Below are 49,937 nucleotides of genomic sequence, written 5' to 3' on the forward strand. Positions count from 1 at the left end.
GATTAATAGCCCAATGCCCAATGCCCTCTACTCTGGTATGGTTAATCCCTTGAGCGATCGCTGGCTTTGTGCTTCTGTCAGTCCCTTGCTTTGCACGAGAACCCCAAAGTTACCTATTCCCGTTGGATCTATCAGTTGGTGTAGTGCTTCCCGGCGTTTGAGTAGTTGTGATATGGATTGTTGTTGATAGGAAAGGGCGGCTATTCTTTCTCCTAAACCCAAGGCCATCAAAAATAAACCTTGTTGTGTCCAACCCACTTGATTTAAACCGCATCTTTTTCCCCATTTTTCTAAAGCTGTAAAGTCAACATGGGCGGTGATATCTTGTTTTCCAATGTTGATGTATGGGTTATTATGATGTCGATGTTGGTAGTAGCACTGTAGAGTACCTTGCGATCGCCTGGGATGATAATAACGACTTGCAGGGTAGCCATAATCAATTGTTAGCACAAACCCTCGCTGCAAGCAGTCAGCCACTATACCCAACCAATCCAAAGCTGCTAAATTAATTTCACTGCGATAACCTTCTTCATAAGCATTTTGGCTGATATCAATCCCCACTAACTCTAAATATTCTGCTAACTGCGGTGTGGATGCTTCCCCAACCACTTCGATAAATTCAATATTTGACCTCTCCCCTAACTCCTCTCCTTTTGGTTTCTGGGAAGTAGTGACATAAATTTCCTGTAATTTCCCATCCTGTAAAATAAACTGATGCACTGGGAAAGCATCAATTAATTCATTAGAAAAAAAGCAACCTATGATTGAGTTAGGTGTGATTTCTTCTAAGTTTAACCAGCGCACAGAAAATTCCTGTAATTTTCGTTGTTGTTCCTGTCTTAAACTGGGTGATTTCTCAATAATAATATATTCTATGACATCAAAAAAGTCTGAATAATTAATTTTTAGATAATTGAGAATTTGGGAAGCTAAAAGACCTATTCCTGCTCCCATTTCTACCAGATAAAAAGATTGTGGTCTATCTAAATTTTCCCACATTTGGTAAAATTGAATAGCCAGTAATTCACCAAAATCATCACATAAACTCGATGAAGTAAAAAAATCACCACCTTGAAAACCTATGTTTACTGCATGACTGGAATAATAGCCTTGTTCTGGGTGATATAACACCAGATCCATATATTCAGCAAAGGTAATGCGTTTTTGGGGACTAGCAGTAATAGAACAGGCTATAGCTTGATACAGTGCAGGGTTGAAATCCATAAAATATCAACAATTTAACTTTCTTTAACTCTCTAAAATCTTAGAGTTTGTTGCTAAAGTTTGCGCCCCTTTTTGCATAATTTCTATATCTGTTTTTGACCATACACGAGCATTATGACAGTGATGAGCTACCAGCAGACCCCATAAACCTCTGGAAATGACAATTGGTACAACTAAGTTAGCACGTACTTGGATACTACGCAGAAAATCTTGATGACAAGGATGGATAGGTTCTAATTCAATATCAGCGATCGCTCTTATTCTTCCATCTAAATACAAAGTCGCATATTCATCATTAAAGCAATTATCTGCTCCCTTTGAACCTAAAATTGATAATTTTTTTGAACTTAAAGATTCAAAAGTTACTTGACCGTGCCATTGCTCGTAGAAATAATAAATAACTACGCGGTCAACCTGTAATGCTTCTCTAATTTGATTTACGGTTTTGCGGATTAAATTATCTCGATTGATCTTTTTTATCAGACGATCAAGTAGAGTGTGTAACCCCTTTTCAATATGTTGTTGGTGCTGATGTTGATTCTGAATACTTTCGCATCGAGCTTGAGAATGTATATGCACAGGTTTCAGGTAAAAACTACATAAAAATTGTGTTGATTTATATAGTAGCTTATCAGCGAGTTGAGAGAAAATAATTAATTTACAAATTCAAGAATTTTTATAATTATAAATTCTTCTATTTAGATATTTTTTACAAAACATTAAAATTAAAAAATATTTTTGAACAAAAATAAAAATTTATTGATAAAAAATCATTTTTTTAATTTTTCTCAATTTTCAGTTATAATTTTTTGTAAAAATTTAAATTTCTTAATATTTAGAGATAAAAAAATAAAAATATAGAGATGCAATAAAACACATCTCTATATATAAAATAAATATCAAACTATTTATGACGTAATGGGGAAGCTTATCTATCCACAGAACCCATAATTACGTCAATACTACCGAGAATAACCACAACATCTGCTACCTTCATACCACGTAACAAAGAGGGGAGAATTTGCAGGTTATTGAAGTCTGCGGGGCGAATTTTCCACCGCCAGGGGAAGACATTATTATCACCTACTAAATAAATTCCCAGTTCACCCTTACCGCTTTCTACACGGGAGTAAATTTCACCAGAGGGAATTTTGAAAGTGGGAGCGACTTTTTTGGCAACATACTGATAATCAAACGCATCCCATTCTGATTTTGGTCCAGCCATCATCCGTTTAGCTTCCAGGTTTTCATAGGGACCACCGGGTAAACCTTTGATAGCTTGTCTGATGATTTTCACAGATTCACGCATTTCCCGCATCCGCACCATGTAACGAGCGAGACAATCACCTGCGGTTTCCCACTGTACATCCCAGTCGAAATCGTCGTAACATTCGTAATGGTCAACTTTCCGCAAGTCCCATTTCACCCCAGAACCGCGTAACATTGGACCAGAAAGACCCCAGTTAATCGCTTCTTCACGGGTAATAGTCCCAATACCTTCGATACGACGGCGGAAAATAGGGTTATTGGTAACTAAGCGTTCATACTCATCTACCTTGGGTAAAAAGTAATCACAGAAATCTTCACACTTATCTACCCAACCATAGGGTAAGTCAACAGCTACACCACCGACACGGAAATAGTTATTATTTACCATGCGATAACCTGTAGCAGCTTCCCACAGATCATAAATCATTTCCCGTTCCCGGAACTGGTAGAAGAAGGGAGTTTGAGCGCCTACGTCCGCAAGGAAGGGACCAAACCATAATAAGTGGTTAGCGATGCGGTTTAGTTCCAGCATAATTACACGGATGTAACTAGCGCGTTTGGGAACTGTAATACCTGCTAATTTTTCTGGTGCATTGACTGTCACCGCTTCGTTAAACATCCCCGCAGCGTAGTCCCAACGGCTAACATAGGGAACATACATAACGGTGGAACGGTTTTCGGCGATTTTTTCCATCCCCCGGTGTAGATAACCAATGACTGGTTCGCAGTCAACGACATCTTCACCGTCTAAGGTCATAATTAATCTCAGAACCCCGTGCATTGAAGGGTGGTGAGGACCCATGTTTAGCACCATTGGTTCAGTGCGGGTTTCTATTCTACTCATAGATTTGGTGTTCTCCCGTTGTCAACAGTTTGTATTGAACCGCCAAGATGCTAACAAGATACGATTTACCGCATCTGCTAATTTTCAGCTTGTCAGGATAGCAGGTTTGGAGTTGTACTTGATGTTTTATTTTGTCTAGCTTCTTCAATTATTATAGGGATCTGGTGATTTAAGGAATTGTGAGTCTGGTTTTTTTATTTTCTCTTTGGTTGTGGGGTGGGGGGAATTTTTGACGGGTGGTGTTGTTTGCATCTAAGTTTTGTTAAGGTTTGGGTAGTTTTGCTGGTTTTTAGATATATTTATTTTATGGTTGGGCTAATTAATTTTTATGGCTCACGCAAAGACGCAAAGGCGCAAAGTAAGAGAAGCAAGAGTTTTTATTATGAATTATTTACAGGTTTATATTCAAGAAGTTAGTCAAGTTTATCAAAGTCAAAATGCTACTGAGCATAGTTATCGTCCTGCTTTGAAGAAGTTAATTGAGTCTTTGGATTCGGGGATTCAAGCTATTAATGAACCGAAAAGAATTGCTTGCGGTGCGCCTGATTTTGTGGTAAAAAATGGTGTTTTGGAAGTTGGGTATATTGAGGCTAAGGATATTGGTGTTTCTCTCAAGAAGGTGGAAAAAACTGCTCAAATGCTTCGTTATTTTGATGCTTTGGGTAATTTGATTTTAACTGATTATTTGGAGTTTCGTTGGTATGTCCAAGGTGAGTTAAAGTTATCTGCTTCTTTGGGAACTATTGATAAACAGAAAAAAATCAAAGTTGATAAATCAGGAATACAGGAATTTGAGCAACTTTTCCGGCAGTTTCTATTAACTAAAGTTCCCCAAGTTACTACACCCAAGGATTTAGCTAAACGGATGGCTGGTTTAGCTCAATTAATTAGGGATGCGATTAAAACGGCGTTAAATGATGTTGATCAGGGGGGTATGTTACGTCAACAGTTAGAATCTTTTGAACGGGTGTTAATTAAGGGTTTAACTGGTGAACAATTTGCGGATATGTATGCTCAAACTATTTGTTATGGTTTGTTTGCAGCTAGATGTAATACTGATAATGTGCAGACTTTTTCACGGGAAACGGCAGCTTTTAAGTTACCAAAAACTAATCCTTTTTTAAGAAGTATTTTTGGACAAATTGCGGGTCCTGATTTAGATGAGCGAATTACTTGGGCGGTTGATACTTTAGCGAATATTCTGCAACAAACAGACATGGCGGAAATTCTTAAAGATTTTGGTAAACGTACCCGTATGGAAGATCCTGTTGTTCATTTTTATGAGACTTTTTTGGCGGAATATGATTCAAAAATGCGGGAGTCAAGAGGGGTTTATTATACTCCTGAACCTGTGGTTAATTATATCATTAAAAGTGTGGATTATGTGCTAAAAAATAAGTTTAATATTAGTAAGGGTTTAGCTGATTATAAAAAAATTAAAATTCCTAATCCTCAAGGTGAGGGAACTGTGGAAACTCATCAAGTTTTAATTCTCGATCCTGCTGTGGGTACAGGAACTTTTATGTATAGTATTGTTGATTATATTTATGATAGTTTTAAATCTAAAAAAGGGATGTGGTCTAGTTATGTGAGTGAGCATTTATTACCCCGGTTATTTGGGTTTGAATTATTAATTTCTCCCTATACTGTAGCACATATTAAATTAGGTTTACAATTGCGAGAATTAGGTTATGATTTTAGTTCCGATGAACGGTTAAGGATTTATTTAACTAATACTTTACAAGAGTCTTTTCAACTAGAAGATCAGATTATTAGTTTTGGTTCTCGCATTAAAGAAGAAGCAGAAGCAGCAAAGGAAATTAAACAAGAAAGTCCAGTTATGGTAATTATTGGTAATCCTCCCTATTCTGGACATTCTGTGAATACAGGTGATTGGATTAAAAATCTTTTAAATGGTAAGGATACTATTTATAATAGTAGCACAGATAGTTATTTTGAAGTAGATGGAAAATCTTTAGGTGAGAGAAATCCTAAATGGTTAAATGATGATTATGTGAAATTTATTCGTTTTGGTCAGTGGAGAATTGAACAAACAGGTTATGGGGTTTTAGCTTTTATTACTAATCATGGATATTTAGATAATCCCACTTTTAGAGGTATGCGTCAAAGTTTGATGAAAACTTTTGATGAAATTTATGTTTTAGATTTACATGGTAATAGTAAGAAAAAAGAAGTTTGTCCTGATGGTTCACCGGATAAAAATGTTTTTGATATTCAGCAAGGTGTAGCGATTGGAATTTTTATTAAATATCAAACTAAAGAAAAAAATAGTCAAAAAGAATTAGCAAAGGTTTATCATGCTGATTTATGGGGTTCTAGAGAAGTTTATGAAAATAAACAATTAGTTGGTGGTAAGTATCATTGGTTAGCTGAAAATGATTTACAATCTACTCATTGGGAAAAGTTAGAACCAAATACACCATTTTATTTATTTAAGACTCAAAATAATGATTTAAGGATGGAATATGATAAAGCCTGGAAAATTAACGAAATAATGAGCGTTAATGTTTTAGGTTTTCAAACCCATAGAGATCATTTTGCTATTGATTATCATGAAGAAAGCATTACTCAAAAAGTTAGAGAAATGAGAGAAGATAATTTATATAATCAAGATTTTGCTAACAAATATAATATCAAAGATAATCGAGATTGGCAATTAGATAAAGCTCGTAAATTAATTCGTTCGGATAATCAATGGAAAGACAAGATAATTAGCTGTTTGTACCGTCCTTTTGATTGGCGTTATTGTTATTTTAGTTATGTGACAATGGACTATCCTAGAAGAGAATTAATCGATCATGTTTTTAGAAAAGATAATTTGTGTTTAGGTTTAGGTCGTCAGGGAATAGCTGTTAATGATCCTATGTGGTCATTAATATCAATTGCAGATCAACCGATGGACGCTAATATTTTTAGAAGAGGTGGAGTTAATATTTTCCCTCTCTATCTTTACCCAATAGATAAAGGAACTCTAATTGATGCTACACCAACTAACACACCAGGAGGACGGAGACCGAATTTATCCCCAGAGTTTATTACTGAATTTTCCCAAAAATTAAGTTTAGAATTTATTGTTGATGGAAAAGGGAATCAAAAACAAACCTTTGGACCAGAGGATATTTTTAATTACATTTACGCTGTTTTCCATTCTCCTACTTACCGTCAACGCTATGCTGAATTTTTAAAGATTGATTTTCCCCGTCTTCCTCTAACTTCTAATTCTGCGCTTTTTTGGCAGTTGGTAGCAAAAGGTGATAAATTAGTACAATTACATTTAATGAAAATCACAGGAACAGAAATTTCAACTTATCCTATTGCGGGTTCTAATATTGTGGAACAGGTCAAATATAATGAAAATAATCAACAAATTTGGATCAACTCTGAACAGTATTTTGATCAAGTTCCTCCGCAAATCTGGAATTTTTATATAGGTGGTTATCAAGTTTGTCAAAAGTGGTTAAAAGATAGGAAAGGAAGAGAGTTAAATTTTGATGATTTGACGCATTATCAAAATATTATTTCTATCATATCGGAGACAATTAATATTATGGGAAATGTTGATAAAATTATTACTGGATATGGGGGTTTTCCGTTAGAATAAGGATTAATATAACAACAAGATATGAAAACAGACACGATATTTTACACACTACTGCAAAATCTCCCTAGTGTTTTATTTGAACTACTAGAAAAGTCACCAACATTGGCTTTACACTACGAATTTTCCTCTGTGGAAATCAAAGAATTAGCCCGAAGAATAGATGGGTTATTTTTACCCAAACCAGAATACCTACAAGATCCGATTTATTTTGTAGAAGTACAATTCCAAAATGATGATAATTTATACTGGCGATTAATTACAGAAGCATTTCTGTACTTAAACCAATATAAACCTCAAAGAACATGGCAAGCGGTTGTATTATGGGCAAATCGGGATCTTGATCCTGGAATACCTTTAGCATATCAAAGTTTACTCACTGCTGGGCTAATCCATGTGATTTATCTAGATGAAATAGTTGATACATCATCTTCAATAGGTTTAGGAATTATTAAATTAGTAGTTTCTCCTGAAGAGGAAGCTATTCAACAAGCAAAAACTTTGATCAACCAAGTGAATAAAGCAGATGCGGACAAGAGTCGAAATCTTTTAGAATTAGTAGAAAGAATGTTAGTTTACAAATTCTCATCCTATAGCCGTCAGGAGTTAGAAGCAATGCTTGGATTAACAGAATGGCAAAAAACCCGATTTTATCAAGAAATTGAGGAACACACGAAGTTAAAAGTAGAGTTGGAAACGAAGTTAAAAACCATTCCTAGACTGTTAAATGAGGGACTAACTGTAGAACAAATTGCGCGTATACTTGAGTTAGATATCGAGGCTGTAAAACAAGCAATTACAAAGCAAAATAATAAATAGACATTGGATGAATAAATCAGGGTGTGATACACCCTGATGAGTTTCTTCATAGAATTTTTATCACTAAAGATGGTGCGTTACGTTATCACTAACGCACCCTACTAACTATAAATATTATGAGAGATATTGATAAAATTATTGTAGGTTATGGGGGTTTGCCGTTAGAATGATATAATATAGATATCGGACTTCTTGAAGAAATCTAGTATTTGAATCAATAGTAAATTCAGTAGATATTTATGAAAGAATTAATGAAACAGCCTTCATCTTGGCTACCCAATGGAATAAACCTGAATCTTGCAGATCAATTTCGTCCTTTTTCTTTTACAGAAGATTTACAAGTTCGTTTAGAAGAACTTTTAGAAAAGAATAAAGAAAATTTGCTAAATTCTGATGAAAAAGCCGAGTTAGCTGGTTTATTAGAATTAGAAAGGATTTTTAGTTATATTAACGCTAAACTGGCTTCTTAATTGTGGTTATTAAAAATTTTGTTCGTCTCAATGTCCGCAAAAGGGCAAAATATTTGTGTGAATATTGTCACTCACCAGAAAGATCAAATGCAACACCATTTACCATTGATCATATTATTCCTCAATCTCTTGGAGGATCAGATGATATTGAAAATCTAGCTTTGGCTTGTCATCGTTGTAACCAAAGACGGTATAATTTTACAACTGCTATTGATCCAGAAACACAAGTAGAATTACCATTATTTAATCCTAGAAATCAAAATTGGTCTGATCATTTCGCTTGGACAAAAAATGGGTTAAATATTATTGGTCAAACTCCCATAGGTCGTGCAACTTGTGATAAATTTGATTTTAATGATCAAAATCATGATGATGGATTTATCATTAATTCTCGTCAGCTTTGGTTACAAGCAGGTTGGCATCCTCCCATTGATGATCCCTATGAAGAAGATGGATAAATATTTACGATTTTTAAATTAATAGTATGACTCACAAATAATGATGCAATCAGATTTACAAACTCCCCTAGATTTAGATGAATTTACTTTCTCCCATATTCCTGTTCTCAGTCAGGAAGTAATTACAGGTTTAAATATTCAACCAAATGGCTATTATTTAGATTTAACAGTTGGTGGTGGTGGCCATAGTCGGTTAATATTAGAAAGTGCTGAAAATACAAAAATTACAGCAGTTGATCAAGATTTAGATGCTTTAAAAGCAGCACAAGAAAATTTAACAGAGTTTGGAAATAGGGTGAATTTTATTCATCGCAATTTTGCTAATTTTCAATTTCCTGCAAATACTTATGATGGCATTTTAGCAGATTTGGGGGTGAGTTCATATCATTTAGATAACCCAGAAAGAGGTTTTAGTTTTAGAAATACTGCTAATTTAGATATGCGAATGAATCAGCAACAATCTTTAAGTGCTGCTGATATAATTAATGAATGGGATGAACAAGAATTAGCGGATATTTTCTTTAAATATGGTGAGGAAAGACTTTCTCGGAAAATAGCTAGAAGAATTATAGAAAAGCGTCCTTTTCAAACTACCACAGAATTAGCAAATGAGATATTCTATTCTGTTCCTCCTAAATATCGTCATGGAAGAATACACCCTGCAACTCGCGTTTTTCAATCTTTAAGAATTGCGGTTAATGATGAGTTAAAAGTATTGGAAACTTTGATAGAAAAAGCACCTCAAAGTTTAGTTACTGGGGGAAAAATTGCTATTATCAGTTTTCACAGTTTAGAGGATAGAATAGTCAAACATGGTTTAAGAAACTCGGAGTTATTGAGAATATTGACAAAAAAACCGATTATTGCAACAGAAGAGGAAATAAAAAATAACCCGCGTTCTCGTTCTGCTAAATTGAGAATAGCAGAAAGAAAAAACCCAGTAGATGAGTAAAATAAAAATCTTGTGGTAAAAATCTTGTAGTCAAAATCTTGTAGTCAAAATCTTGTGGCACGGGCATCTTGCCCGTTATAATAATAATAAATAATAATATCCCCAACTTATTCAAGAAGTCGGGGATCTGAAATGTTTTTAGTTTTTAAAAACTTTTTGAGTTCACCACAACGCCGTTTTACCTAAGTTTATGACCTGGGTAAACCAGGTGGGAACGGGTGTTGCTTGTTTAAAGTTTCCGAGTACAAGCTCGGTTTACTGCCACAAGAACGAATTGGTTCCCTTTTCGTTAAAGACATAGATCAAAAAACTTGAGGGCAGTCACCAACGTCGTAGTGCAACTAATTCATTATAACTGTGAAAACCGATTTGTGTAGAGGGGGGTGAAAATTTTTTTGTGATTCAGTTGTCAGTCATTTTTCAACCATCTTCCCTGTCACCTGTCACCTAACCAGGATACCATATAGATTCTATGGTTTGGATGATAGACTCCATAGCATCTCGGTTTTGCTGTTCTAATAATACTGTGATATGTCCGAGTTTGCGACCGGGACGAGATTCGCTTTTACCGTACCAGTGCAGGTAAGCATGGGGAATATCTGCTAGTTTTTGACGCTTTTGTGAATAATCATTTTGTGAGTTTTCATACCCTAGCAGGTTGACCATCACGGCAGCAGAACAATGTAAACTTGTATCCGTCAAAGATAACCCAGCAACTGCTCTCAGGTGTTGTTCAAACTGGGAAGTTGTACAAGCATCTAGGGAAAAATGTCCAGAGTTATGAGTTCTGGGTGCAATTTCGTTAATGAGTATTTTACCATCAGCGGTGATAAATAACTCAATGCCAAAAACGCCGACTACATCTAAGCTATTTAATATTGTATGAGCGATCGCATTAATTTCTGCTGCTTGTTCGGGAGTAATATCCGCTGGTGCAATAACTCGACGACAAACTTGTTGTTCTTGTTGGGTTTCCACCACTGGATAAGTGACTATTTCCCCAGTCACAGAACGCGCTGCAATTATAGCTAATTCTTTGGTAAAAGGGACAAAAGCTTCTACTAAGAATTGTGTATTACTTGCATTAACTACTTTTGACAAAGTAGCCAAATCATGGATAATAAAAGTCCCCTGTCCATCATAACCATGTCGTCTGGCTTTGAGAACGACAGGAAACCCTAAATATTCTATTTTTGAAGCTATATTTGAAGCTATATTTTCAGAAATTTCTGATTTTTCAATAGCGAAAAAATGGGGAACTGGTAAACCTAAATCCCGAAAATAGCATCGTTGATGATATTTATCTAATAAAGGAGATAAAGCTGCTAACCTGGGACGGAAACAAACACCTTTATTCTCTAACAAAGATAAAGCATCTAAGTTAACAAATTCATTTTCAAAGGTGATGACATCGCATTTTGTAGCTAAAATTGCCGTTGCTGCTGCATCATCAACTGCGGCAAAAATGGCATCCTTCGCAATAGATACAGCGGGATCATTTTTGCTAGGAGTTTGTACTATTAATTCTAATCCTAGTTTTTTCGATCCATCCCCCATCATCCAGGCCAGTTGTCCACCACCAATTATACCAATACGCTTTATCGACATCCCAAAGACTCACGAGTATTAACACCTGTTTTAGAATTGACACCATTAGCTTTTTGACATAGCTCTTTAATTTGCGCTCTATCTAAAATTGCATCACTAAAGTCCGCACCTTCGATGTTAACATCAGTAAAAACAGAACGCAGCAAAATAGCTTCTAACAAAACGGCATCACTTAAATCAGCCCCATTTAATTTTACTTCATTAACCATCGCATTGGTTAAATCTGCTCCATGTAAATTTGCTTGTGTCATCACCGAAGCACTCAAAACTGCACCCCGCAAGTCAGCACCAGCAAAGTTAGCCATTTCTAAGTTAGCGTTAGAAAACTCCGCAGCTTGTAAATTTTGTCCTGAAAAGTCATGTCTTCCCAACTCTGCATTACTAAATGATAAGGGATGAGTCCAGTCTACTGCCAGTGCTGGAAATGCCACACACCAGATCATAACCGCTAAAAGCAATGCTAAACCTTTTCGCAAATACATCATTTCTTAACCAATTGTAATATTTTATGTATTTCAGTTTACCTCATTCTCTTGAGAAGGATATAGGTTTTGCTTAATATTTTTTCATGTGATTTTCTTGTCTTCTGGGAAAGATGCTTTAAATTCTATCCAAAGTTTGATAAATCAATTATTCCTGAAGAAGTTAGCTAATACTCATCTTTTAATTTACATTTATTGATATTCATTAATTCAAGTAAAGTTTATTATCTTTTGTTGCCAACCATCTCTGTTCCCTGCTAGTCTGTTGACTAAGAGCAGCAACATTAACTGCTGCACTCAAATTTTCGATTAATTTAACTATTATGGAATTAGGGTTAATTCTATAGCAATCTGTTAGCTGGTTAGGAATCTCTGTTCAATCTATATTCATTGACGACTCAAACTGAAAAGTGGAATTTGTATGTTCATGATCAATCATTACTCTATCGAATGGATCGAAGCTTGGTGCATAGAAAACGGCTGGACAGATTTATTTATGGAACGTCGTGGTAACTATTGGGCATTTCCTCCTGGGGGAGTTATGCCAGAACCAATTCCGCTTCATGTTTTGAGAGTGATTAAAGAACAACATGGTTTAACAAATGATGAGTTATTTTGGTCAATAATGGCGGTATTTATTACCATTTTATCTGTGATTTATACCTTTGTTTTCAAATCTCCAATGCCTTTGGTTTTTGCTTTCGCGTTTAATGCAGTGACAGTGGCACAGCTTGAACTGGAAGATGATTAGATTATTAATTTTGGCGATTTTGGTACTTGGGAAAAACTGCTTTCTTTAACAGTGAAAAAGAGAGCAGTTATTAATTTTATTGTAAGCATTTATTAGTAATGTCACAGTGAATTGCTTATTGTATTAAATTAGAGTCAGAGACTCTATGATGGCATTCCCAGTCAGAGACTGGGAACGAGATAAAACGAGATAAAAGCTTACTCCTGACTCCTGATATAATAATTAAATCTTTCCTGCATTTGTTCAATGGTTAAATTCTGAGTCCAATATTCTATTAAAGCATGACCAAATGCCCAAGCATTAGTATCTGGGTTTCCAGAATTTTCTAACAACAAAGGCCAAAGAGATAATAAATCAAAATTGCGTGATTTTTCCCTATCTGTATTTAATAGTGGAAACAGTTCATAAGCTATCTGCAATTTACCAATAACTATGGGTAATTGTTCGACGGGAATTTTTTCTGCTAACAGATAAGCAAGGGTTGGTGAACCTGTTGATAAGGTAGAAATAAATTGCAAAACTGGACTTTTTAAAAGTGCCGTAAGTCCTTGAGTAGTTGCCATTTGAAATGTGTAATTATCAATAATTTTCGCTGCTTCGGTAATGCGAGTTTCTAAGTTGCGTAAAAAACGAGAGAGACGTAATTGTTTAGCAGGATCTATTGCTGATAATAATCCTAAAGATAATTCGTCTATATTCCAAGCATTACGACCTATTTTTACATCATTGGTAACTATGGGTACAACTAAATTAGAGAAACTTCCTAAAAGTTCATTTCTATATTCTGTCGCTTCTCTGATAGAAATTTCTTTTGGTTTATTTCCCATTTGCCAATTATAAGGAGGTTGCCATTCACGGATCGGACGCAATTTATCTACTTGGGTGACAATGGTAATAATGAGTAAATCTGCGACTTCTTTTTTAATGTCTTGGAGAAAGTCTACATCCATTTGTAAAGCGGGATCAAGTGCCGGAGTTACTAATAATAATAAATCGGCTTTTGTGGCATAATCAATCACTAAATCCCGCAAATCATCCCGTTTTACTTGTTCATAACCGGGTGTATCACAAAGGTTGAGAATTTCACCGCTTTCTGTTTGCCAATGATAGGTTTTAATTTCATCGGTGCTAGGTAAAACGTCAACTTCTGCTAGTTCACTTTGAAAAAGTGTATTAATTAAACTGCTTTTACCTGCGCCATTTCTGCCGACAATAAGAATGTTAACTGGCTTTTGTTCTACCTTTTCTGGTGGTTCTGCTTGGGTGATTAGATCCCGTAGAGTTTGGGTTTTTGTTTCTGGTAATTTGGGTGTGGGTAATTCAATTTTTGTCTCTGCATAAAGGGATATTGCTTGTTGACATAAGTTTCTCAAAGCGGTTTCTCTGATTACTTGATTCAAGTTAATTAATAATTCTTGAGAAGCGCGATTACCAACACCTTCACTTGCTTTTTTAGCTACCGCAGCGACAGGATTTAAAAACCATTGCGCGAAATTCCAGACTTTTATAAATTTGCGTGCAGATGGTTCTAATTTGCGGTAAACTTCATAAGCTTGATAAGTTTGTCCGACGGTAACTTGATTAAGAACAGGGGATAATTTCTGCATCCATTTATCCATGTCATCCACAGTACCGCGAATAAGTCCATAGACTTGGGGGATGTAAATATTTAAAAGTGGATATTTAACTTCTGGGTTATAAATTTGAGCGATCGCAATTACTAAATCTTGACATCGTTGCCAAAAAGTTTGCAAATCTTCCCAAATTGGACGATCATTTTGAGCATCATTGAGAACTTTTTGTAATGCAATTTCTATTTGTTGGGTTTTGTCTTTTCCTGTGGATATATCTATATTATTTGCGCTACTAGATTCTAATTCTTTTCTGACTTCAGCCAACACATTTTCAATTTGATTAACTGCGGGTTTTGTCCATTTTACTAACAACCATCTCCACCCTACAAATACAAGGGTAAAAATTGCCCATATCCAATTTATTCCCCAAGTGTGAATTTGCATTCCTGCGGATATGAGGAGGAAGGTAATAATAATTGCTAATGGTGAGACTAGGATGATCCATTGCCAGGTTTTTAAACGTACCATAATTTGATACCTGTGTTTTTAGTGTTTTGTTTTTGGTGTTTTGTATATTTCTATTGTGTACGCTGAATGACTGCTTTATTATTAATGTTACCAGGGAAATAACATCTTATGCTTAGGTTAAGATACTTACATGACGAATACGGAAGATAATTTCAACTATAACGATGAAAATCTGATCGAGGAGAGGTTAAAGAATTCAGCAACTTACATCAGAGATAATATTCTCAAGAAACCCATTCTTGAGCAAAAATTCCCTAAAAGTAATGTGGCAGTCGCTGAAGTACAAATAGGTGATGTAATTTTTTATTTAGGAACGCCGTCTAACAAAAAAACCCTACTTCCCATACCTATCGCAAAGTCAAAAGGAGGACAATTTGAGCCAAAACCGCACCCCCGCACCCAACAACCCACTGATGCTCATGCGGAATACAAAATATTATCCGCAATTGCAAAATATCTAGAAATGAACTACAATCTTGATGTAGAAGGGTATCTATATCTTTATACAGAGCTACACCCTTGCCCAAGTTGTGAAGATGTTATAGAGCAATTCAAGGACAAGTTTAGGAAGATAAACGTAAAAGTATTCTGGGACTACCCCGATGCGCCAAAAGTAAAATGGTAATACTGCTTAAAAAATACTCCAATTAATTAAATAATCCAAACAAAAGGAGACTTATATGATAATACAATCAATTCAAAATAGGAAATATAAACAGGAAATATTCAATACAACTCCTGAAGAATTTCAATTGTTATTTGATCAAATTCAGCAGGAACATTATGAAGAGTTATATGAAGTCGAAGCTGATGGAACTGACTCACTCCAGGATGCCTTAAAAAAAGGTTTAGAATTATTGCTTATTAACAGTGATGAAAACTTGGCTTATTGTCGTTTTCTCTGGATGACACTGATCTTAATTCTAGCTGTAGAACCTACTTTAGAATACTATGACCCTAATAATTTATTGCCAAAACAGGTGATCAATTTCATCTCATCTGTCTTGATCAATAATATTAATAATAAAATTAATACTAAGATGATTGATAATTATGTAATTGATAATTTAATAACTGAGATATTTAAATCTCATAAATCTTATTTGCAGCATAAAGAAGCAAATTTTCAGGAAATAAATGAAGCATTAGATGTTTTTTATAATGCGATTAAAGTAATTAAATATGACCAATCAGTAGAAGCAATTTTAGAAATATTAGAAGATTGCTTAGAAGGTGAGGCCATTTTTCCCGGTTCTCAAGGGAGACGGGAGTTATTTGACTGGTGGTTATTAGATGTTGTACCTGCTAGTTATAAGTTATCACCTCCTGAAATATTCTATGTAGTAGAGGGAGTAAAAAATAAAGAAGAAATTAGATTGCGTCAAACTCGGTTATTGAAAAAAATAAGCAAAAAAATCAGGTCTTCTTTACAAGATGTCATGTTAGAAGCAAAGAAATACAAAAATTATAGCTTTCCCACTCCTAGTAAAATTAGGATTACATCATCTAAAAATAGTGGTACAATACAATATAAATCAACAATTAATCAACTAGCTTATTCTTGATAGGGAGTTAAATAATAATTAGTATGAGCGAAAAACAAAACAACAACCAAGATTTAATAGGTGCATTAGTTCAATCTCTGCAAACTGGCCACTTTGAAGAAGATGAAGAAGAAATTGCTACTGAAAAAGAAAGCTATGGAGAAGAATACATAACGCAACTACAAGCAGCGTGTAAAAATTTCCTCAAAAAAGAGACTTTTCAGGTGGGACAATTAGTTAAATGGAAAGAATATCTCAAAAATAGGAAAATACCTTATAAAAATCAGCCAGCTGTTGTTGTAGAAATTTTAGAAGAACCAATTTTATCAGATGATGATGAATCTGGTAGTCCCTATTTTCGAGAAAACCTAGATATCATTTTAGGAATATTGGTGGATGATAATGTATTTCTAACTTTTTACTATGATAGTAGAAGGTTTGAATCCTACTAAAAATAGCAACTAAAGTTTAATTACCATTACATACATCCTATTGATAATCGTAGGATGTATATTTAGTATGTACATGATTAAAAATAACATCAAACAATTCAATCATCAAATTTCTATTTTTTATTATCTGCGTTTATCTGCGTTCATCCGCGTTTAATTCACTTTACAATCCTACTCCATCCAAATATCAAAGAATCAACACGGGGATCACTCTGTATTAATAAAAACTTATATTACTAAATTACCGCATATATAATATAACATTGTGAAGAATTGTTAAGAAATTCTTATTAAAAAATATTGCAATCCATTGATTTAGTTGCTAGTGTGTGTAGTGGCAACATACTGGTAAAAGCTCGGATCTAAAGAGAGGTAAAACCGATGCGCTGTATATACTCTGCCAATGAACTTCAGTTTTGAGAAAACCATCGTCAAAACGAGAAATTTCTACCTTGTCAGCAAAAGAGGGGTATTGCAGATGAGTAACAAAAAAATCTCGTGTGAATAGAATTACCATTCATCGTCTTACCCAGAGATAGGAAAAGAAAGGGAAGGCGGAAAATTTGGAGGTGAAAACCGATGAATATTCAAGGTAAAGTTGCTCTAATTACGGGGGCCTCTCGTGGCATTGGAAGAGCGATCGCATTAGAATTAGCCCAGCAAGGAGTAAAGCGGTTAATCTTGGTAGCACGCGATCTCCAAAAATTAGCCAAAGTTGCCCAAGAAATCGAAAAATTAGGAACTCAAACCACAATCATTCCTTTAGACTTAACCCAAGCAGTCAGCGTCAATATTGCGATCGCCCAAATTTGGAAAAATCACGGACCCATACACCTGTTAGTCAACTGTGCCGGGATCGCATACCAAAACTCATTTCTGCAAACCAAACTTCCCCAAGTGCAAGAAGAACTTTCCGTCAACTTATTGGGAATGTACACCCTCACAAACTTAATAGCGCGACGCATGGCCAGCCAAAAAGAGGGAACAATTGTTAACGTTTCCAGTCTCATGGGGAAAGTAGCAGCGCCAACAATGGCCACCTATTCCGCAACTAAATTTGCCATTTTAGGATTTACCCAAGCTTTGAGAAGGGAACTAGCAGAACATAACATCCGCGTTGTGGCCTTACTTCCCACCCTCACAGACACAGACATGGTGCGCGACTTAAAACTATTTCGCGGAGTCACCCCCATGACACCCCAACAAGTAGCCCAAACCCTGATCATCGGACTGCAAAAAGACAGATCAGAAATATTAGTTGGATGGCAATCTCATTTAGCAGTTTGGTGTCAAAACCTAGCCCCTTGGTTACTAGAAATAGTATTACAACTAGCAGCACCAAACAAACAACCTCAAACCAACATCATCAAGAATTTCATCACCAAAATCCAAAACTTTAACAACTCACTGTTTTCTAGAAATCGTCTAGCTTTTGGTTCAGCCCGCAAGTAATTTCATTACCCCTTCATACCAACTCTCTGAAATAAAAGCACTTAATTTTTAACTACTTGAACAATTCCTACTTTGCGAACTTTGCGAACTTTGCGGTTTATTTCAATTATGAAACAACGAACCACAAAGGACACAAAGCACACAAAGTAAAGAGAGCTTCAGAGACAGAAAAGCCCCCCTTTTTTAAGGGGGGTTAGGGGGATCTTAATTACTTTTCCTTTTCACGTAAAACCGAAAATAACCAAACCAATAAAATACATTCACAGCAACCAACAAAACCCCACCCAAATAATTTGCAATACCAGGAAATAAATAAATTGTTGCCCCCAAGACCAACAAAATTTCTACAAAAGCAGCAATGCGCCCATAATGCTTAACATCCCAATAAGAAACCGGACTGATAAAACGATAATTACTGAAGGGAAAAAAATGACGATGTGCATCATTATTATGAACAGGCAAATCTAACAAAGAGTGCAAGACCATACTAATAAAACCAACCTCAATTATTTGCCAATTTCCAAAATGGGCAATTAAAACCCCTAACAACGCTAAAGGGATCGAATGAAACGTACTCACAATAAACTGCCAAAAAGGCTGATAATAAACCTCAGACCAAATCTGCCGTTCTGGTAAACGGTAAACAAACTTCATCAAAAAATAAAACACAAATATGGGAATATCAGGAAGGATTGCACCGATGATAATAGCCGGACTTGCCTGAGTTCGTAATTGTTGATTAAAAATTACTAAATTGAGAATTGCGTGACTTGGGGTATTCATTGCTAAATATCAGGGCAAAATTGACAGTTATACCTGATTTTGGAAAAAACGAAAATGTTAAAATTACCATCTAATCTGCCCAATTTACCCGAAATAATTGATGATTTACCAAATATATCAGGTTGGGAAAAAGAAGTTCTATCTGTAGTAAACCATAATCAACCTGTATTTTTACCAACAACAAATATTAAATTAGCAGATGTAAAAGCAGTATTTGCGATCGCTCTCCATATGCACCAACCCACTATACCAGCGGGACATAATGGTTCACTGATCAGCAACCTGCAATATATGTTTGAACACCAAAACGAAGGAGACAACCACAACGCAAGACCATTTGCTTATTGTTATAGTCGCATGGGAGAATTTATTCCTGAATTAGTCCATCAAGGTTGTAATCCCCGTGTCATGTTGGATTATTCTGGTAATCTATTATGGGGACTGCAACAAATGGGAAGAAATGATATTTTAGAAAATCTCAAACGCATAACCTGTGATTCCACCTATCAACCTTATGTAGAATGGTTGGGAACAATGTGGAGTCATGCAGTCATTCCTTCCACACCCATAGCTGATATTAAACTACACATTATTGCTTGGCAACATCATTTTGCAGCAATTTTTGGATGGGAAGCACTAGCAAGAATTAAAGGATTTTCACCCCCAGAAATGCACCTTCCCAACCATCCAGATACCCTATTTGCATTTATCAAAGTCCTCAAAGAATGTGGTTATCGTTGGTTATTATTACAAGAACATACTGTAGAAACAATTGACGGTAAACCTCTAAATTATAAACATTTACCACATCGTTTAATGGCGCGAAATTCCCAAGGAGAAACAATCAGTATTACCGCCTTAATTAAAACCCAAGGATCAGATACTAAATTAGTTGCCCAAATGCAGCCATATTATGAAGCGAAAACTTTAAATAAACAACAATTAGGAGATGTTTTAATACCACCAATAGTTACTCAAATCGGTGATGGTGAAAACGGTGGTGTAATGATGAATGAATTTCCTGGCGGTTTTAAACAAGCTTGGTGGGATATGTTAGAAAATGGGGGAGGTAAAAGTGGCGTTGTCGGTGTTTGTGGTACAGAATATTTAGAATTACTAGAAGTTGCTGGTTGTCAACCAGAAGATTTTCCCCAATGTCAACCCATCGGACAACATCAAATTTGGCAGCGAATAGCTACAGATAATTATCAACCAGATGCTGTGGAAAATGCAATTCAAGAAATCAAGAAAACTAACCCTAATTTCCATGTTGACGGCGCATCATGGACAAATCATATTAGTTGGGTGCAAGGATACGAAAATGTGTTATCTCCCATGTATGAATTAAGTAATTTATTTCATGAAAAATTTGATGACTTGCTGTTAAATCCCTCAGATAAACCTGTAACTAGAGAAACCCACTACCGCCAAGTTTTATTACATAACCTCTTGTTACAAACAAGCTGTTTTCGTTATTGGGGACAAGGAGCGTGGACAGATTATGCAAAGGAAATTTACCAACGTGGTCAAAATTTACTTGAATATCCCCCTAATAAGTAATCAAACAAAATTAAATTCACTCGTTTTATGGTGAGCTGAGGTAGCAGTGTAAAATGTAAAGTTAGGTTATCGTTTAAAAAGCTGACTGCTAAAGACAGACGGCTAAATGCTGACAACGTTGCATTTGATCCCCGATTGATCCCCGTTTCTTCCTGATTTAGATAAAATGACTAGGCATAACTCCAAAATTCCCAACCACTGTTGACTGCGACATGATGATCAATCAACTGAACAATGGTTTCACCCTATTTCTGAGTCTGCTAGTTGAGGCCATGCCTTTTTTGCTGCTAGGGGTGTTATTCTCCAGTTTGCTGTTATTTTTTATTGACGAGCGCAAATTGGTAAACATAATGCCCAAAAATCCCCTGCTGGGGGCTTTATTTGGCAGTATGATCGGCTTTTTGTTTCCAGTGTGTGAGTGCGGTAACGTGCCAGTGGCACGGCGATTATTAATGCAAGGAGTACCCACACCAGTAGCCATTGGCTTTTTACTAGCAGCACCAACAATTAACCCAATTGTGATTTGGGCAACTTGGACAGCATTTAGAGATCAACCAGAAATAGTAGTGTTAAGAGTCGTATTGTCCTTAGCGATCGCTACAATTATCGGTTTTGTTTTCAGCTTCCAAAAAGATTTAAGTCCTTTCTTGCAACCGGCGATCGCACGTTATCTAAAATTTAATCCTCCCATTCAAGCCGAACCTAAACGCAAGGGAAAACGTTATCAGTTACAAGAAGAACCATCGGTTAGTCCCCTGTTACAATCAGGAACTTATATTCTCGGTGGTAAAGCAGGTATATCCACAAAGCTGGGTGGAAATTTAAACCAGGCAAATATCACAACTTCTACCCCAAATAAACCTGTTGCAGATAAACTCCGTCTAGTATTGGATAATATAGTGCAAGAATTACGGGAATTAGGCGGAGTGATGGTAGTAGGAAGTGCAATAGCAGCCGCAATTCAAGTATTAGCCCCCCGTGAACTCATCCTCAGTTTAGGTGCAGGTCCAATTACCTCAATTCTTGCCATGTTGGTACTAGCAGCAGTAGTATCAATTTGTTCCACTGTCGATTCTTTCTTCGCCCTATCTTTCGCCTCAACTTTCACCACTGGTTCATTGTTAGCATTTTTAGTATTTGGTCCGATGATTGATATCAAAGGTGTCGGATTGATGTTATCAATTTTCAAACCTAAAGCTCTATTTTATCTATTTGCTTTATCCGGACAATTAACACTTTTATTTACCTTAATTTTGAATTTGCACGTCATGTAAGCCAGTCATGTAATTTTTGTAAATTCTCCGTTATCTATGACAAATTACAACTAACATAATGACTCAATAAATAATGACTACAATCCAAAATCCAAAATCCAAAATCCAAAATCAGTTACTCCCTTGGCTAGATGTGTTAGCGATTACAGCTTGGGGAATTTTAATGCTGAAATACTGGTTCACAGGCGAACTGAATTTATTGATTCACCCAGATTTTTTTTGGTTAGTCATTTTGGGTGCTATTGGTTTACTAATCATTGGTTTTTTTAAGGGTTTACAACTTTGGAAACAACGCCGAAGGTATGAAGTACCCAATAATCAGCAGCATATAAATCTATTTCCCCCTGGTTGGAGTAGTGGGTTGCTCTTAACCACAGCAGTTTTAGGATTTATCATTACCCCCCAAGTATTTAGCTCTCAAACAGCACTAGAGCGCGGTATAACTGAACTATTGGGAGCAACACGCGCCCAACCCCAAGCCTTTCGTGCCTCCATCCGTCCAGAAGAGCGAACCCTGATAGACTGGGTACGCACACTTAACGTTTATCCAGAACCCGACGCTTATACAGGGCAAAAAGTCAAAGTCCAGGGATTTGTGATTCATCCCCCAGAATTAGATCAAAATCATTTGATATTAGCCAGATTTGTGATTACTTGTTGTGCAGCCGATGCCTATCCCGCAGGATTACCAGTTCAACTTCCAGAAAACCGCGATAAATACCCACCAGATACTTGGCTAGAAATTGAAGGACAGATGATCACAGAAAACATAGCCAATAAACGCCGATTAACCATTAAAGCTACTTCCCTCAAAGAAATACCTCAACCCAAAAATCCATATAGTTATTAGGGAATAGGTGATTGGTGATTGGTGATTGGGAAAGAAAATTTTAGATTTTAGATTTTAGATTTTAGATTTTAGATTGGAGATGACAAAAATAATCCAAAATCCAAAATCCAAAATCCTTTCATTGCATCACCAATTACCAATTACCAATCACCAATCACCAATTACCAATTACCAATTACCAATCACCAATTACCAATTACCAATCACCAATCACCAATCACCAATTACCAATGACAAAATCCTATAAATCTATCCAAGCACTAGATCGAGTTGCGATCGCCCTCATGCTGTTATTAAGTCTGCTGATTGGATTTGTGATCTGGCAAGGTGATGCAGTTAGACCAGTCGTTCGCAATTTTACTTGGCAGAATCAAAAAATCGGCGCTGAAGACACAGCTTTCACCCTCACCTTTAGTCGTCCAATGGACACCAAAAGCGTCGAGGATAATTTAAAAATCGATCCCCCACTGGCAGGTAAAATCAGTTGGGCAGGACGACGAATGGTTTACACACTCGTCACTCCAGCACCTTACGGGACTAACTATAAAGTTTCCCTAGAAGGAGCTAGAGATAAATTTTCCCAAACACAAGGCAAAAACAGGCTCATGCAAGCCTTTACAGGTAGCTTTTCTACTCGGAATCGAGCCTTAATTTACATAGGAGCTAATCAAGAAGAACAGGGAAAATTGGTACTGTATAACCTCACCCAAGAACAAAAAAAGGTACTCACCCCCAAAGACCTAATTGTTATGGACTTTGAGCCATTTCCCAACGGAGATAAAATACTTTTCTCGGCTCGCTCCTCTAAAAATCCAGACTTGCTATCAGCCCAAATTTATACAGTCACTACAGGCATTACTAGTGAACCAGGTGAACAACCAGAACCACCAGGCAAACTTGACCTGATTTTAGATAATAAAGACTATCAAAACCTCAAATTTGACCTATCTCCTGATGGACAAACAATAGTAGTCCAAAGGGGAAAAAGAGATAATCCCGGAGACTTTGGACTGTGGCAGTTGTCAACATCCAGGGACAGTTCAGGAGAAAAACCCACCCCACAACGCTTAGAAAGCCAACCCGGAGGAGACTTCCTGATTACACCAGATAGCAAAGCCGTAGCAGTTGCCCAAGGACAAGGAACAGCAATTTTATCCCTGGAAGGAGATACAACTAAACCCCTAGATTTTCTACCGCAATTTGGCTTGGTTCAAGCTTTCTCTAAAGATGGTTCCCAAGCAGCAATGGTCAAATTTAATACTGATTACACGCGGGATTTATTCTTAGTCACTAACCAAGGTGTGCAGAAACAACTATTAAAAACCACAGGTTCAATTCTCGGTTGCAATTTTGATCCTGCCTCACCCACCCTTTACTGTTTGTTAACACAGCTAGTATCACAGGAACAATACATAGAACAACCTTATTTAGTGGCGATTAACCTCAAAACCCAAGAACAAAAACCACTGTTGATGCTACCCCCCGCCCAAAGAAATGTGCAAATGAGTTTAGCACCCGATGGGTTGGCTATTTTGCTTGACCAGATAGTTCCAGTAGGAGATACGGCCACCACCCTACCAGTCAATACCTTAAAAACAGACGATGGAGAGCCGATCGCTACGAGCAGTCTGTGGTTAATGCCTCTTTTACCTATCACTGACCAAGGAAACCCCGAAATTAAGCCAGAACAACTGCCCTTAGTTGGTTTTCATCCCCTCTGGCTACCGTAAATTGGTGATTGGTGATTGGTAATTGGTAATTCAATGAAAGGATTTTGGATTTTGGATTTTGGATTGTTTTTGTCAATTCCAATCTAAGAGGTTGTTTGAAAAGTATTAGATGAAACCGATAATCTCTAGAAACCTAACCCCCCTTCCCCCCTTCCCTACAAGGGAATGGGGGTTTCAAAGCCTCTCCCCGATGCGGGGAGAGGTTTGGAGAGGGGTTTATTTATACATTAAAAACTTTTCAAACATCCTCTAAAATCTAAAATCTAAAATCTAAAATTTTCTTCCCCAGTCACCAGTCACCAGTCCCCAGTGCTTAATCAAAATTGTCAAATAAAATACTTTAAACTCTGATAATCTCTACCAAATTACAGTAGCTGAGTGCATAGGGACGGCTTGTTGACGCTCCCCGCCTTAAAAGGACGGGGATTCTTGTTTCAATAATATTTTTTAGCAACTTGGTATAACTTTTAAGAAACGTCAAGTAGGTTCACACCCTCTACCCCTGGGAAGCCAAAATAGTACACCATAGCAATCTAGACTTGTCTAAGATTTACATAGCAGTTAAACTTGGCTTCTAGAGGCAATCCTGATTACCTCGGAATCAAACATATTTGATCAGCAATGCTGCTATGAGCGTTGCTGAATATTTTTAAGCAGGTGGGTCAAGAGTGATGAATATAGGTGACACCTCAAACAATGGCACTGTGATTGAACCCCGAAATTTTGCAAATTCGCCGAAATCAGAGCAGGCGAGTTGTCCCTTTTACTCAGTTCTGCATGATGAAAATACAGCCGTGACTAATTTACCACTCCTGAACCCAGCAGATGATGTTGACGACGGGCTAAATATACAGCAGTCTGAATCTACAGTTACAGACAATTTACAAGATCATAATACCCAAAAAGATTGGATTGCAGAGCCTGACAGTGAAAAACAAGCCCTGGTAGATTCAGAATTTCAGAAGTTGTTAACCCTGAATGAAGAGTTACAAACAGCTAACGGTGATTTGTATGCTCAAGTAAAGCAGCTAAAACAAGAATTAGCTGAGGCAGAAAAGATTTTGCAGTGGCAAAAAAAACGCTCTAGTGTCACTGACTCAATGTTGAATCAACAAACTCAGGAACTAGCAACGGCTCAAGAGCAAATTCAGTCTCTTTTCCAGCAATTAGAAACGGCTGTCCAAACTGTTCAAAGTCAGGAACTGTTCATTGAAACCCATAAGGCACAGTTACAACTGAGTCAGCAAAGAATAGCCCAACTGGAAAGGGAATGTACACTGCTGCAAACTAACTACAGTGAACAATCTCAACAGCTATTACACTCAGAAAATACTTGTCGGGAATTACGTACTAGGCTAATACGCCAACAACGTCAGACTTTGCAATTTAAAGCAGCACTGGAAAAATGTCTGGATACCCCTGTCCCCAACTATGACACCCACTATGACACCAACTATGACACCCTAGAGGATACTGCCTATCATCCCCATGATCTCACTGGTGGACATAGCAGATTTTCTAGAAAAGCCAGGTCTTTGTTTCCCAATGCACAACCTATTAAACCTTGGTCTGCGGAAACCGATGCTACCCATGATACTTGTAGCACTCTACGTCAACATTTAGATAATTCCTGGCTAGAACCTTCAACTCCATGCGCTGATCAACAAGATCAACAAAATTACTCTACGTCCATTTCTGAACCTGCTGAAAAACCTTCAGCTGTGGATGATATAGAAATCCCAATACAGCGAAGTCCCCAATTAGAGGATAGTGAATCTACTGCTGAAGTTGCAGATGTTTCTTCTCCTGGAGGATCAAATTTAGATCGCCAGTTGGAAAGTCTGATCGAAATGTTTTTTGCTTCTCAGTCTGCACCCTCAACTTCACCAACCGTTAATGATACAGAAAGTCATCCAGATGATGGGCTAATCTGGGAAACCTTAGCATCAAATCTGGAGAAAAATGAGCCACTGGAAACAATCATAGAACAACCGTTAGGAACGGAAAGTCATTTCCCAGCGTTTACACTTTCATCCAGCAATGAATCACCAATAAATGCCTCCTATTCAGAAAAAGAGCAAAATATGGCAAATATTCCCGAAAATAATGATTATTGGTCAGAATTGCCAAAAGCTCATTTCACCCCAGAACCATTAGGTGAATATCACCTTGATCAAAAATCTCCTTCACCTTTGATTTATCCCCAACGTCCACCCAAGGGACGGAAATCTTTAGCATCGGTGGAACTACCAAATTTCCGCCCCAAGTCGAAAGGTCAAGAATCCAAGGACTAATGACTACTTAATTAATGACTTGTTTGGGTTACTGCTTTTGACTTAACGGTAACTACTTGATCCCGTAGTCGTGGTTTACCTGTAGAAATGGCGTAGTTGGTCACTAATAAGTTTAACCACAATCCTGGAAAGCGGTTTTCTAGCCAGCCTTGACTCCACTTCAGGAATTTGGGAAACCATGTACTTAGTAAAGCACTGGTGAATGAATAAACACCAAAGTTGAGGTAATTACTTAACCACCGAACTAAGTCTCTAAACCCTGCTAGTTCCCAAATCCATATTAATAAGGCGGGATTTTTGGTAGCGGCTTTTAAAGCTAAACGGTTAAATGTAAACCAGTCGCAGCGATCTTTAATGAAATTATCTGCTACTTCTGGGGGTTCGTCTGCTAACAAGCCAAAAAAGGTATTGAGCATGGCATTAACCCGTTGAGGTGGAATAAATTTCCCTGTGGGAACCATCATTCCTTTGGAAAATAGCCACGTGACGGAAACGTTACTTTGGTAAGCACGAATTTTATTGAGGTGACGGAAACTTAATAAGTCGTGTTTGAGGGCAGTGTTTAAGAGAGTGGTTAAACGTTCTAGGTTACGAACGAGAGAACCAAAACCAGTAAATACTAGGGGAGATTGCAGGGAAGCAGCATCACCAATGGCAATTAATCTATCAAAGGCTATGGTGCGATCGCTATCACTAACACTAAAATGCCCTGGAATATAGCCAAATGTCGGTTTTTTCCACACTAGCTGATCCATGTCACAACGGCGATATTCTGGCAAAATCGTGAAAAAGTCCTCATACATCTCTAACAACGAACCAGGATTTTTTCTATTCACTTCATGATAATGAAATAAATAAATTGTCAGTTCTTCCCCCGCAGCAGGAAATAATTCCCAAATTAATTGTCTGCCTCTAGAAATATCTCCGTGACTGTAAAGAACATCACCATACTGAGAATCCCAGACACCAGGGGCAAAACCTTTTTCAATCACTGCTCCCACGGTGGGACATACACTATCAAAGGCTCTACCCCCGTTTAATTGCCAAGCAATAGGGGAAGCTGTACCCATTGCATCTACTAATAATCTACCATTGACTTGCTGATCAATTCCAGTATTTACACTCTTGACAGTAACGGTAACTTGTGATTTTCTGATATCTGCCCGGATAAATTCTGTTTGATCCCAAATATCACCACCAGCGGCTTTAAGTTTTTCGCCGCATAATTGCAATAATTTATCTGAATCTAAAGCGATATTTAAAACAGTTGGCGTGTATAAAACAGGTGATTTTAAGTGATGCGGGTTATTAGCGTCAAAAAATTTATTAAATCCGTCTTTATACTCCCTGGCAATAATGGTTTCTAATTCTGCATTTGTTAACAAACCTAGATTGACCAAAGTTTGAATTTCATCACGAGAAATATTCCATTCTCGGTTCATGCGTCCAAAGGGTAATCTTTCCACCAATAGAACTTTATAGCCTAATTTTGCCATGACTGCGGCATGAATCACACCCAAAGCGCCACCAATATAAATGAGGTCATAAGTGTTTTCTGCTGTTTGTTGCTGATTTTCTGCATAAAACACCACCTGACGGGGTTGCTGAGGATTTTTGACACCTTCTCGCCAACGTTGCTCCCACCAGTAAGCACGTTTAAGATCATATTCCCCATGAGGCATTTTCTGGAAATACTTGACAGTTAGGGGATAATAGGGTTCTAGCTCTGCGAAAATCGACTTTTGAGGGTCAATCTTTGGTGGTTCGGGGTATTGATGGGGAAAACTGCTTCTAATACCTGTAGTCAGACGTTGCAATATTGAACCTTCGTTAGTGAAGGGTTTGTCTCCCCAACGAAACACTTTGAGGTAAGTGGTGCGCTGTACAGACCACACAAATATAGAAAGTTCGGTTGCTAAAGGTCCTTTGACAGATGCAACCGGGTTTTGTAGACGCAGACCATCTGGGGTCAGTAATTTTTCTCCATCTCCCGGCACAAAGTCTGTTTGTAGCCAGTCACGGACAGCACCACTATCGGTAGTAGGAACTTCCAAGTAAAGAATTTCTTTCATGTTCTGCTGATATCTCCTGTCTATCTACTCACTCACAAAGATTTGACTCAGGCAATAAGTACATTAAGTACGTTAAACTTCGCCCTATCAATTGTTTGAAGATTTAATGAAGAAATTTTAATAGTTTGTTAAATTTATGATTCATTTTGGAACTTATGTGGAACTTATCTAAATTTATAATAAAAAAGGCTGAAAACCTTGAGGTTAAATTTTGACGCTATGGGGAAAAACTTAACCGTCCTAGATAGTAGGGACTCAGACAACAAGCAGTTGATGAAGAACTGGTAGCTGTGGTTATTGCCGGAGTAGTCAAGCTGAGTCGCGTCCAATGTCAGTCTTTATAAGATTTAACTGCGGAGGTTTTATAAGATAATCCGCGTTTGGATGGACAAGAAAGACGCTGGTTGAGTCAGTTAGTTGCTAAAGCGTGGAAAATTGTGCCTTAATCTGTTTAAGGCAGGAGGCAGGGGAGAAAATAAAATTGATCACAAATTGATCACAAATAGCTTTAATGTATAACCTAACACACAAGTAAGCTACAAATACTCCGATGTTAATTTACTCTTTGTAGCCATATTTGTAATGCTTGATGAATAATATTTTTAAGTTCATCAACAATTAGCTGTTGGTTGGATGATTGTTTAAAGATTAAATGCCAACCTTTAAGATAAGTGATATTATCTGGAGGTAGTTCTTTAAACATTGAATTGAAACCAGTCATATAACGAAATTTCTGCGAATTTCCTGGTAAACTGTAAAAAGTATGATCAAGACTCAAATATTCTAGTTTTTCCCAAGATATACTCCCTGATTTTAAAGGAATATATCGCCAATATGTTAAATAGTCGTCCATTGTATCAATCTGCATTCTAACAATAGTTTTATTTTGGCGATTAGGAATCATTAGCCATAAAAAAAATATTATTTTTTTTGCTTTTTTATCAAAACAAAATTCAGCGCATTGCCTTATCTTATCCTTACCATACTTACTAGCATATATAATACTTTTATTGACTACAGTTTCTTCTATTCTGGAATCAAAACTTAATATCTGATGTCTTATTTGAGTTAAATTTTCTAATTCTGTATTTGTTAATACACCCAACCAATCTAATAATAATCTTGGAGGTTCTGGAATATTATCATTTTGTTGATTTTGTAAATTAACTTCTTTATATTTTATTTCTATAACCTTGGTTTCGTTTTGGCTCTCAATCGAACCTAAAGTAAAATAAAATTCTTGATTTTTACATAAAAGAGAAAATGTGTATAAATCAAGATTTAATCTACTATATTTTTTATCAATTAGATTATGGCGATGAAAACTAGGACATATTGCTAATAGTAAAATTTCTTGGTTATAATCTACATTTTCTTTAAAAGGTTGTTCTGATATTAAATTATCATAATAGCGTGTGAGTTGATTGATAACATAACGATCTTCTGTATTTTTTAGTTCAATAATAGCTAATTGATTATTTTCTCCTATTGCTAGGATGTCACAAATTTCTCCTTTTATAGATAATTGGCGTGCTAAGGGCTTTAGTGGAAATATTTCTTCTAAATTATCCCAAACAAACGTTTCTAATTCAGACTCATCAATAAATTGCCAGCCTTGTTTAGTTTTCTGCAATGCTACGTTACTTTTCATTTTGCTCATACAACAATTTTTTAAATTTATACCAAGTAATATATAATCATATTTGTTATCAGGAAGTTTGTAAAGTACAGTGTTTGTAGCTTAACTCAAATCTTGACCACTCCGTACAAACCCAGATAATCTAAAAAGATGCGCCATAAGACTACCTTATTTTTATTGGTTTTAAACGGTAGATCAAGGTTTTTGGGATTATACGGTGAAATAAAAATACATCAATTTTTGTTGGTGCAAGATGTCAGTTAATGCAATGCTCGGTATTCCTCTAGCAGTAAGCTATTACGCAGATAAAGTTGATCATCCTAATGTGGGTTTATAGTCATCTTTAGATGACTTTTGCTATGAGACTGGGAATTCATTCCCAGGCGGGTTATCGGTTTTACGTAAAATTAACACTTAAAAAACTTCTCTTTCTCTTTCTCTTCCTTTGCGTCTTTGCGTCTTTGCGTGAGAAAAATATCCATAAATAGTAAGGGTTTAGCAATGCTAAACCCTTACATAAATTATTGATTTTTGAGTAATTAAAAAACTACTGCCAAACGTAGATAAGCAAAAACAAAATAATCCAGATAACATCAACAAAGTGCCAAAACAACGAAGTTGAATTAACACCAAAGTGTCCGTTATCGTAATTACCGGGAATAAAAGAACGAATCAAAATAATCGACTGTAATAAAATCCCGGTGAAAACGTGCAAACCATGAAACCCAGTTAATAGGTAAAACATCCCGCCATAAGTACCGGAAGTAAAGCCAAATTCTAATTGACTCCATTCCACATATTGACCATATAAAAAGTAGCTACCCATTGCCATTGTAGCTAACAAATATATTCTAAATCCTGGTAAGTTACCACGTTGTAAACATCTTTCAGCAAAGTAAATCACAAAGCTGCTAGAAACCAGAATGATTGTATTAATTGTTGGGGCGACTACTTCTAATCCTTCAACACCAGCAGGAAGCCAATTAGGGTTTGTTGTTTTGTAGATGATATAACCAGCAAAGAAGCTTAAAAAGATGACGCTTTCTGATAGCAGAAAGACAATAAAACCAAACATTTTACTGCCTTCTTCGTCGTGTCCATGTTCATGGGCTGGATGATGTATTTGCGGTGTTTTGACTGAGCTATCCATTGGTAATGTTCTCCTTTTATTTTGTCCATACATTTGGATAAGATCCCCGACTTCTTTGATAATCTTGTGAGTAAATTATGAATTAATTGCAGAAGTCGGGGATCTGGGTATCACAACTAAATACCTACATTGTTATTCGGCTGTTTTTATGGTTTGGGGTTCTAGGTTGGCTGTTAATGGTTCTGATTTTCCGTAACCGTAAGGTTCACTAATAATGATGGGAATTTCTTCAAAGTTCTCTACAGATGGAGGTGAAGAAATTAGCCATTCTAAACCAATTGCTCGCCAAGGGTTAGCAGGTGCTTTTTCACCTTGTAACCACGAAACCAAGATGTTGAAAATGAAGGGTAAAGTGGACATTCCTAATAAGAATGCACCTAAACTAGCAAGAACATTCCAAAATGTATATTCTGGTGCGTAGGAAGCAACTCGGCGTAACATCCCTTGCAAACCTAATGGGTGCATGGGTAAAAAGTTTAAGTTTGTACCGATAAATGCTAACCAAAAATGTATTTTTCCCCAACCTTCGTTAAACATCCTACCTGTCATTTTGGGAAACCAATGATAGATGGCTGCATACATTCCCATTGTGACTGTTCCGTACAATACATAATGGAAATGTCCAACGACAAAATAGGTGTTATTAACATGAACATCTACTGGTACAGAGGAAAGCATAATTCCTGTAATTCCAGCAAAAACGAACATGATTAAACCACCTAATGCAAATAACATTGGTGTATTTAATTTTATTTTTCCACCCCAAATTGTCGCCACCCAAGCAAATACTTTAATTCCTGTGGGAACAGATACAAACATGGTTGTCACCATGAATAGTAACCGCATCCAACCAGGTGTTCCACTCACATACATATGGTGTACCCAAACAATGGCACTCACCACAGCAATTAACATCGAAGAAATGGCAACTACTTTATAACCAAATAATGGTTTGCGGGAATAAACAGGGAAAATTTCTGAGAAAATTCCGAAGACTGGGAGAATAATTACATAAACCGCAGGGTGGGAATAAAACCAGAAATAATGTTGAAACATTACCGGGTTTCCGCCTTTGCTGGGGTCAAAAAATGCAGTTCCAACTGTTAAGTCAAACAGCAACATTACCGCACCAGCAGTTAAAGCAGGTAGTCCAAATAATTGAATAATTTGGGCGCTAAATACTGCCCAGACAAACAAGGGCATTTTAAAAAAGCCCATTCCTGGCGCACGCATTTTCACAATGGTGGTGACAAAATTCACCGCACCCATAATAGAAGAAACACCGGAAACAGCTACCGCTAATAACCACAAAACTTGTCCATTTATTAAATGTCCTGTGGGGTTTTGTAAACTCACTGGAGGATAAGCCCACCAACCAGCTTGGGCAGGTCCACCGGGGACAAAAAAGCTGGACATGAGTAAAATTCCCACTACTGGGACCATCCAAAAAGCGGCAGCATTGAGGCGAGGAAATGCCATATCTCGCGCCCCGATCATGATAGGTACGAGATAGTTTGCTAAACCAACAAGGGAGGGAAATGTCCACAGGAACAGCATTACTGTTCCGTGCATTGTGAACATTCCATTATAAACTGTACGGTCAATTAAATCAGATTCAGGGGTGACAAGTTCGCCCCGTAAAATCATCGCAAAAATGCCACCAACTAGGAAGAAAATAAAGGAAGTAACGAGGTATTGAATACCGATTACTTTGTGGTCTGTGCTGAAAGTGAAATATGTTTTCCAGTGAGTTGGTGTTGAATGATGATGTGATTCACCACCAAGATTAAGTGATATGTTTGTCATGGGATTTTAGATTTTAGATTTTGGATTTTGGATTGAAGAAATGTCCTGTAAATCCTGATGCAGAGAAAGTGAAAAGCTCACGCAAAGGCGCAAAGGCGCAAAGGAAGAAAGAAAGAATTAATTAACCTGCAAAATTAACTACTGGAGGTGCAGCAGGTTTGACGGTTTCCCAACCAGTTTGTACATTTTGGTTGTGATTTTGGGCGTATTCTGTAGCGGCTTGGTTTGGTGCAACTGTGGGACTATGGGTAGCGGCTTTTTTCAACCAATCGTGATATTCTTCTGGGGTTTCTACTACTACGTTTGCTTGCATGGTGGCAAAGTATGTACCGCTATATTGGGAGTCGGTGAGGCTATATTTACCGGGACGAATGGGGGTAAATTCAAAGTCTATGGTTTTACCAGGAACGATGTCTTGTTTAACGCGAAATGCGGGAATATAAAATCCGTGGAGTACGTCTTCTGATTGTAGGGCTAAACGGACTCGGCGATCGCTTGGTAAATGTAATTCTGTACTTGTAATTCCCTGTTCAGGATAACTGAATACCCACGCCCATTGTTTAGCAATTACGTCAATTTTTTCTAAGGGTTCACTAACAGTTTCTCCTGGTGTTTCTTGCACTTCTGCATGGGCAATTTGCACAGGTAAGGGGTTATGTAAATGTAATAATTGGGAAGGTCCTTGAATCCCCATGTTTTCATACACTTCATAACTGTAACTTGCTATCCACAATACTAACATGATGGGAATAGCAGTCCAGACAACTTCTAAAGTGATGTTTCCTTCAATATGTGGACCATCACTAAAGTCATAACTTTTGGCACGATGAAAAAGAACAGAATACAAAATAGCGGCGGTGACACCTAAGAAGATAAAAGCCCCAATTGTCACCAAAAAGCTAAACAAATCATCAATCAAATGTGATTCAGCCGCTGCTTGGGGGGGAAGCCAAGAATAGGCTTGTTTACCGATGAAAATACTGGCAACTGTGATGACAAAACCCCCCGCCATCACTAGGAAAAGATTTAAAGTCAACCGAATGTTCATAGTTAGTCATTAGTCATTGGTCATTAGTTATTAGTTATTAGTTATTAGTCATTAGTTATTAGTTATTAGTCATTAGTTATTAGTTATTGGTGATAATTATTTATTTACCAATCACCAATTACCAATCACCAATTACCAATCACCAATTACCAATTACCAATTACCATTACTTCAATACTTGATTGATATCTTGTCCCATTCTTAACAAGTTATCCGCAGTGTTATGTACACCAAATTCGGCTGCTAATTGTGCGCCTAATGTGCCGTGAAGATACATTAAGGCCATGATGAAAACTCCGGCAAAAATATAACTCCAACGCACTTGCATATCGGAATCTTTACAGGTAATGTAACGTTGCCATCCCCGCCAAAATGTCATTCCTACCATTAAAGCTAAGAGAAAAACACCGCCCACACCATGCCACATCATGGTGGACATTGCTTGCAAACCCCAGGAACTTTTTAAATGTACTGGTGGAGTTGCTAACAACATTTCATAAAAACCCGCAGCAACGGTGAAAAATGTAATCACAGAAGCAGCTACCATGTTGTACCAACCAACTTCAAATAATTGGGCGCGTTCTACAGCTAAACCCAATGATTTAAATAACCATTGTTCTATGGGGAAAAGTACAGCAACTAAATCAAAAATTACCCCAATAATGAACAATCCTAATGTGAGGTGAACTAGGTTAGGATGAATAGGAATTGCGTAAGGTAGTCCGTTTGCCCCCATCTGGGCGCTGACTTGATCAATTAATTCTGAATTCATGGTAATATTCCATCCTTTACGGCTTCCACAACGGGTACTGTATGTATTCCATAAACCCACACTAATTCATCACCAAGATATACTTGAAAACCAACAAGTATGGTTAAAAGTAAACAAACTGCTAAATAATGAATTGGCAATCTTTGGGGATCACGACTGCGAAGTACATAACGCCAAGCTGTGATGGCTGCTAAAATTCCTGATAGTGACCAACCGATTAAGGTATGGTAATTTAATACTGATTTGACGATGTTGTAAGGTTTGGCTAAACCAGCTTCGTACTGTCCAAAAATAATGGCTATGAATATGGATACGGTAGCTACAAATAAATTCCACCAACCCACTTCATAAAAACGAGTTTTGCCAGTTAAAAAGCCAATTAAATCACAGAAAACTGCAAATAAGATCATGGCAATTACAAAGTGAACCACGATGGGATGCAGTGGATCTGGATATGGTAAATTGTGGTCGTTCAACGACGTTAAATACTCAATCATCAACTTCTCCTAGATTTATAGAATACTCCTTAGACCAACTTCAATAATTCATCAAAGTTACTACTATTAATCACGACTACTCATATTTTTTAGAATATTTATGTGATATTATTCTGTTAATATGGTGTCATTTTTGTATTGATTAACAGCTAATTTGTCAGCAATTTTTAGCAAAGGATGTGAAGTCAATTCATATACTCATAAAAACAGTCTGTAACAGCAATTTTTGATGTAGCTAAATTCAATTGCTGTTAAGTTGCTGTTCAGGCTTTTATTTACTAGACCTATTGGTTTAGGTTACGTAAATTTTTATTAATTGTCAAAAAAAACTAAAAGTTAAACTTTTAGAATGAGTAGAGAGCAAAGGTACAGAGCAAGAAGGGGAATATGATAATCTGAATATCCTTGCTTTCTGTAGATATTATGAAATACAAAGAAAAGATTTTGATGTCTAGTAGTGTACATTTAATAATTATTACTTTGTTTGATAAATGACAGAAATTTATGTAATTTATGGTATGTACAAAAACTATCTCTGTTGTTAATGGGATCTAATTAAGAATTATTCTAAATTAGATATTACCAATTACCAATTACCAATTACCAATTACCGAATTTGCAATATTGATAAAAATGTACATTCCCAAACTAACCGGGGTTGAGCATAAGATAATAAATTCTTGCGAGTTTTTTCTAATTGTTCAATAATACCAGGTTTATGTATTTGTTGCCAGTAAAATTGTTGTAGATAATCAATTAACCATAATTGTGCTTCTGTGTCTAATTCTTTATCAATTTTCTTCGCTAGTTCTAACGCATGACGATAAGATTTAGGTGTTTTTTTTACTTCTTGGAGTAATTCAGTATTAATACTTTGTAATTGCTGATAAGCTAAAATTGCACTTCCTGGACTACCAGCAGCTATACTTAAAATTTCTGGATGTTGTAAAATTTCTGCATTTCCTTTAGTTGTTAAAACCTGAGTTAACGCAGTATAATCTAATCTATAAAAAGGGATTTTTTGACAGCGAGAAACCAAAGTTGGTAAAATTGCATCAGGAGAAGGAGCGATTAAAATTAAAGTCGCTTGTCCTGGTTCTTCCAAAGTTTTCAGTAAAGCATTAGCAGCAGATTCAGCCATTGTTTCTGCTTGTTCTAAAACTACTACATTTCTGGGCGCTTCCAAAGGTGGACGGGATAAAAATTGGGTAATTTCTCTAATTTGTTCTAAACGAATAACTGGAGGTGCTTTGCGTTTTACTCCTTTTTCTGCTGCTTCTGCTGCTGTTAACCTTTGTCCTTGATATTGATAAGTTGGTTCTACCCAAAATAAAGCGGGGTGGTTTCCTTGACGAATACGATTTTTTAAAATAGATAATTGTTCAGGTTTTACAGAACTAGAAAATAATAATTCAATAAAACATTTAGCGGCTAAACTTCTACCCACACCATCAGCACCAACAAATAAATAAGCTGGTGCGACTCTGTTTTGTTTAACAGAAGATGTTAATAAATCTATTGCTTGTTGTTGTCCAACTAGTTCTTCAAACATAATTTATAAGGAGTCAGGAGTCAGAAGTCAGAATATTTGTGAAAATCATAAATTCATCCCTCTTCATCTGCGTTTATCTGCGTTTATCTGCGTTCAATTATTCTAGAAATTAAAACTTCTTGAACATTTTTATTGACAACTTCCTGACTTAAACTACCATCAACTCGAAAAATTCGAGAAGGATAATTTGCAGCTAATTCAGTATATCCTTGCTGTACACGACGATGAAAATAAATAGTTTCCTGTTCAATTCTATCTAATTTACTTTGACCACGTTTACGAGAAAGTCCTAATTCTACATCCACATCTAACCAAATAGTCAAATCACTTTGTAAACCACCTGTAGCAATATAATTTAATTGATTAATTAAACTCATACTTAAACCCCTACCATAACCTTGGTAGGCAATAGTAGAGTCAGTATAGCGATCGCATAAAATATATTTTCCTGCTGCTAAATTTGGCTTAATTTCCTGCTCGATGTGTTGCGCCCGATCAGCAGCGTATAATAATAATTCCGTCACCTCACCCACAGGTTTATCCTCTGATTTTTCCAGCAATAGCTGTCGTAAGTGTTTCCCTAACTTTGTTCCCCCTGGTTCACGAGTCAGAATAACTGATACATTTAGAGTTTCTAACCACTGACTACACAGTTGCATCTGAGTAGTTTTACCACAACCTTCCACACCTTCAAATACAATTAATTTACCGCTCATATTTTGAAAATTTCCTATTACCGATTTTTTTTAACCTTATTATCGCTCGCTAGGCCGCAATTAGATATTTAATCTCGTGGTTATCAGTTAGTTGTACCACTCAATTCTGTAATTATCACAGATATGATTAAATTGAATCTGGAGGTATTGGGTATTGTCTGTCCAGAAACAATTATTAAACTTGGCTTTACTTTAAGATAGATCCCCAATTTCTTAAACAAGTCGGGGATCTGGGTATGCAAGATTCCTATAGCTGAATACTTACGCACAACCTATAGTTACCAAGACAGCGATCGCAATCTTGGCATCATCTTTAGTCCTAATTACATCTTTTACCTGTTCCTGACTCCTTAATAGCGAAGCATGGAGTTAGCCATTCTCCTGACTCCTGCTATAACTGATCACAGGTAATGACTACATAGGAATATACTGTGCTAGAGTTTTAGTTAAAGTAGTTTTGGGAACTGCACCGACCACTGTATCAACTTGCCTACCCCCCTTAAATACCATGATAGTGGGGATGCTACGAATACCATAATGACTAGCAACTGTGGGATTTTGATCTGTATTCACTTTCACCACTTTCACCTGTCCATCATATTCAGCGGCCACTTCTTCAACAACAGGAGACAACATTCTACAAGGTCCACACCAAGGGGCCCAAAAATCCACTAAAACCGGAGTCTCACTATCCAACACTTCCTGTTTGAATGTTGCTTCTGTGACATTGGTAATAGTCATAGTTGTTCTCCTGATCTGAGCGAATTAACTTGAAAGCTCGACATTTACTCATGCTGCAATATTGACTTATTTAGGGATTTTACCGCAGAAAACGTTTGTTTATAGATGAGCATAGTTTAAATGATTATTACAATACCTCTACATCTAGATATCATCGTCTGACCTAAGAGTTAAAATAGAAACCGAAAAATCATTAGAGGTATTTATGATGAGCGATCGCGACTATACTCTAATCATTGATAAAAGTGGCAGTATGTCCACCCCTGACCAAGTTGGTGGTAGAAGTAGATGGGAGATTGCCCAAGAGTCTACCCTCGCTTTAGCTAGAAAAGCAGAACAATTTGATCCCGATGGGATTACAGTTTATGTCTTTTCTGGGCGATTTAAACGTTACGAAAATGTCACTTCCGCCAAAGTTGCCCAAATATTTCAAGAAAATGACCCTGCGGGTACAACCAACTTAGCAAGTGTATTACAAGATGCCCTCAACAATTATTTTCAGCGTAAAGCTTCAGGGCAAACTAAACCCAATGGAGAAACAATTTTAGTGGTAACTGATGGTGAACCTGATGATCGCAAAGCCGTATTTGAAGTCATCATTAGCGCCACTAGGCAAATGGAAAGAGATGAAGAATTAGGCATTTCTATGATTCAAGTAGGTTCAGATGCTCAAGCTACAAAATTTCTCAAAGCACTAGATGATCAGTTGCAAGGTGTAGGCGCTAAATTTGATATTTGTGACACCGTGACTTTAGATGACTTAGAAGAAATGAGTTTGGCAGATGTATTGATGAATGCCATTACTGACTAATTAGGGTTTAGTGAAAAAGTCTTGTCGTGAAGCTAGGGAATAGGGAGAAAGATTTTAGATTTTAGATTTTAGATTTTAGATTGGAATTAACAAAAACAATCCAAAATCCAAAATCCAAAACTCCAGCATAGCTGCTTCCTGCCTCCCGACTCCTGACTCAAAACCATCAACTCAACTTTAATAGCTACTTTAATAGCTGGATCACTGGAGAATGGAAAAATGTTAGAAAATCGTGATTACACTTTAATTATCGACAAAAGCGGTAGCATGGCCACCCCAGATCAAAAAGGAGGCAGAACTAGATGGGTAGCAGCACAAGAATCTACTTTTGCATTAGCTAGTAAATGCGAACAATTAGATTCAGATGGAATAACGGTTTATTTATTTTCCGGTAGATTCAAACGTTATGAAAATGTCACATCTAGTAAAGTAGCGCAAATTTTTCGGGAAAATGATCCAGCCGGGACAACTGATTTAGCAGGTGTATTGAAACACGCTACTGATGATTATTTTCAGCGTAAATCTAGCGGACAAACTAAAGAAAATGGAGAAACAATTTTAGTTGTAACTGATGGTGAACCTGATGATCGTAAAGCAGTGATGAAAGTTATTATTGAAGCATCGCGCCGACTAGATAGAGATGAAGAATTAGCCATTTCCTTTATTCAAGTTGGTACTGATGCCCAGGCTACTCGCTTTCTCAAAGTTTTAGATGATGAACTGCAAAGTGCTGGGGCAAAATTTGATATTTGTGATACAGTCACAATGGAAGATATGGAAGAGATGAGTTTATCAGAAGTGCTATTGAATGCCATCAATGACTAGCTAAACTCACTAGCTAAACCCATAATGAGGAGTGTTCACAATGGACTCCATTGATAAGTTATTAGCGGAAATTCAGGCTGAATACAAAGGGGAAAAACCTCAACCACAGCAGCCACAAAAGCCAACAGTAACTACAGCCAAAACCTTTATTACTTCTGCTTCTGGGTCTGATGGTTTAATAGATCACTTATTAGCAGATGTCAAAGCTGATTTTGCTGAACAAGATGCGGCTGAAGAATTGAGAAAAAAGCAAGAATTAGAACAGGAAAAAATTCGTCAAGCACAACTTAAAACTCAACAAATTGAGAATTTGCAGAAGCAAGCTCAAGCATGGTTATCTAAATTAGATCCCTTCTCATCTGAAGGACTTTGGTTTGAAAGGTTTGCTCAAGCATACCCATCAAAATTAGATGCTGCCATTGAATATTTACAAAACAATTAGTAGCAATATCCAGATACTCGACTTTTCACAGAAGTTGAGTATTTTATTTACAGCAGCTTTCAGTTGTCAGTAGCAACAATAGCTGCATCAATTCCTTCCCACATTTCTGAAAGGGGTATAGTTTGTCCGCTTAATGCCTCTTTTATGCCTTGACGAATACCTTCAATTACAATTTCTGTGGGTGTTTCTTCAGCAGATGAATCTGTCTCTAAACCGATGCGAAAGTAGTGAATTAGGTCATAAATTTCTGCTAATTTATCTTCGGGAATATCTCGCAGTTCTTGGATAATTTTATCAATCAGCATTAATTAAATTCTCCTTTGGTTGGTGGTGAAAAAATTAGATTTTTTAGTGAATATTACTCAATTATTTCCTCATATTGATTAGTATCTTCTGTTCCCAATTGTTTGATTTCTGCTAACACTTCTGTTAAAGTTTTTTCATCTAACCATTGATGACGTTCTTTGGTATAGTCTCCCTTACCAGGACTGAAATATTGAATAAACCGAATAGTATCGGTAATTCCTAGAGAGTTAATTAAGGCATTATAGCCTTGTTTAATAATTTCATTTTGGGTTTTCATCATTGCTTTCCTCTGTTATATTCTACCTTAGTTAGTGAGAAAAATCATTAAGAAGTAGCTTTTTCAATTATATAATCTATAGCAATCCTAAATGATTATAGAACGATTAGATCATAGTTACTATTGGCGTAAATCGAACTAGATTAAGACTTTGAGTATCCTAACCTTACCAAATCATTTGTACTATTTGTTCATAACTCAAATCGGATTGCTATAGAGCCTGTTTAACTGTATTAATCCTTTCAGCAACTTGATCAGGTATTTCAATATCAAACTCTTCTTCTATAGCCATAACTAATTCAACAGCATCAAGAGAATCAGCACCTAAATCTTCAATAAAGTTTGTATTCAAGTCAATTTTGTTTTCATTAACATTTAATTGCTCGCTAATAATTCTTTTCAACTTTCTAAATACTTTTTCATTGAAATTACTATTATTAGCTGTAATCATTGGTTGAGGCACTGAATCTTCAACACTTGATTGTTCTTCTACTTCTTCTTGCGATTCATCTCTAATATTAAAATAGTGAAAAAGATTAGCAACGGTTAAATCTGATGCTTGTTGTAAATTAGATGTGACTAATGTTCTATATCCAGAAATTGCAGCTTGTTGACTCACATAATTTTCATACTCCCGACGTAATTCTGGCGCAAACATAAATAATAATTGATCACGTAAAGAATAAAAATGAGATTTTTCGGCTATATTTTCATAGCTGATTTGTTCTGGTGGTATTTCTGAATTAGTTATAGTTTGGGTAATTTCTGAATTATGAAAATCAGCACTATTTAAAAGTTTTAATTCTGCTGGAGGGAGAGATTTTACCCAATCTACATGATTTTGCCATGATTCGATGATTACTAAATCATGATTGTGAATGCGGGTAAGTTCAGGAAAGAGAAAATCAAGTTCGTCATGAGATTCACATTTATCAATTACAGTATGGGCATCTTCACATATTTTAGTTTGGAGTTGGTTGAGGCGATCGCTCACCACAGAAATTTCATTTTGTACCTGATAAGTGGTAATAATTGCTTGTTCAATAGCCCAAGAACATTCTAACCGGCGCAGTTGTCCAGGCGCACAGGTTTCTGCTAATAAATGAGGATTAGTATAATCTGCTAAAGCCTCAAATAACATACCTCTAGCAGCGTCAATTTCTGCATTTCTGCGACTAATATCTTGTAATTGCATAGCAGAACGTAAACGATTTATAGCTTGCACAAATAAACCATAGGCTCTAATTAAAACTGTGCGATGTTGTTCAAATTTAATATCTTGGGCTACCTGTTCAATTAACTGTCTAATTTCTGCTCCTTGGTCTTTTAAGGCTTGTTTAAGGTCAATAAAGCCATTTTTGACCTCTAACCGCATTTGCTCCACTTCTTTCCTCAATTTCAGGGTTTGGTGTAAGTTCACTGCTGTTAATGCTACACCTGCAACTGTTCCTACACCGATGAGGGCGGTTGTTGCTTGTAATACTCCTATGCTGTTTTGGATTGTTTGCAAGCTACCCATAATTGCTGTAAAGTTTTGCTGATTTTGATACATCTGCAACCCAGTCATGATAAAATTAGGAGCAGCTACCAATGGTGATAATGGATTGACAACACCAATAGCATGAGACACAAACTGACCTGTAACAGCATCTCTAGCGATGCTTAGGGGTACACCATTACTAAAGACGGGAATATATTTACCAGCTTCAATACCAGCTTGAATGAGAGATGGAAATTGATACGTCATATCTTTACCCAGTTTATTGAATCAATATATACTTTTCTAGTATAACTTATTAGTTTCAACACAAATAACCGTAATTACTCGGTAAATAAGTTAAATTTGATTAAATTAGGGAATAATAGTTTTTACACACTCTATCCACTGGTGATTTTTATGGATACTTCACGAGTTACTTCTGAGATTGTTGATTTATTATCACGCATCACAGGACAAAAACTGAGCCAACGGGATATCACACCACAGGTATTATTTTTAGCTAGTTTAGTAACAGTGCTACTAGGAGTAATGCTTGTAGATGGGACAGTTTCAGAAGCAGAAAAACAACATTTACAGAAAATTTTATCTCGATTTAGTCAATCAAATAGTGATGTACAGAAATTAACAAACTTGATGATTAAAGGAGTTAAAGAAAATCAAATTTATAAAAAAATTCAGGATTTGTTAAAGTTAACATCTCCACTTTCTGAATCAGAAAAAATATTATTAATTGGTTTTGGTTATGAAATGTCAGCTGCCGATGGTAATATAGACATCAAAGAAAAGCAATATTTAGGAATAGTTGCTAAAAATTTAGGTATTAAATCTGAATATTTAGAAGTTTTTGAGATTGCATTTACTCATCAAGGAAAATTTGATGCAAGTGCTTTAAATGAAGTACATTTTTTACTAGATCCTTCTCGGTTTCAAGAACTTGATACAGTCTTTGTAAAAGCTGCAAGTGATATGTTGGCAATTTTACCTGCTAAACGAGAAATTAAAACTACTCAAAAGCATACAAGTGTATCCTATGATAAGTTGAAAAAGTTCCAAGTCTATCGTCAGCAATTAGATAAATATTGTTATCAAGTATTTCAGATAATTCAAGAATGCCAAAACCATAATTTATTACCAAATACTCTCATCAATGAGATGAGTACAGTATCTAAAAAAATACAATCTCAGCGATTTAGGTTAGCTGTAGTTGGAGAATTTAGTCAAGGTAAATCAACGTTATTAAATGCTTTGTTAGGTGAAGAAATTCAGCCAGTTAGAGCAATTCCTTGTAGTGGTGCAGTTACAGTTTTAAAATATGGAACTCAAAAGCGGGTAATTTGTCGCTATAAAGATGGAAGAAGTGAGGAAATTGCTTTTGAAGAGTATAAAGTAAAAGCTACAATTTCTAAAGAAGCTGCTCTAGAACATCGTAGTGATGAATTAGCACAATCTAATATTGAGGAAATTATTTTTGAACATCCTGAATTAGCATTATGCAAAAATGGTGTAGAAATAGTAGATTCACCTGGATTAAATGAACATCCTCAAAGAACAGCTATTACTCAAAAAATACTAACAGATACAGATGCAGCCATTTTCTTAACTAATGCTATGCGTCTACTTCCTGAAAAAGAAAAAGAATTACTGCATGATGTAAGATATCAGCTTAATAATAGTTCTAAAAAAGAACCTGCTGATAATCTTTTTGTGTTAGTAAATTTCATGGATAACCTTGATACTCAAGAAGATGTTCAAGATGTAAAACAAAGACTTGAAAGTTTTGTCAAAAAAGAAAATTTACTTGTTTTCAAAGAAATAAATCGTGTACATTATATTTCTGCTAAAACAGCATTAAAATCAATTCAAAATGGAAATAATGATGAATATTTACAATCTTTCCAAATGTTTACTCAATCTCTAGAGAAATTCCTGACTTTAGAGCGTGGAACATTAAAAATTAATCGTGCAGTTAATGATATAACCCAAGTAATTACCAAATGTTTAGACAGTTTGGATATTGTCGAGGAATCATTAGACGGAAAAATAAAACTTTCAGCGACAGGAAAACAAGAAATTTTGGAAAAAATAGGTGAAGCTAGTGGGTGTGATGTCAGGATTCGTATTTTAGTAGATCATTTGATAGAATCAGTGATGGAGCAAGCTAATATATCTTGGAATGAATGGGTTGAACATTTAGAGGTTCGTTTAATTTTAAAATCGACTGAATGGACTTCTAAGCATTCAGGAATTTGGAGCAGAGATAAATTAGCTCAAGATTATGCAAATCAATTTAATAAAGACATTTCTCAAGAACTTGAGAGTTGGATAAATGATGAACTAAAAGAAAATATTTTGAAAGAACCTTTAGAAAGATTAGATAATGCTGTAGAGAAGGAATTTGAAAAAATTCAGTCAGAGTTCCACACCCTAAATTATTTCTCCCAAAATCAATCTACGAATTGGAAGTTTTTGGATGATAAAAATAGTAATTTAAGTGTAATTAATAACTCTAGTTTCTGGGGTGCTTTTGGTGCAATAGGTATTGGTGCTGCATTAGTACCAGTAGTGTTCTTTGCGGGTCCAATTCTAGTAGCACTTCTTGGAGGTGCAGGTGCTGGATTACTTGGAGGTGGAGGAATAGCTATACTTGAAAATAGTATTACAGAAAATGTTTTGAAGTTAGGTTGTGAACAATTTGTTAATTCTGTAGATGGTATATTTGAGCGAATTGATAAAATGATATACTCATTGTTTAATGAGCGAATAAAAAGAGTTAACGAAGTTGTTGAAGAAACAATATCAATATATGAAAATGTTTTAGAACAACAAGAAAAAGCTCACCAAGAAAATCTAGAACAACGGGAAACAGAAAAAGCATTTATTAACCAAAAACGCCAAGAACTTGAACAAGTGCAGAAAGAATTACAAACTATGATCAATAAATCCTAGATCCCCGACTTCTTTTTTCAATCTTATTCATAATTTTTTGGTTATTTAGTCATCTTTAGATGACTTTTGCTATGAGACTGGGAATTCATTCCCAGTCGGGATATGGATTTTACATTAAAATAGTTAGGGTATCTTGCATATTTTATCAGCAAGCTACATAATTAATTATACAATAAATCAAACTATTGATTACAAATAAATGTTACTATTAAAGTACGAGCAGTCATTCAGCGACTAGAAGCTGATGGTTGGTATTTAGCCAGAACAAGAGGAAGTCACCGACAGTTTAAACATCCTCATAAACTTGGTACTGTTACAGTTTCCGGTAAACCTAATATTGATGTACCCATTGGTACAATAAAAAGTATATGGAAACAAGCTCAATTGGAGGAAGAATAATGCGTTATACAGTAGTAATTGAAAAAGGAAATACCAGCTATGGGGCTTATGTTCCCGACTTACCCGGTTGTATAGCTGTAGCTGAAACATTAGCAGAAGTTCAACAACTAATTGTAGAGTCCATAGAATTTCATATAGAAGGTTTAATAGAGTCAGGTTTACCAATTCCTCAACCTACAAGTATCGCTCAAGAAGTTGAGGTTTTAATTTAAGTAGTAAATTCCTGACATCAATTGATAGTTTACTCAAAGTATTTATTATCCCACTGCAAAACCTGTAAATTGCCGTTTATAAGGAGCATGAAATCCTAAAACAATATCTTCTTTAGGGACACCAGCAGCCGTTAATTCATTAGCAACACCAACTTCTGTACCATCTCTTTGTATCCAGATTTTATCATCTTTAATATCAACATGAATGATCACCCCATAAGTTCTAATTTGTTGTTTCCAACCAATATTTAATACTTGATAATGATGACGTTGGGTATCAAAAAGCAATTGAATTTCTGTACCATTAGCGATATCATTTCTGGAATGATTGCTTAAAATATCTTGAATAATTTGCGAGTAATTTATTCTTTCCATAAAACAATCTCCTGGGATAAAAGTTAAAAATTTTTTGGTTATTTAGTCATCTTTAGATGACTTTTGCTATCAGACTGGGAATTCATTCCCAGTCGGGATATGGATTTTACATTAAAATAGTTAGGGTATCTTGCATATTTGATCAGCAAGCTACATAATTAATTATACAATAACAATACCTTAGCCAATTTACGAGGGTGAGATGATGATGCTTTAACCATTAACTCCCATTTATCTGAGACTTGGCAAAAACAATCACTACTAAAAATTCCTTTAAGGTTTACCACAAGGGTTTTTTAATGTATTGACCGTAGGATAAGGGTTTGGTGATTCTAAACTACCTTTTAATCAAAACGCTCATGTATGCTTATTTTTGCCAGTTTTGCCGGAAATTATCAAGGCTCTTTTTTTGGCTAAGGTCAGGGGAAACGCATCTAAATCTTATTGACAAAATACCGTTTTAATGTATAGACCAATAAATCCCTATTTATCGTTTGATTGATTTTTTCAGGATCATGGTGATGGACTAAAATATTGTCAATAAGTGGTCGTTAATGCGAATATTTTGGTCGTTATTGAGATTGAATCGCCCTTATTGATAAGATGCGTTTCCCCTGTGGCTAAGGTATTGACAATAAATCAAAGGATTGATTACAAATAAATATCTGAGTAGGGAACAGGGAACAGGGAACAGAAGGCAAAAGGCAAGAGGCAGGAGGCAGAAGGCAGAAGGCAAAAGTTAATATTCTTCCCCTGCTTCCCCTGCTTCCCCAGTCACCAATCACCAATCACCAATCACCAATCACCAATCACCAGTCCCTATAATTAGCCTGTATAAATAATTTTAGGTGATATCTGGGTTGGAAGATAGCAATTGAGGAAAGTATCATAAAACATGAATTATGAAGCTGGAATTGAAAAATCTGTATGCTTCACAATTCATGTTTTTTACTGGCTATCAAACTAAAGTCAAGATCAAATAAAGAATTTGAGCTTTGAGTTATGATTTTTTAACTCAAAACTCAAACCTTCACCAAATCAGCGGAACATTTAAGCCATTTGATTTTCAATCGCCCACCGTGCTAACTCAGTACGGTTGTGGAGATTGGTTTTACCCAACATATTGGAAACATGGCTTTCAACAGTACGCTGACTAACATTTAGTTCTTCAGCGATTTCCCGGTTAGCTAAACCCCTAGCCACAAACTGAACCACTTTCAGTTCTGTGGGAGTTAACTGGACATCAAAGGGAACTTGGATACGGGAACCGTTTTCCCCTCCCTTAGTTTGATGTTCTTTCCAACGGATAGTTTGCTTGAGTGAAGATTCTACTTGTGCTACGAGTTCTTCTGGTTCAAAAGGCTTGACCATATATACGTCAGCACCTTTATTCAGACCTTTAACTCGGTCTGCACTTTGCCCCTTAGCGGACAGGAAGAGAACAGGTATCCAGCTAGTGCGTTCAGTTTGCCGGACTTGTTCGACAAAAGTGTACCCGTCCATTTCCGGCATCATCACGTCACAGATGATCATGTCTGGAACTTCATGTTCTAATATTTCCAGAGCTTCCTGTCCATTTTCCGCCGTGATGACTTCGTAGCCCCGGAATTCTAAGTAATCCTTCACCAGCAAGATGAGGTTAGGGTCATCATCAATTAATAGAAGTCGTTTGTGATCTTTCATGCTGGACTCTTTCATAGCAGTGGCACTTGTCGCGCTTCAATCCATCAAGGTCTTGAATAGTTATCCTCTTTGGTGGATTATGTGAGATGTTGTGCAAAACAAACCTGACAAAAATTGTTCATGGCATGGGCATAAGCAAATACACCCTAGAACCTGGAACATTTTGTTGTTTGCTTCCTGCTTCCACCAAGCCCGTCACCGGGTCCTTGTCCACAGGCGTAAATTCCGCGCTGGCCGCACGTACTGTTTTTCCCACTCAACTTGCCTTGGTTGTTTGTGGTTGTGAAAGTGGTGGTCACTCTTAACATACTACTAGTAACTTAATAGCAAAAGTCTAGTAAGGATACGGAGAGCAATAGTATTTATAATGCGCTATTATATATTCTTTTGAAAGCAACGGGCTAAAAAACCTGATTAAATCATAATCCGTCTGGTTGACAGGTTCAGTATTTAGCTGAAGATCACCCTAACTGACAACTCACCCGCACTTTCATTTGTTAACTGTTGCTCCGCTATATCCTTTTTTGAATGTTAAGCCTCTAGAGGTTCACAAGAAACGAAGGAAGTTCCTGGCAAAAAATGGTTGAAAAAGGCTTATGCTTACATTTCCATAGATGCCAATTAAGTGTTCTGCGATCGTCCGCTCAATGACTTCCGGCTTTTTGAATATAGTTCATAAAACCATAGACAAATATCTCAGGTTTTATTTTGTGAGGTTTTACCTAACAGGGTGAACTACATACTATCTATCCCTTGGCTAATAGCTGTCGGGACTACTTAATTTACATCACCTGCCTAATTGTTTGATTATCTCCCTCAATTAATTTTGACTGGGAAATAAAAAAACAGGCTTGGACTTGTGCTAAGTGTCTTACCAGGGCTAGGGTGTCATGTTGTGGAATTTCACCAAAACTATTGATTTATATCATTGACTATGAAGGCGTAAAAATGTTTTATTTATGCCTGTTATAGCCTATATATGACTATAAATCAATTAATTTGTGTAATACCAAACCGCATCTGGGTAAACTCCCATTATCTATCTAGAACAACAAATACGCAAGCGGTTGGTTGAGGTTTAGAAGATGCAAATAAGAAGAATCTCACACGATGGTTGAGATGTCCACACTTTGAGTCACAGTTTCCAGCATTCCCAGATGACATAGCTAGGAGGTTTTTAGCCCGGAGTATCTGTTTGGTAAGAACCAGCAGAAACCTGTGGAGGAAAAAGAAAGCCAATCTTAGCGCGTCCACATATTACTTAGGGCTTGAAGTTCCACAGCTTTAGTAGTTCTGGGGATTGGATGGCTGTTTGGATGGCGGTGTTGACTCACTGTATTGTTACTCATTCAGCGGCTCCCTGTTTACAGTTCTATAACAATTTCCCAGGTTTGGAAATAAAGTTGTCCATATAAAAATATTCACTACCTACGCAACAGAACCCGACAACTAAAACAATTAGGTATTTATGCTCTGGTGATTGGTGATTGGTGATTGGTAATTGGTAATTGGTAATTGGTGATTGGTAATTGGTAATTAGGTTATTCATCTTCCCCAGTCACCTGTCACCTGTCACCTGTCACCTGTCACCTGTCACCTGTCACCTGTCCCCAGTCCCCAGTCCCCAGTC

General features: G+C 36.5%; 43 protein-coding genes, 1 other RNA gene and 2 pseudogenes. 22 read left to right on the plus strand and 24 right to left on the minus strand.

Going from position 1 to position 49,937, the window contains the following annotated elements; genetic code table 11:
• Window positions 1-27: 27 nt before the first annotated feature.
• The 3 genes from IQ237_RS20325 to IQ237_RS20335 all read right to left on the minus strand — a co-directional run bounded on the left by IQ237_RS20325 (window position 28) and on the right by IQ237_RS20335 (window position 3,337).
• Window positions 28-1,224, minus strand: coding sequence for a class I SAM-dependent methyltransferase (locus IQ237_RS20325; protein WP_194058484.1), 1,197 nt, complete (start codon window positions 1,222-1,224; stop codon window positions 28-30).
• A gap of 24 nt (window positions 1,225-1,248) precedes the next feature.
• Window positions 1,249-1,803, minus strand: coding sequence for a GAF domain-containing protein (locus tag IQ237_RS20330; RefSeq protein ID WP_375539914.1), 555 nt, complete (start codon window positions 1,801-1,803; stop codon window positions 1,249-1,251).
• 349 nt (window positions 1,804-2,152) lie between these two features.
• Entirely contained in the window at window positions 2,153-3,337 is a 1,185-nt protein-coding gene (locus IQ237_RS20335) for an NAD(P)H-quinone oxidoreductase subunit H (protein WP_194058486.1), read from the minus strand.
• A 328-nt stretch (window positions 3,338-3,665) separates the two neighbouring features.
• Here IQ237_RS20335 and IQ237_RS20340 point away from each other — a divergent pair, with 328 nt between their 5' ends.
• From IQ237_RS20340 to rsmH, 5 genes are all read left to right on the plus strand, one after another.
• Window positions 3,666-6,959 carry a type ISP restriction/modification enzyme gene (locus IQ237_RS20340; RefSeq protein ID WP_228020532.1) on the plus strand — a complete coding sequence of 1,098 codons (3,294 nt, stop codon included), beginning with the start codon at window positions 3,666-3,668 and terminating at the stop codon, window positions 6,957-6,959.
• 21 nt (window positions 6,960-6,980) lie between these two features.
• Window positions 6,981-7,775, plus strand: coding sequence for an Rpn family recombination-promoting nuclease/putative transposase (locus IQ237_RS20345; RefSeq protein WP_194058488.1), 795 nt, complete (start codon window positions 6,981-6,983; stop codon window positions 7,773-7,775).
• Between the two features lie 239 nt (window positions 7,776-8,014).
• Window positions 8,015-8,245: a hypothetical protein gene (locus tag IQ237_RS20350; RefSeq protein WP_194058490.1), complete on the plus strand. Its 231-nt coding sequence runs from the start codon at window positions 8,015-8,017 to the stop codon at window positions 8,243-8,245.
• A 2-nt stretch (window positions 8,246-8,247) separates the two neighbouring features.
• On the plus strand, window positions 8,248-8,703 hold the full coding sequence (locus IQ237_RS20355; protein ID WP_194058492.1) for an HNH endonuclease: 456 nt from the start codon (window positions 8,248-8,250) through the stop codon (window positions 8,701-8,703).
• A gap of 43 nt (window positions 8,704-8,746) precedes the next feature.
• Window positions 8,747-9,655, plus strand: coding sequence for a 16S rRNA (cytosine(1402)-N(4))-methyltransferase RsmH (gene rsmH, locus IQ237_RS20360; RefSeq protein WP_194058554.1), 909 nt, complete (start codon window positions 8,747-8,749; stop codon window positions 9,653-9,655).
• Between the two features lie 158 nt (window positions 9,656-9,813).
• Here rsmH and ssrS read toward each other — a convergent pair.
• The 3 genes from ssrS to IQ237_RS20375 form a co-directional block, all read right to left on the minus strand.
• Window positions 9,814-9,997, minus strand: a non-coding RNA gene (ssrS, locus tag IQ237_RS20365) — 6S RNA.
• A gap of 105 nt (window positions 9,998-10,102) precedes the next feature.
• Window positions 10,103-11,257 (minus strand): 5-(carboxyamino)imidazole ribonucleotide synthase, encoded by a 1,155-nt coding sequence (locus IQ237_RS20370; RefSeq protein ID WP_194058556.1) that lies wholly within the window; start codon window positions 11,255-11,257, stop codon window positions 10,103-10,105.
• Window positions 11,254-11,745, minus strand: a complete 492-nt coding sequence (locus IQ237_RS20375; protein WP_194058558.1) for a pentapeptide repeat-containing protein — start codon at window positions 11,743-11,745, stop codon at window positions 11,254-11,256. The genes IQ237_RS20370 and IQ237_RS20375 overlap by 4 nt, the downstream gene beginning before the upstream one ends.
• A gap of 427 nt (window positions 11,746-12,172) precedes the next feature.
• Between IQ237_RS20375 and IQ237_RS20380 the strand changes: the two genes are divergently transcribed.
• Window positions 12,173-12,496, plus strand: coding sequence for a hypothetical protein (locus IQ237_RS20380; protein ID WP_194058494.1), 324 nt, complete (start codon window positions 12,173-12,175; stop codon window positions 12,494-12,496).
• Between the two features lie 197 nt (window positions 12,497-12,693).
• Here IQ237_RS20380 and IQ237_RS20385 read toward each other — a convergent pair whose 3' ends face one another.
• The gene (locus IQ237_RS20385; protein WP_194058496.1) at window positions 12,694-14,598 is read right to left on the minus strand and encodes a GTPase family protein; all 1,905 of its coding nucleotides are present in this window, start codon (window positions 14,596-14,598) and stop codon (window positions 12,694-12,696) included.
• 130 nt (window positions 14,599-14,728) lie between these two features.
• Between IQ237_RS20385 and IQ237_RS20390 the strand changes: the two genes are divergently transcribed.
• The 4 genes from IQ237_RS20390 (at window position 14,729) to IQ237_RS20405 (ending at window position 18,046) form a co-directional block, all read left to right on the plus strand.
• Window positions 14,729-15,223, plus strand: a complete 495-nt coding sequence (locus tag IQ237_RS20390) for a deaminase domain-containing protein (RefSeq protein ID WP_194058498.1) — start codon at window positions 14,729-14,731, stop codon at window positions 15,221-15,223.
• A 55-nt stretch (window positions 15,224-15,278) separates the two neighbouring features.
• Entirely contained in the window at window positions 15,279-16,163 is an 885-nt protein-coding gene (locus IQ237_RS20395) for a hypothetical protein (protein ID WP_194058500.1), read from the plus strand.
• A 23-nt stretch (window positions 16,164-16,186) separates the two neighbouring features.
• Window positions 16,187-16,594: a hypothetical protein gene (locus tag IQ237_RS20400; protein ID WP_194058502.1), complete on the plus strand. Its 408-nt coding sequence runs from the start codon at window positions 16,187-16,189 to the stop codon at window positions 16,592-16,594.
• Between the two features lie 579 nt (window positions 16,595-17,173).
• Window positions 17,174-18,046 (plus strand): SDR family oxidoreductase, encoded by an 873-nt coding sequence (locus tag IQ237_RS20405; RefSeq protein ID WP_194058504.1) that lies wholly within the window; start codon window positions 17,174-17,176, stop codon window positions 18,044-18,046.
• Between the two features lie 204 nt (window positions 18,047-18,250).
• Here the strand turns inward: IQ237_RS20405 and IQ237_RS20410 are convergent, their stop codons facing one another.
• Window positions 18,251-18,829 (minus strand): hypothetical protein, encoded by a 579-nt coding sequence (locus IQ237_RS20410; protein ID WP_194058506.1) that lies wholly within the window; start codon window positions 18,827-18,829, stop codon window positions 18,251-18,253.
• A gap of 54 nt (window positions 18,830-18,883) precedes the next feature.
• Here IQ237_RS20410 and IQ237_RS20415 point away from each other — a divergent pair, with 54 nt between their 5' ends.
• The 5 genes from IQ237_RS20415 (at window position 18,884) to IQ237_RS20435 (ending at window position 26,537) form a co-directional block, all read left to right on the plus strand.
• Entirely contained in the window at window positions 18,884-20,389 is a 1,506-nt protein-coding gene (locus IQ237_RS20415; RefSeq protein WP_194058508.1) for a glycosyl hydrolase family 57, read from the plus strand.
• Window positions 20,390-20,604: 215 nt separating this feature from the next.
• A complete protein-coding gene (locus IQ237_RS20420) occupies window positions 20,605-21,663 on the plus strand; it encodes a permease (protein ID WP_194058510.1) in 1,059 nt (352 codons plus the stop codon).
• A gap of 73 nt (window positions 21,664-21,736) precedes the next feature.
• Entirely contained in the window at window positions 21,737-22,513 is a 777-nt protein-coding gene (locus IQ237_RS20425; protein ID WP_194058512.1) for a TIGR03943 family putative permease subunit, read from the plus strand.
• Window positions 22,514-22,743: 230 nt separating this feature from the next.
• Window positions 22,744-24,243: an Ig-like domain-containing protein gene (locus IQ237_RS20430; RefSeq protein ID WP_194058560.1), complete on the plus strand. Its 1,500-nt coding sequence runs from the start codon at window positions 22,744-22,746 to the stop codon at window positions 24,241-24,243.
• Between the two features lie 671 nt (window positions 24,244-24,914).
• Entirely contained in the window at window positions 24,915-26,537 is a 1,623-nt protein-coding gene (locus IQ237_RS20435; protein WP_194058514.1) for a hypothetical protein, read from the plus strand.
• Between the two features lie 11 nt (window positions 26,538-26,548).
• Here IQ237_RS20435 and IQ237_RS20440 read toward each other — a convergent pair whose 3' ends face one another.
• The gene (locus IQ237_RS20440) at window positions 26,549-28,609 is read right to left on the minus strand and encodes an NAD(P)/FAD-dependent oxidoreductase (protein ID WP_194058516.1); all 2,061 of its coding nucleotides are present in this window, start codon (window positions 28,607-28,609) and stop codon (window positions 26,549-26,551) included.
• A gap of 254 nt (window positions 28,610-28,863) precedes the next feature.
• On the opposite strand from IQ237_RS20440, the pseudogene IQ237_RS26405 reads away from it, so the two are divergent.
• Window positions 28,864-29,055: pseudogene (locus IQ237_RS26405) on the plus strand (hypothetical protein); the annotation flags it as partial.
• Between the two features lie 107 nt (window positions 29,056-29,162).
• Here the strand turns inward: IQ237_RS26405 and IQ237_RS20445 are convergent.
• The 9 genes from IQ237_RS20445 to trxA form a co-directional block, all read right to left on the minus strand.
• A complete protein-coding gene (locus IQ237_RS20445; protein WP_228020535.1) occupies window positions 29,163-30,269 on the minus strand; it encodes an endonuclease NucS domain-containing protein in 1,107 nt (368 codons plus the stop codon).
• A 526-nt stretch (window positions 30,270-30,795) separates the two neighbouring features.
• The gene (locus IQ237_RS20450; RefSeq protein WP_194058520.1) at window positions 30,796-31,398 is read right to left on the minus strand and encodes a heme-copper oxidase subunit III; all 603 of its coding nucleotides are present in this window, start codon (window positions 31,396-31,398) and stop codon (window positions 30,796-30,798) included.
• Window positions 31,399-31,530: 132 nt separating this feature from the next.
• A complete protein-coding gene (ctaD, locus tag IQ237_RS20455; protein ID WP_194058522.1) occupies window positions 31,531-33,204 on the minus strand; it encodes a cytochrome c oxidase subunit I in 1,674 nt (557 codons plus the stop codon).
• 121 nt (window positions 33,205-33,325) lie between these two features.
• Window positions 33,326-34,252: a cytochrome c oxidase subunit II gene (locus IQ237_RS20460; protein WP_194058524.1), complete on the minus strand. Its 927-nt coding sequence runs from the start codon at window positions 34,250-34,252 to the stop codon at window positions 33,326-33,328.
• Between the two features lie 166 nt (window positions 34,253-34,418).
• On the minus strand, window positions 34,419-35,024 hold the full coding sequence (locus IQ237_RS20465) for a DUF2231 domain-containing protein (protein WP_194058526.1): 606 nt from the start codon (window positions 35,022-35,024) through the stop codon (window positions 34,419-34,421).
• A complete protein-coding gene (locus tag IQ237_RS20470; RefSeq protein WP_096565165.1) occupies window positions 35,021-35,521 on the minus strand; it encodes a DUF2231 domain-containing protein in 501 nt (166 codons plus the stop codon). The genes IQ237_RS20465 and IQ237_RS20470 overlap by 4 nt, the downstream gene beginning before the upstream one ends.
• Before the next feature lie 607 nt (window positions 35,522-36,128).
• Complete coding sequence (gene holB / locus IQ237_RS20475; RefSeq protein ID WP_194058528.1) at window positions 36,129-37,073, minus strand: DNA polymerase III subunit delta'; 945 nt, start codon at window positions 37,071-37,073, stop codon at window positions 36,129-36,131.
• A gap of 83 nt (window positions 37,074-37,156) precedes the next feature.
• Window positions 37,157-37,789 carry a dTMP kinase gene (gene tmk / locus IQ237_RS20480; RefSeq protein WP_194058530.1) on the minus strand — a complete coding sequence of 211 codons (633 nt, stop codon included), beginning with the start codon at window positions 37,787-37,789 and terminating at the stop codon, window positions 37,157-37,159.
• 414 nt (window positions 37,790-38,203) lie between these two features.
• Entirely contained in the window at window positions 38,204-38,530 is a 327-nt protein-coding gene (gene trxA / locus IQ237_RS20485; protein ID WP_194058532.1) for a thioredoxin, read from the minus strand.
• Between the two features lie 205 nt (window positions 38,531-38,735).
• On the opposite strand from trxA, the gene IQ237_RS20490 reads away from it, so the two are divergent.
• The 3 genes from IQ237_RS20490 (at window position 38,736) to IQ237_RS20500 (ending at window position 40,608) form a co-directional block, all read left to right on the plus strand.
• The gene (locus IQ237_RS20490) at window positions 38,736-39,341 is read left to right on the plus strand and encodes a VWA domain-containing protein (RefSeq protein WP_194058534.1); all 606 of its coding nucleotides are present in this window, start codon (window positions 38,736-38,738) and stop codon (window positions 39,339-39,341) included.
• 219 nt (window positions 39,342-39,560) lie between these two features.
• On the plus strand, window positions 39,561-40,166 hold the full coding sequence (locus tag IQ237_RS20495; protein ID WP_194058536.1) for a VWA domain-containing protein: 606 nt from the start codon (window positions 39,561-39,563) through the stop codon (window positions 40,164-40,166).
• A 40-nt stretch (window positions 40,167-40,206) separates the two neighbouring features.
• A complete protein-coding gene (locus IQ237_RS20500) occupies window positions 40,207-40,608 on the plus strand; it encodes a salt stress protein, Slr1339 family (RefSeq protein ID WP_194058538.1) in 402 nt (133 codons plus the stop codon).
• Between the two features lie 59 nt (window positions 40,609-40,667).
• Here IQ237_RS20500 and IQ237_RS20505 read toward each other — a convergent pair whose 3' ends face one another.
• The 4 genes and pseudogenes from IQ237_RS20505 to IQ237_RS20520 form a co-directional block, all read right to left on the minus strand.
• A complete protein-coding gene (locus tag IQ237_RS20505; RefSeq protein ID WP_194058540.1) occupies window positions 40,668-40,913 on the minus strand; it encodes a hypothetical protein in 246 nt (81 codons plus the stop codon).
• Between the two features lie 53 nt (window positions 40,914-40,966).
• On the minus strand, window positions 40,967-41,191 hold the full coding sequence (locus tag IQ237_RS20510) for a hypothetical protein (protein WP_194058542.1): 225 nt from the start codon (window positions 41,189-41,191) through the stop codon (window positions 40,967-40,969).
• Window positions 41,192-41,402: 211 nt separating this feature from the next.
• A complete protein-coding gene (acpP, locus tag IQ237_RS20515; RefSeq protein ID WP_194058562.1) occupies window positions 41,403-41,642 on the minus strand; it encodes an acyl carrier protein in 240 nt (79 codons plus the stop codon).
• Between the two features lie 36 nt (window positions 41,643-41,678).
• Window positions 41,679-42,938: pseudogene (locus tag IQ237_RS20520) on the minus strand (hypothetical protein); the annotation flags it as partial.
• Window positions 42,939-43,088: 150 nt separating this feature from the next.
• Here IQ237_RS20520 and IQ237_RS20525 point away from each other — a divergent pair.
• From IQ237_RS20525 to IQ237_RS20535, 3 genes are all read left to right on the plus strand, one after another.
• Window positions 43,089-45,638 (plus strand): dynamin family protein, encoded by a 2,550-nt coding sequence (locus IQ237_RS20525; RefSeq protein ID WP_194058544.1) that lies wholly within the window; start codon window positions 43,089-43,091, stop codon window positions 45,636-45,638.
• 225 nt (window positions 45,639-45,863) lie between these two features.
• Entirely contained in the window at window positions 45,864-46,037 is a 174-nt protein-coding gene (locus tag IQ237_RS20530; RefSeq protein WP_309225794.1) for a type II toxin-antitoxin system HicA family toxin, read from the plus strand.
• Window positions 46,037-46,249, plus strand: a complete 213-nt coding sequence (locus IQ237_RS20535; RefSeq protein WP_168493294.1) for a type II toxin-antitoxin system HicB family antitoxin — start codon at window positions 46,037-46,039, stop codon at window positions 46,247-46,249. The genes IQ237_RS20530 and IQ237_RS20535 overlap by 1 nt, the downstream gene beginning before the upstream one ends.
• Before the next feature lie 45 nt (window positions 46,250-46,294).
• Here IQ237_RS20535 and IQ237_RS20540 read toward each other — a convergent pair whose 3' ends face one another.
• Both IQ237_RS20540 and IQ237_RS20545 read right to left on the minus strand, forming a co-directional pair.
• Window positions 46,295-46,624 (minus strand): XisI protein, encoded by a 330-nt coding sequence (locus IQ237_RS20540; protein WP_194058546.1) that lies wholly within the window; start codon window positions 46,622-46,624, stop codon window positions 46,295-46,297.
• A 1,050-nt stretch (window positions 46,625-47,674) separates the two neighbouring features.
• Entirely contained in the window at window positions 47,675-48,322 is a 648-nt protein-coding gene (locus IQ237_RS20545; protein WP_194058548.1) for a response regulator transcription factor, read from the minus strand.
• Window positions 48,323-49,937: the final 1,615 nt, after the last annotated feature.

The sequence above is a fragment of the Sphaerospermopsis sp. LEGE 08334 genome, from assembly GCF_015207205.1.
Taxonomy (GTDB): Bacteria; Cyanobacteriota; Cyanobacteriia; order Cyanobacteriales; family Nostocaceae; genus Sphaerospermopsis.

What these genes read in the sequence shown, in the direction of transcription:
- IQ237_RS20325 (WP_194058484.1), bottom strand. Translation starts at nt 1,224, where the DNA reads ATGGATTTCAACCCTGCACTGTATCAAGCTATAGCCTGTTCTATTACT.
- IQ237_RS20335 (WP_194058486.1), bottom strand. Translation starts at nt 3,337, where the DNA reads ATGAGTAGAATAGAAACCCGCACTGAACCAATGGTGCTAAACATGGGT.
- IQ237_RS20340 (WP_228020532.1), top strand. Translation starts at nt 3,666, where the DNA reads ATGGCTCACGCAAAGACGCAAAGGCGCAAAGTAAGAGAAGCAAGAGTT.
- IQ237_RS20345 (WP_194058488.1), top strand. Translation starts at nt 6,981, where the DNA reads ATGAAAACAGACACGATATTTTACACACTACTGCAAAATCTCCCTAGT.
- IQ237_RS20350 (WP_194058490.1), top strand. Translation starts at nt 8,015, where the DNA reads ATGAAAGAATTAATGAAACAGCCTTCATCTTGGCTACCCAATGGAATA.
- rsmH (WP_194058554.1), top strand. Translation starts at nt 8,747, where the DNA reads ATGCAATCAGATTTACAAACTCCCCTAGATTTAGATGAATTTACTTTC.
- IQ237_RS20375 (WP_194058558.1), bottom strand. Translation starts at nt 11,745, where the DNA reads ATGTATTTGCGAAAAGGTTTAGCATTGCTTTTAGCGGTTATGATCTGG.
- IQ237_RS20380 (WP_194058494.1), top strand. Translation starts at nt 12,173, where the DNA reads ATGATCAATCATTACTCTATCGAATGGATCGAAGCTTGGTGCATAGAA.
- IQ237_RS20385 (WP_194058496.1), bottom strand. Translation starts at nt 14,598, where the DNA reads ATGGTACGTTTAAAAACCTGGCAATGGATCATCCTAGTCTCACCATTA.
- IQ237_RS20390 (WP_194058498.1), top strand. Translation starts at nt 14,729, where the DNA reads ATGACGAATACGGAAGATAATTTCAACTATAACGATGAAAATCTGATC.
- IQ237_RS20395 (WP_194058500.1), top strand. Translation starts at nt 15,279, where the DNA reads ATGATAATACAATCAATTCAAAATAGGAAATATAAACAGGAAATATTC.
- IQ237_RS20400 (WP_194058502.1), top strand. Translation starts at nt 16,187, where the DNA reads ATGAGCGAAAAACAAAACAACAACCAAGATTTAATAGGTGCATTAGTT.
- IQ237_RS20405 (WP_194058504.1), top strand. Translation starts at nt 17,174, where the DNA reads ATGAATATTCAAGGTAAAGTTGCTCTAATTACGGGGGCCTCTCGTGGC.
- IQ237_RS20410 (WP_194058506.1), bottom strand. Translation starts at nt 18,829, where the DNA reads ATGAATACCCCAAGTCACGCAATTCTCAATTTAGTAATTTTTAATCAA.
- IQ237_RS20415 (WP_194058508.1), top strand. Translation starts at nt 18,884, where the DNA reads ATGTTAAAATTACCATCTAATCTGCCCAATTTACCCGAAATAATTGAT.
- IQ237_RS20420 (WP_194058510.1), top strand. Translation starts at nt 20,605, where the DNA reads ATGATCAATCAACTGAACAATGGTTTCACCCTATTTCTGAGTCTGCTA.
- IQ237_RS20425 (WP_194058512.1), top strand. Translation starts at nt 21,737, where the DNA reads ATGACTACAATCCAAAATCCAAAATCCAAAATCCAAAATCAGTTACTC.
- IQ237_RS20430 (WP_194058560.1), top strand. Translation starts at nt 22,744, where the DNA reads ATGACAAAATCCTATAAATCTATCCAAGCACTAGATCGAGTTGCGATC.
- IQ237_RS20435 (WP_194058514.1), top strand. Translation starts at nt 24,915, where the DNA reads ATGAATATAGGTGACACCTCAAACAATGGCACTGTGATTGAACCCCGA.
- IQ237_RS20440 (WP_194058516.1), bottom strand. Translation starts at nt 28,609, where the DNA reads ATGAAAGAAATTCTTTACTTGGAAGTTCCTACTACCGATAGTGGTGCT.
- IQ237_RS20445 (WP_228020535.1), bottom strand. Translation starts at nt 30,269, where the DNA reads ATGAGCAAAATGAAAAGTAACGTAGCATTGCAGAAAACTAAACAAGGC.
- IQ237_RS20450 (WP_194058520.1), bottom strand. Translation starts at nt 31,398, where the DNA reads ATGGATAGCTCAGTCAAAACACCGCAAATACATCATCCAGCCCATGAA.
- ctaD (WP_194058522.1), bottom strand. Translation starts at nt 33,204, where the DNA reads ATGACAAACATATCACTTAATCTTGGTGGTGAATCACATCATCATTCA.
- IQ237_RS20460 (WP_194058524.1), bottom strand. Translation starts at nt 34,252, where the DNA reads ATGAACATTCGGTTGACTTTAAATCTTTTCCTAGTGATGGCGGGGGGT.
- IQ237_RS20465 (WP_194058526.1), bottom strand. Translation starts at nt 35,024, where the DNA reads ATGAATTCAGAATTAATTGATCAAGTCAGCGCCCAGATGGGGGCAAAC.
- IQ237_RS20470 (WP_096565165.1), bottom strand. Translation starts at nt 35,521, where the DNA reads ATGATTGAGTATTTAACGTCGTTGAACGACCACAATTTACCATATCCA.
- holB (WP_194058528.1), bottom strand. Translation starts at nt 37,073, where the DNA reads ATGTTTGAAGAACTAGTTGGACAACAACAAGCAATAGATTTATTAACA.
- tmk (WP_194058530.1), bottom strand. Translation starts at nt 37,789, where the DNA reads ATGAGCGGTAAATTAATTGTATTTGAAGGTGTGGAAGGTTGTGGTAAA.
- trxA (WP_194058532.1), bottom strand. Translation starts at nt 38,530, where the DNA reads ATGACTATTACCAATGTCACAGAAGCAACATTCAAACAGGAAGTGTTG.
- IQ237_RS20490 (WP_194058534.1), top strand. Translation starts at nt 38,736, where the DNA reads ATGATGAGCGATCGCGACTATACTCTAATCATTGATAAAAGTGGCAGT.
- IQ237_RS20495 (WP_194058536.1), top strand. Translation starts at nt 39,561, where the DNA reads ATGTTAGAAAATCGTGATTACACTTTAATTATCGACAAAAGCGGTAGC.
- IQ237_RS20500 (WP_194058538.1), top strand. Translation starts at nt 40,207, where the DNA reads ATGGACTCCATTGATAAGTTATTAGCGGAAATTCAGGCTGAATACAAA.
- IQ237_RS20505 (WP_194058540.1), bottom strand. Translation starts at nt 40,913, where the DNA reads ATGCTGATTGATAAAATTATCCAAGAACTGCGAGATATTCCCGAAGAT.
- IQ237_RS20510 (WP_194058542.1), bottom strand. Translation starts at nt 41,191, where the DNA reads ATGAAAACCCAAAATGAAATTATTAAACAAGGCTATAATGCCTTAATT.
- acpP (WP_194058562.1), bottom strand. Translation starts at nt 41,642, where the DNA reads ATGATTACAGCTAATAATAGTAATTTCAATGAAAAAGTATTTAGAAAG.
- IQ237_RS20525 (WP_194058544.1), top strand. Translation starts at nt 43,089, where the DNA reads ATGGATACTTCACGAGTTACTTCTGAGATTGTTGATTTATTATCACGC.
- IQ237_RS20535 (WP_168493294.1), top strand. Translation starts at nt 46,037, where the DNA reads ATGCGTTATACAGTAGTAATTGAAAAAGGAAATACCAGCTATGGGGCT.
- IQ237_RS20540 (WP_194058546.1), bottom strand. Translation starts at nt 46,624, where the DNA reads ATGGAAAGAATAAATTACTCGCAAATTATTCAAGATATTTTAAGCAAT.
- IQ237_RS20545 (WP_194058548.1), bottom strand. Translation starts at nt 48,322, where the DNA reads ATGAAAGAGTCCAGCATGAAAGATCACAAACGACTTCTATTAATTGAT.